The 57,671-nt window shown below is 67.2% G+C and carries 48 protein-coding genes and 2 pseudogenes (1 of these 50 running past the window's edge); 20 read left to right on the plus strand and 30 right to left on the minus strand.

What is annotated here, in order from left to right; genetic code table 11:
• Positions 1–507 precede the first annotated feature (507 nt).
• Complete coding sequence (locus tag HWX87_RS34135; protein ID WP_176051276.1) at positions 508–1,371, plus strand: crotonase/enoyl-CoA hydratase family protein; 864 nt, start codon at positions 508–510, stop codon at positions 1,369–1,371.
• A 48-nt stretch (positions 1,372–1,419) separates the two neighbouring features.
• Here HWX87_RS34135 and pdeR read toward each other — a convergent pair whose 3' ends face one another.
• The 4 genes from pdeR to HWX87_RS34155 all read right to left on the minus strand — a co-directional run bounded on the left by pdeR (position 1,420) and on the right by HWX87_RS34155 (position 9,905).
• Positions 1,420–3,423, minus strand: coding sequence for a cyclic di-GMP phosphodiesterase (gene pdeR / locus HWX87_RS34140; RefSeq protein WP_176051277.1), 2,004 nt, complete (start codon positions 3,421–3,423; stop codon positions 1,420–1,422).
• Between the two features lie 563 nt (positions 3,424–3,986).
• The gene (locus HWX87_RS34145; protein ID WP_176051278.1) at positions 3,987–7,631 is read right to left on the minus strand and encodes a hydantoinase B/oxoprolinase family protein; all 3,645 of its coding nucleotides are present in this window, start codon (positions 7,629–7,631) and stop codon (positions 3,987–3,989) included.
• A 119-nt stretch (positions 7,632–7,750) separates the two neighbouring features.
• Positions 7,751–9,049 (minus strand): MFS transporter, encoded by a 1,299-nt coding sequence (locus HWX87_RS34150; protein WP_176051279.1) that lies wholly within the window; start codon positions 9,047–9,049, stop codon positions 7,751–7,753.
• 82 nt (positions 9,050–9,131) lie between these two features.
• Positions 9,132–9,905 (minus strand): putative hydro-lyase, encoded by a 774-nt coding sequence (locus HWX87_RS34155; protein ID WP_176051280.1) that lies wholly within the window; start codon positions 9,903–9,905, stop codon positions 9,132–9,134.
• A 206-nt stretch (positions 9,906–10,111) separates the two neighbouring features.
• On the opposite strand from HWX87_RS34155, the gene HWX87_RS34160 reads away from it, so the two are divergent.
• Together HWX87_RS34160 and HWX87_RS34165 are read left to right on the plus strand one after the other, a co-directional pair.
• On the plus strand, positions 10,112–11,044 hold the full coding sequence (locus tag HWX87_RS34160; protein ID WP_176051281.1) for a LysR family transcriptional regulator: 933 nt from the start codon (positions 10,112–10,114) through the stop codon (positions 11,042–11,044).
• 154 nt (positions 11,045–11,198) lie between these two features.
• Positions 11,199–12,065 (plus strand): hypothetical protein, encoded by an 867-nt coding sequence (locus HWX87_RS34165; RefSeq protein ID WP_176051282.1) that lies wholly within the window; start codon positions 11,199–11,201, stop codon positions 12,063–12,065.
• 90 nt (positions 12,066–12,155) lie between these two features.
• Here HWX87_RS34165 and HWX87_RS34170 read toward each other — a convergent pair whose 3' ends face one another.
• From HWX87_RS34170 to HWX87_RS38270, 9 genes are all read right to left on the minus strand, one after another.
• Positions 12,156–13,853: a hypothetical protein gene (locus tag HWX87_RS34170; protein WP_176051283.1), complete on the minus strand. Its 1,698-nt coding sequence runs from the start codon at positions 13,851–13,853 to the stop codon at positions 12,156–12,158.
• Between the two features lie 185 nt (positions 13,854–14,038).
• On the minus strand, positions 14,039–14,377 hold the full coding sequence (locus tag HWX87_RS34175; RefSeq protein ID WP_176051284.1) for an antibiotic biosynthesis monooxygenase: 339 nt from the start codon (positions 14,375–14,377) through the stop codon (positions 14,039–14,041).
• A 65-nt stretch (positions 14,378–14,442) separates the two neighbouring features.
• On the minus strand, positions 14,443–15,417 hold the full coding sequence (locus HWX87_RS34180; RefSeq protein WP_176051285.1) for a YkgJ family cysteine cluster protein: 975 nt from the start codon (positions 15,415–15,417) through the stop codon (positions 14,443–14,445).
• Complete coding sequence (locus tag HWX87_RS34185; RefSeq protein ID WP_176051286.1) at positions 15,411–16,223, minus strand: MetQ/NlpA family lipoprotein; 813 nt, start codon at positions 16,221–16,223, stop codon at positions 15,411–15,413. Before HWX87_RS34185 ends, HWX87_RS34180 begins: the two co-directional genes overlap by 7 nt.
• On the minus strand, positions 16,220–17,269 hold the full coding sequence (locus HWX87_RS34190; RefSeq protein WP_176051287.1) for a formylglycine-generating enzyme family protein: 1,050 nt from the start codon (positions 17,267–17,269) through the stop codon (positions 16,220–16,222). The genes HWX87_RS34185 and HWX87_RS34190 overlap by 4 nt, the downstream gene beginning before the upstream one ends.
• 16 nt (positions 17,270–17,285) lie before the next feature.
• Complete coding sequence (locus tag HWX87_RS34195) at positions 17,286–19,244, minus strand: arylsulfatase (protein ID WP_176051288.1); 1,959 nt, start codon at positions 19,242–19,244, stop codon at positions 17,286–17,288.
• A gap of 77 nt (positions 19,245–19,321) precedes the next feature.
• A complete protein-coding gene (locus HWX87_RS34200; protein ID WP_176051289.1) occupies positions 19,322–20,623 on the minus strand; it encodes an MFS transporter in 1,302 nt (433 codons plus the stop codon).
• A 127-nt stretch (positions 20,624–20,750) separates the two neighbouring features.
• Positions 20,751–21,644, minus strand: a complete 894-nt coding sequence (locus tag HWX87_RS34205) for a DMT family transporter (protein WP_176051290.1) — start codon at positions 21,642–21,644, stop codon at positions 20,751–20,753.
• 70 nt (positions 21,645–21,714) lie between these two features.
• Complete coding sequence (locus HWX87_RS38270; protein WP_279612990.1) at positions 21,715–21,837, minus strand: hypothetical protein; 123 nt, start codon at positions 21,835–21,837, stop codon at positions 21,715–21,717.
• A gap of 95 nt (positions 21,838–21,932) precedes the next feature.
• Here HWX87_RS38270 and HWX87_RS34210 point away from each other — a divergent pair.
• Positions 21,933–22,079, plus strand: a pseudogene (locus tag HWX87_RS34210) (zinc-binding dehydrogenase); the annotation flags it as partial.
• A 48-nt stretch (positions 22,080–22,127) separates the two neighbouring features.
• On the opposite strand, the gene HWX87_RS34215 reads toward HWX87_RS34210, so the two are convergent.
• The 3 genes from HWX87_RS34215 to HWX87_RS34225 all read right to left on the minus strand — a co-directional run bounded on the left by HWX87_RS34215 (position 22,128) and on the right by HWX87_RS34225 (position 25,356).
• A complete protein-coding gene (locus HWX87_RS34215; RefSeq protein ID WP_176051291.1) occupies positions 22,128–23,312 on the minus strand; it encodes a porin in 1,185 nt (394 codons plus the stop codon).
• Positions 23,313–23,365: 53 nt separating this feature from the next.
• Complete coding sequence (locus HWX87_RS34220) at positions 23,366–24,148, minus strand: ABC transporter substrate-binding protein (protein ID WP_176051292.1); 783 nt, start codon at positions 24,146–24,148, stop codon at positions 23,366–23,368.
• A gap of 74 nt (positions 24,149–24,222) precedes the next feature.
• Positions 24,223–25,356, minus strand: a complete 1,134-nt coding sequence (locus HWX87_RS34225) for a M20 aminoacylase family protein (protein WP_176051346.1) — start codon at positions 25,354–25,356, stop codon at positions 24,223–24,225.
• A gap of 184 nt (positions 25,357–25,540) precedes the next feature.
• Here HWX87_RS34225 and HWX87_RS34230 point away from each other — a divergent pair, with 184 nt between their 5' ends.
• From HWX87_RS34230 to groL, 3 genes are all read left to right on the plus strand, one after another.
• Positions 25,541–26,500, plus strand: a complete 960-nt coding sequence (locus HWX87_RS34230; RefSeq protein WP_176051293.1) for a LysR substrate-binding domain-containing protein — start codon at positions 25,541–25,543, stop codon at positions 26,498–26,500.
• A gap of 154 nt (positions 26,501–26,654) precedes the next feature.
• Positions 26,655–26,945: a co-chaperone GroES gene (groES, locus tag HWX87_RS34235; protein ID WP_048248265.1), complete on the plus strand. Its 291-nt coding sequence runs from the start codon at positions 26,655–26,657 to the stop codon at positions 26,943–26,945.
• Between the two features lie 12 nt (positions 26,946–26,957).
• Positions 26,958–28,598 (plus strand): chaperonin GroEL, encoded by a 1,641-nt coding sequence (groL, locus tag HWX87_RS34240; RefSeq protein ID WP_176051294.1) that lies wholly within the window; start codon positions 26,958–26,960, stop codon positions 28,596–28,598.
• 113 nt (positions 28,599–28,711) lie between these two features.
• On the opposite strand, the gene HWX87_RS34245 is transcribed toward groL, so the two are convergent.
• On the minus strand, positions 28,712–29,590 hold the full coding sequence (locus tag HWX87_RS34245) for a LysR family transcriptional regulator (protein ID WP_176051295.1): 879 nt from the start codon (positions 29,588–29,590) through the stop codon (positions 28,712–28,714).
• Positions 29,591–29,665: 75 nt separating this feature from the next.
• Here HWX87_RS34245 and HWX87_RS34250 point away from each other — a divergent pair, with 75 nt between their 5' ends.
• The 10 genes from HWX87_RS34250 (at position 29,666) to HWX87_RS34295 (ending at position 39,184) form a co-directional block, all read left to right on the plus strand.
• Positions 29,666–30,565 carry a CoA ester lyase gene (locus HWX87_RS34250; RefSeq protein ID WP_176051296.1) on the plus strand — a complete coding sequence of 300 codons (900 nt, stop codon included), beginning with the start codon at positions 29,666–29,668 and terminating at the stop codon, positions 30,563–30,565.
• Complete coding sequence (locus HWX87_RS34255; protein ID WP_176051297.1) at positions 30,562–31,815, plus strand: CoA transferase; 1,254 nt, start codon at positions 30,562–30,564, stop codon at positions 31,813–31,815. Before HWX87_RS34250 ends, HWX87_RS34255 begins: the two co-directional genes overlap by 4 nt.
• A gap of 56 nt (positions 31,816–31,871) precedes the next feature.
• The gene (locus HWX87_RS34260; RefSeq protein ID WP_176051298.1) at positions 31,872–32,795 is read left to right on the plus strand and encodes an amidohydrolase family protein; all 924 of its coding nucleotides are present in this window, start codon (positions 31,872–31,874) and stop codon (positions 32,793–32,795) included.
• A gap of 71 nt (positions 32,796–32,866) precedes the next feature.
• On the plus strand, positions 32,867–34,237 hold the full coding sequence (locus HWX87_RS34265) for a TIGR00366 family protein (protein ID WP_176051299.1): 1,371 nt from the start codon (positions 32,867–32,869) through the stop codon (positions 34,235–34,237).
• 16 nt (positions 34,238–34,253) lie between these two features.
• On the plus strand, positions 34,254–35,699 hold the full coding sequence (locus HWX87_RS34270; protein WP_176051300.1) for an MmgE/PrpD family protein: 1,446 nt from the start codon (positions 34,254–34,256) through the stop codon (positions 35,697–35,699).
• A 109-nt stretch (positions 35,700–35,808) separates the two neighbouring features.
• Positions 35,809–36,423, plus strand: a complete 615-nt coding sequence (locus tag HWX87_RS34275) for a LysE family transporter (protein WP_176051301.1) — start codon at positions 35,809–35,811, stop codon at positions 36,421–36,423.
• A gap of 517 nt (positions 36,424–36,940) precedes the next feature.
• The gene (locus tag HWX87_RS34280; RefSeq protein ID WP_176051302.1) at positions 36,941–37,312 is read left to right on the plus strand and encodes a DUF6697 family protein; all 372 of its coding nucleotides are present in this window, start codon (positions 36,941–36,943) and stop codon (positions 37,310–37,312) included.
• 58 nt (positions 37,313–37,370) lie between these two features.
• Entirely contained in the window at positions 37,371–37,589 is a 219-nt protein-coding gene (locus tag HWX87_RS34285) for a hypothetical protein (RefSeq protein ID WP_244137809.1), read from the plus strand.
• Between the two features lie 131 nt (positions 37,590–37,720).
• Complete coding sequence (locus tag HWX87_RS34290) at positions 37,721–38,242, plus strand: PTS sugar transporter subunit IIA (RefSeq protein WP_176051303.1); 522 nt, start codon at positions 37,721–37,723, stop codon at positions 38,240–38,242.
• A 48-nt stretch (positions 38,243–38,290) separates the two neighbouring features.
• Positions 38,291–39,184 (plus strand): acetylglutamate kinase, encoded by an 894-nt coding sequence (locus tag HWX87_RS34295; protein WP_176051304.1) that lies wholly within the window; start codon positions 38,291–38,293, stop codon positions 39,182–39,184.
• 57 nt (positions 39,185–39,241) lie between these two features.
• Here the strand turns inward: HWX87_RS34295 and HWX87_RS34300 are convergent, their stop codons facing one another.
• The 8 genes and pseudogenes from HWX87_RS34300 to HWX87_RS34335 all read right to left on the minus strand — a co-directional run.
• A complete protein-coding gene (locus HWX87_RS34300; protein ID WP_176051305.1) occupies positions 39,242–41,242 on the minus strand; it encodes a family 2A encapsulin nanocompartment cargo protein cysteine desulfurase in 2,001 nt (666 codons plus the stop codon).
• Entirely contained in the window at positions 41,217–42,149 is a 933-nt protein-coding gene (locus HWX87_RS34305) for a family 2A encapsulin nanocompartment shell protein (protein ID WP_021156739.1), read from the minus strand. The genes HWX87_RS34300 and HWX87_RS34305 overlap by 26 nt, the downstream gene beginning before the upstream one ends.
• Before the next feature lie 136 nt (positions 42,150–42,285).
• The gene (locus tag HWX87_RS34310) at positions 42,286–42,507 is read right to left on the minus strand and encodes a helix-turn-helix transcriptional regulator (protein WP_059237663.1); all 222 of its coding nucleotides are present in this window, start codon (positions 42,505–42,507) and stop codon (positions 42,286–42,288) included.
• A gap of 8 nt (positions 42,508–42,515) precedes the next feature.
• A complete protein-coding gene (gene epsC / locus HWX87_RS34315; RefSeq protein WP_176051306.1) occupies positions 42,516–43,457 on the minus strand; it encodes a serine O-acetyltransferase EpsC in 942 nt (313 codons plus the stop codon).
• A gap of 28 nt (positions 43,458–43,485) precedes the next feature.
• Positions 43,486–43,956, minus strand: a complete 471-nt coding sequence (locus tag HWX87_RS34320; protein WP_176051307.1) for a rhodanese-like domain-containing protein — start codon at positions 43,954–43,956, stop codon at positions 43,486–43,488.
• 365 nt (positions 43,957–44,321) lie between these two features.
• Positions 44,322–45,722, minus strand: a complete 1,401-nt coding sequence (locus HWX87_RS34325; protein WP_176051308.1) for an amidase family protein — start codon at positions 45,720–45,722, stop codon at positions 44,322–44,324.
• Between the two features lie 76 nt (positions 45,723–45,798).
• Positions 45,799–46,590: an alpha/beta hydrolase gene (locus tag HWX87_RS34330; protein ID WP_176051309.1), complete on the minus strand. Its 792-nt coding sequence runs from the start codon at positions 46,588–46,590 to the stop codon at positions 45,799–45,801.
• A gap of 84 nt (positions 46,591–46,674) precedes the next feature.
• Positions 46,675–47,004, minus strand: a pseudogene (locus HWX87_RS34335) (DUF4148 domain-containing protein); the annotation flags it as partial.
• Positions 47,005–47,567: 563 nt separating this feature from the next.
• On the opposite strand from HWX87_RS34335, the gene HWX87_RS34340 reads away from it, so the two are divergent.
• Both HWX87_RS34340 and HWX87_RS34345 read left to right on the plus strand, forming a co-directional pair.
• The gene (locus tag HWX87_RS34340; protein WP_176051311.1) at positions 47,568–49,880 is read left to right on the plus strand and encodes a hypothetical protein; all 2,313 of its coding nucleotides are present in this window, start codon (positions 47,568–47,570) and stop codon (positions 49,878–49,880) included.
• Positions 49,881–50,014: 134 nt separating this feature from the next.
• On the plus strand, positions 50,015–51,358 hold the full coding sequence (locus HWX87_RS34345; RefSeq protein WP_176051348.1) for a virulence factor: 1,344 nt from the start codon (positions 50,015–50,017) through the stop codon (positions 51,356–51,358).
• Positions 51,359–51,657: 299 nt separating this feature from the next.
• Here HWX87_RS34345 and HWX87_RS34350 read toward each other — a convergent pair whose 3' ends face one another.
• From HWX87_RS34350 to HWX87_RS34370, 5 genes are all read right to left on the minus strand, one after another.
• On the minus strand, positions 51,658–52,203 hold the full coding sequence (locus tag HWX87_RS34350; protein ID WP_176051312.1) for a cytochrome P460 family protein: 546 nt from the start codon (positions 52,201–52,203) through the stop codon (positions 51,658–51,660).
• Positions 52,203–53,246, minus strand: coding sequence for an alpha/beta hydrolase (locus HWX87_RS34355; RefSeq protein ID WP_176051313.1), 1,044 nt, complete (start codon positions 53,244–53,246; stop codon positions 52,203–52,205). The genes HWX87_RS34350 and HWX87_RS34355 overlap by 1 nt, the downstream gene beginning before the upstream one ends.
• 258 nt (positions 53,247–53,504) lie before the next feature.
• A complete protein-coding gene (locus HWX87_RS34360) occupies positions 53,505–54,884 on the minus strand; it encodes a tripartite tricarboxylate transporter permease (RefSeq protein WP_105389756.1) in 1,380 nt (459 codons plus the stop codon).
• Complete coding sequence (locus tag HWX87_RS34365; RefSeq protein WP_176051314.1) at positions 54,884–55,381, minus strand: hypothetical protein; 498 nt, start codon at positions 55,379–55,381, stop codon at positions 54,884–54,886. The genes HWX87_RS34360 and HWX87_RS34365 overlap by 1 nt, the downstream gene beginning before the upstream one ends.
• 87 nt (positions 55,382–55,468) lie before the next feature.
• On the minus strand, positions 55,469–56,755 hold the full coding sequence (locus tag HWX87_RS34370; RefSeq protein WP_176051315.1) for a hydroxymethylglutaryl-CoA reductase, degradative: 1,287 nt from the start codon (positions 56,753–56,755) through the stop codon (positions 55,469–55,471).
• Positions 56,756–56,918: 163 nt separating this feature from the next.
• Here HWX87_RS34370 and HWX87_RS34375 point away from each other — a divergent pair, with 163 nt between their 5' ends.
• Positions 56,919–57,671, plus strand: the 5' portion of a protein-coding gene (locus tag HWX87_RS34375; RefSeq protein WP_176051316.1) for a PLP-dependent aminotransferase family protein. 633 nt of this gene lie beyond the right edge of the window; only the first 753 of its 1,386 coding nucleotides appear in the window; the start codon lies at positions 56,919–56,921; its stop codon lies off the right edge, out of view.

Genomic DNA, 57,671 nt, shown 5'->3' on the forward strand with positions numbered 1-57,671 from the left:
TAACCAAGCGCTCATCGCGCTCGCACGGCGACGCTGCGACGTTCTGTTCGCCATGCTGCGCGACGGCACCATTTACCAACCCAAGTCAGTCCCTAACGCTTGACGAAACACATAGGGGCACCCCCCCACGATCGCGATCGCGACCATCCGGTTTCCGTTGCAGCGACGATCGTTCTGCATCGCCGTCGCTGCCGGCCTCCCCGAAATAAATTCACACGCGAAATACCTTCGCAGCCCGCCGGGTCACGCCCGTCCTGCGCCAGATCCGACTGAAACCAGCATCCCGCCTTGCACACAGGCCGTGCATCGATTCATTCGCGTGTAACCGATTTTCCCGCCGCCGCGCGATCGACGACGGCGCGATCAGGTGACCCACTCAACACACCCGTCGAGTTTGCGCGCGCAACAATGGCGATGCCTCGCGCCCGGCGCCCTGCGGGCAACCCGACTCCTCGCATGGCGCCGAGCGCGGCGGTCTTCAAAAACCACATCTCACGAGGACATACCATGCAACTCCAATCCCATCCGGCGTGCCGCCCGTTTTACGAAGCCGGCGAACTGTCGCAACTGACCGCCTTTTACGAAGAAGGCCGTAATGTCATGTGGATGATGCTGCGATCGGAGCCGCGGCCGTGCTTTAACCAACAACTCGTTACCGACATCATCCATCTCGCGCGCGTCGCTCGCGACTCGGGCCTCACGTTCGACTTCTGGGTGACGGGCTCGCTCGTCCCCGAGCTGTTCAACGTCGGCGGCGACCTGAGCTTCTTCGTCGACGCGATCCGCAGCGGCCGGCGCGACCAGCTGATGGCCTACGCGCGCTCGTGCATCGACGGCGTGTACGAGATCTACACGGGCTTCGGCACCGGGGCGATCTCGATCGCGATGGTCGAGGGCAGCGCGCTCGGCGGCGGCTTCGAGGCCGCGCTCGCGCATCACTACGTGCTCGCGCAGAAGGGCGTGAAGCTCGGGTTTCCGGAGATCGCGTTCAACCTGTTCCCGGGCATGGGCGGCTATTCGCTCGTCGCGCGCAAGGCCGATCGGGGCCTCGCGGAGCAACTGATCGCGACCGGTGAAGCGCACGCATCCGAGTGGTACGAGGATCGCGGCCTGATCGACCAGACGTTCGATGCGGGCGACGCGTATCTCGCGACGCGCACCTTCATCGACGTGACGAAGCCGAAGCTGAACGGCGTGCGTGCGATGCTGCGCGCCCGCGAGCGGGTGTTCCAGCTATCGCGCTCCGAGCTGATGGACATCACCGAAGCATGGGTGCATGCGGCGTTCACGATCGAGCCGAAGGACCTCGCGTACATGGAACGCCTGGTGATGCTGCAGAACCGGCGCGTGTCGAAGCTGCGCACGGTGTAGTGCGACGGGCGCCGCCACTTGCGGGCGGCGCCTCCTCATGAACGAGGCTCAGGCGATCAGCCTGAGCTTCCTCGTCTCCGCGAGCCACGCCTCGAACGCCTGCGCCGGCATCGGCCGCGCGTAGTAGTAGCCCTGCGCGTGATCGACGTCGAGCTGCTTGAGGAAATCGGCTTCCGCATGCGTTTCGACGCCTTCGGCGACCACCGCGAAATTCAGCGCCTTCGCGAGCGACACGACCGAGCGCACCAGCGCCTGCGAGCGCGGGTTGCGGTCGATGCCCGTGATGAAGGTGCGGTCGAGCTTGATCGCGTCGAGCGGCAGGCGCGACAGCTGCGACAGCGATGAATAGCCGGTGCCGAAATCGTCGAGATGGATCTCCGCGCCGAGCTGGCGGAACTGCCGCATCAGCCCGATCGCTGCCTCCTCGTCCTCGATGAAGCAGCTCTCGGTCAGCTCGATGTCGAGCAGGCCCGGCTTCAGGCCCGCGCCGTCGAGAATCGACGCGAACTGGTGCACGATGTTCATGTCCTGCAACTGCCGTGCGGACAGGTTCACCGCGATCCGGATGCCGAGCCCCTTCGCCTTCCACGCGGCGGCCTGCGCGGCCGCGGTGCGCATCACCCAGCGCCCGAGCGGCGCGATCAGCCCCGATTCCTCCGCGAAGCGGATGAACTCGACCGGCGCGACGAGCCCGCGATCGGGCGACTGCCAGCGGATCAGCGCCTCGACGCCGTTCACGTCGCCCGTCGCGATATCGACGACCGGCTGGTAGTGCAGCACGAACTGCTCTTCCTCGAGCGCCTTGCGCAGGTTCGTGTCGAGCCACATGTACTTCGCGACCTTCTGGTTCATCTCCAGCGAGAACACGCGGTACGTATGCTTGCCTTCTTCCTTCGCGACGTACATCGCGGTGTCGGCGCTGCGGATCAGCGTCTCGAGCGAATCGCCGTGCTGCGGATGCATCGCGATGCCGATCGAGCAGCTCGTGTAGACCTCCATCAGCCCGAGGTGGATCGGCGTGCGCAGCCGTTCGAGGATGATCTGCGCGGTCGCTTCGAGCAGCGGCCGCGTGCCGTGCTCGAACAGCACGAGGAACTCGTCGCCGCCGAGCCGCGCGAGCGTCGCGCCGGACGGCAGGCAGCCGCTGATGATCGACGACACATCCTGCAGCAGGCGGTCGCCGGTGATGTGCCCGTAGTGATCGTTGACGCGCTTGAAGTTGTCGAGGTCGAGGAACAGGATGCCGACCTGGCCGCGCGTGTCGGGGCTCTCCGCGTCGATCGCCGCGCGGATCCGCTCGCTGATCGCATGGCGGTTCGGCAGCCCGGTGAGCACGTCGGTATTCGCGAGTTCGGTGAGCCGATGCTGCGCGTTGCGCTCCTCGGTGATGTCGATGCCCGAGCAGATCAGGAACTGCTCTTCGATGCCGCTGCCGCTCTGCACGAACTTGTTGCGGAACTGGAACAGGCGCGGCCCGTTGACCGTGTTGATGTAGCGCTCGACCGCGTACGACTGGTTGCTCGCGAAAAAGCCCGTGATGTTGGTGCGCGACTGCGCGCCCTGCTCGGGGCTCATGAACAGCTCGAACGCGCTGCGGCCGATCACGTCGACCTCGCGCTTGCCCGTCACTTCCTCGCACAGGCGGTTGAAGCGCTGCACCATCCCGTTGCGGTCGAGGATCACGACGAGCGAATTCACTTCGGACACGACCTGCTCGGCGAACGCGAGCCCGTGCGCGAGATCGCCCGCGACGGACACCGTATCGGAATAGGCCGAGGCCGTGCCGGCCCAGTCGGTCGTGTTGAGCTTCTTGCCGACGAGATGGAGGCTGACCGGATTGCCGAACAGCGCGATGTCGAGCACGAGGTGCGACGTGACGCCCGTCAGCGCCCGGATCCGCGCAGCCTGCTCGCCCGTCAATGCAACGGCGACGTTGGTCAGGCCGCGCACGGCGGCCAGCTCGAGCGCATTGCTGTCGCTGCCGAGACGCCAGCAGGGGCTGCGCGTACCGACATGCGCCTCGAGCACCGCGCTATCGTTTTCGTCATCCATGGAGCGCCCCGATCCAGAAAAAACGCACAGTGTAGACGGAGGCGAGTGGGCCGACCGCCTTCCCGGGACGCGCAGTGCGCGTGCCCGGCAAGCCAGCCGTGATTGCGGTAACAGCAGCCCTCGTCCCGTACTTGTTTCCAGCTAATGCGACCCGGCGTTCGCGCGTGATGCGCGCAGGTTCTGCCTAACGAATGATGAGAGCCATCTTATCAAATGACGATGAGTATTGGCACTCACATTTAGAGCAGAGTGTCAAGGAATCGGGACTCGATTGGCAAGCCGGATTTTTCATGATTGGCGGCACGCAAAACACCGGATGCGGCACTGCGGGACGAATCGGGTTGAATCGGCTGAATGCCTTTCTGGTCATGGGTTTGCGGCCGGCTCCGCCAGATCGGGGCAGGGCGGCGGAGACGCCGTTCAGACAGGGTCGGATCGCGTCCAGGCGATCCGGTTTTCCGCCATTTTTGATTCCGTTTGTGCGTGAATTCGTTGTTTTATTCCACAGTCCGTCGCAATCTTTTCCGGGCAACCGGCGCGGGCAGCCGCGCCGGTTGCCCCGGTCAGCCCGCCGCGCCGTAACCGCCGCCGCCCGGCGTTTCGACGACGAACACGTCGCCCGGCGCCATCTGCGCACGGCCGATGTGGTCGAGCGCCTCGACCGTGCCGTCCGCCCGCTCGATCGTGTTGCGGCCGAGCGCGCCGGCGTCGCCGCCCGCCGCGCCGAACGGCGCGTGGATCCGGTTGTTCGACAGGATCGACGCGGTCATCGGCTCCAGGAAGCGGATCCGCCGCACCGCGCCGTCGCCGCCGCGCCAGCGCCCGCCACCGCCCGAGCCGGCGCGGATCCGGTGCGAGTCGAGCCGCACCGGGTAGCGCCATTCGAGCACCTCCGGATCGGTCAGCCGCGAGTTCGTCATGTGCGTCTGCACCGCGCCGACGCCCGCGAAGCCGTTACCGGCGCCGCTGCCGCCCGCGATCGTCTCGTAATACTGGTATTGAGCGTTGCCGAATGTGAAGTTATTCATCGTTCCCTGGCTCGACGCGACGCAGCCGAGCGCGCCGTAGAGCGCGTTGGTGATGGCCGACGATGTCTCCACGTTGCCCGACACGACGGCCGCCGGATACTCGGGGTTCAGCATCGAGCGGGCCGGCACGATCACCGTCAGCGGCTTCAGGCAGCCGGCGTTCAACGGGATATCGTCGCCGACCAGCGTGCGGAACACGTACAGCACGGCGGCCATGCAGACGGCCTTCGGCGCGTTGAAATTGTTGTCCAGCTGCGCGGACGTGCCGGAGAAATCGATTTCAGCACGCCGCGCCGCGCGGTCAACGCGGATCGCGACGCGAATTTCCGCGCCGTTGTCGAGCGGGTAACGGTACGCGCCGTCCTGCAGCGCGCCGATCACGCGCCGCACGGCCTCTTCCGCGTTGTCCTGCACGTGCCCCATGAACGCGAGCACGACGTCGCGGCCGAACTGCGCGACCATCCGGCGCAGTTCGTCGACGCCCTTCTGGTTCGCGGCGACCTGCGCGCGCAGGTCGGCCATGTTCTGCTCGACGTTGCGCGCCGGATAGCGGCCCGATGCGAGCAGCGCGCGGGTTTCGGCATCGCGCAGCACGCCGGCCGACACGAGCTGCCAGTTGTCGATCAGCACGCCTTCCTCGTCGATATGCGTCGAATCGGGCGGCATCGAGCCGGGCGTCGTACCGCCGATGTCCGCGTGGTGGCCGCGCGAGCCGACGTAGAACAGCGGCGTGTCCGAGCCGTCGGCAAATACCGGCGTGATGACCGTCACGTCCGGCAGGTGCGTGCCGCCGTGATACGGGTCGTTCAGCATGAAGACGTCGCCGTCGCGCATCCGGCCGCGATTGCGCTCGATCACCGTGCGGATGCTCTCGCCCATCGAGCCGAGGTGCACGGGCATGTGCGGCGCATTCGCGATCAGGTTGCCGTCGCCGTCGAAGATCGCGCACGAGAAGTCGAGCCGCTCCTTGATGTTCACCGAGTACGCGGTGTTCTGCAGCCGCAGCCCCATCTGCTCGGCGATCGACATGAACAGGTTGTTGAAGATCTCGAGCCGCACCGGATCGGCGTCGGTGCCGAGCGAGCGGCGCGTCGGCAGCGGCGTCGTGCGCGTCAGCACGAGGTTGCCCTGCGCGGTCATCTCCGCACGCCAGCCGGGCTCGACGACGGTCGTGCCGTTCTTCTCCGCGACGATCGCCGGGCCGTCGATCGCGTCGCCGGCAAGCAGCGTGTCGCGCACATACAGCGCCGCGTCGTGCCACTGGCCGCCGGAATGGAAGCGCACCGCGGAATCGGCGCGGGGCGTCGCGCCATCGCCCGCCCCGCGCGGCGCCAGCGACGCGATGTCGACCGGGGCGTCCGAGCGACCGATCGCCTCGACCGACGCAAGCTCGGCGACGAGCGGCGTGCCGGGCATCAGGAACGCGTAGCGCTGCCGGTACGCGGCCTCGAACGCCTGCTGCATCGCGTCGACACTGCCGGCCGGCACGTCGAGCGCCGAATCGGTGCCCTGATAGCGCAGGTGCACGCGCCGCTCGGTCGCGATCCGCTCCGGCGGCACGCCCTGTTCGAGCAGCGTGCCGACGGCCTCGTCGGCCAGCCGGTCGAGCGCCGCGTTCAGCGCCGGCAACGATGCGTCGGACAGCACGGCCTCGACCGCGCGCTCGCGCATCGCCGTCTGGTCGGCGAGGCCCATCCCGTATGCGGACAGCACACCCGCGAGCGGATGCGCGAACACCTGCGTCATCCCGAGCGCGTCGGCCACGCCGCATGCGTGCTGGCCGCCCGCGCCGCCGAACGTCGTCAGCACGTAGCGCGACACGTCGTGGCCGCGCTGCACGGAAATCTTCTTGATCGCGTTCGCCATGCTGCCGATCGCGATCTCCAGGAAGCCTTCGGCCAGCGCCTCGGGCGTCTCGCGCCGCCCCGTCGCCGCGTGGATCTCGTCAGCGAGCGCCGCGAACTTCGCGACCACGCCGTCGCGGTCGAGCGGTTCGTCCGCACGCGGGCCGAACACGCGCGGGAAATGGTCCGGCTGGATCTTGCCGAGCATCACGTTGCAGTCGGTGACCGTCAGCGGGCCGCCGCGCCGGTACGCGGCCGGCCCCGGGTTCGCGCCGGCCGATTCGGGCCCGACGCGCAGCCGCGCGCCGTCGAAGCCGAGCACCGAGCCGCCGCCGGCCGCGACCGTGTGGATGCTCATCATCGGCGCGCGCATCCGCACGCCGGCCACCTGCGTCTCGAACTCGCGCTCGAACTCGCCGTTGTAGTGCGACACGTCGGTCGACGTGCCGCCCATGTCGAAGCCGATCACCTGGCCGAAGCCGGCCGCGCGCGCCGCGCGCACCATCCCGACGATGCCGCCGGCCGGACCCGACAGGATCGCGTCCTTGCCCTGGAACGCATCGGCGCGCGTCAGCCCGCCGCTGCTCTGCATGAACTGCAGGTTCACGCCCGGCATCTCGTGCGCGACCTGCTCGACGTAGCGGCGCAGGATCGGCGACAGGTACGCGTCGACGACGGTCGTATCGCCGCGCGACACCATCTTCATCAGCGGCGACACCTCGTGCGACACCGACACCTGCGTGAAGCCGATGCGGCGCGCGAGTTCCGCCAGCGCGCGTTCGTGCGCGGTGTAGCGGTAGCCGTGGATCAGCACGATCGCGAGCGCACGCACGCCGCTGTCGAACACGCGGCGCAGCGACGCTTCGGCCCCCTGAAGATCGAGCGGCACGACGACGTCGCCATGCGCGCCGACGCGCTCGTCGATCTCGACGACGGTTTCGTACAGTGCATCGGGCAGCACGATGTCGAGGTCGAACAGGCGCGGCCGGTTCTGGTAAGCGATGCGCAGCACGTCGCGAAAACCGTGCGTCGTCGCGAGCGCGGTGCGTTCGCCCTTGCGTTCGAGCAATGCGTTGGTCGCGACCGTCGTGCCCATCTTCACCATGTCGACGTGCGCGGGCGTGATCGGTTCGCCTGCCGCGAGGCCCAGCAGGTGGCGGATGCCGGCCACGGCCGCGTCGCGGTACTGCTCGGGGTTCTCCGACAGCAGCTTGTGCGTGACGAGCGTGCCGTCGGGCCGGCGCGCGACGATGTCGGTGAAGGTGCCGCCGCGGTCGATCCAGAATTGCCAGCGCGCGGCGTCGGAGGGAACGGAAGAAAGGTGTCGATCAGTCATGATGTCGGGTCGATGCGTCGTGGAATCGAGGGACGAGCGCCGCCGCACGGCGCGCGTCGCGCGCCGTGTCACGGTCTCGATGAAAGGGGAAAAAAACGAAGGGCGGGCCGCCCCGCCGCTTACGCGGCGTCGAGTTCGCGGCCGCGGGTCTCGGGCAGCGTCAGCGCGGCGACGATCACCACGCCGTAGGCGGCGACCGCGAAGATGCCGATGCTCGTGCCGAGCCCGTATTGCTTCGACAGCGCGCCGATCAGGAACGGGAACAGCGCACCGATCGCGCGGCCCACGTTGTAGCAGAAGCCCTGGCCGGAACCGCGCACGCGGGTCGGGAACAGCTCGGTGAGGAACGCGCCCATCCCCGAGAAGATGCCCGAAGCGAAGAAGCCGAGCGGGAAGCCGAGCCACAGCATCGACGCGTTGGTCAGGTTCAGCGACGTGTACGCGAATGCGATCACCATCGAGCCGACCGCGAACAGGATGAAGTTCGGCTTGCGGCCGAGGCGGTCGGTCAGGTACGCGCTCGTCAGGTAGCCGACCCACGAACCGAAGATGATCATCGCGAGATAGCCGCCGGTGCCCATCACCGTGAGGTGACGCTCGGTCTTCAGGAAGGTCGGCAGCCACGTCGTGATCGCGTAGTAGCCGCCCTGCGCGCCGGTCGTCAGCAGCGCCGCGCGCAGCGTCGTCGTGATCAGCTTCGGCGCGAAGATCTCGGTCAGGCGCGGCGCATCGGCCACCTTCGCCTGCGCGGCCTTCTCCTTCTCGTAGACGTCCGGTTCCTTCACGTAGCGGCGGATCGCGACGACCAGCAACGCCGGCGCGAGCCCGACCAGGAACAGCGCGCGCCACGCCTGCTCGGCCGGCAGCACCGAGAACAGCAGCGCATACAGCAATGCGCACAGCCCCCAGCCGATCGCCCAGCCCGACTGCACGAGGCCGACCGCCTTGCCGCGATCACGGGCGCGAATCACTTCACCGATCAGCACCGCGCCGGCCGTCCATTCGCCGCCGAAGCCGAAGCCCATCAACGCGCGCGCCGCGAGCAGCTGGTGGTAGCTCTGCGCGAGCCCGCACAACGCGGTGAACACGGCGAACCACAGCACCGTGAGCTGCAGCGTGCGCACGCGGCCGATCCGGTCGGACAGGATGCCGGCGATCCAGCCGCCGAGCGCCGACGCGAGCAGCGTGATCGTGCCGATGAAGCCGGCGTCCGCGAGCGAGATGCCCCACGTCGCGACGAGCGTCGGGATCACGAACGACAGCATCTGCGTGTCCATCCCGTCGAGCATGTAGCCGACCTTGCAGCTCCAGAACGCGCGGCGCTCGCGCGGCTGCGCATCGGCGTACCACGAGAACAGGCCGCTGCGCTCGGGGCTCGCGGGCTCCGCGGCGGGTGCCGCGAGGGTCTTGCTTTCCATGGTGGTGCTCCTGTCGTTATGCGCGTTCGAATGGCGATCGTGCGTGCGGTATGTCGTGCGTGGCCGTCTGCCGGCCCGGAATTCAGAATACGGCGAGCGACGCGTTCGTGATGTCGGTCATCAGCATGTGGCCGGGCGTATGCGCGATCGCGATCGGCAGCTTCGCGTCCATCAGCGCGGTTTGCGGCGTCACGCCGCACGCCCAGAACACCGGCAGCTCGCCGTCGCGGATCGTGACTGCATCGCCGAACTCGGGTGCGTTCAGATCGGCAATGCCGAGTTCCCCCGGATGGCCGATGTGGATCGGCGCGCCGTGCACGCCCGGGAACCGGCTCGTGATCTGCACCGCGCGGATCGCCTCGGCGCCGCGCATCGGCCGCATCGACACGACCAGCTGGCCGCCGAAGATGCCCGCGCGGCGATTCGGAACCGACGTGCGGTACATCGGCACGTTGCGCCCCTCCTCGACGTGGCGCAGCCCGATCCCCTCGCGGGCAAGCATGTCCTCGAACGAGAACGAGCAGCCGATCGCGAACACGACGAAATCGTCGCGCCACAACGCTTCCAGCGACTCGACGCGCTCGGTCAGGCGGCCGTCGCGGTACACGTTGTAGCTCGGCACGTCGGTGCGGATGTCGAGATCCTCGCCGAGCGCGTCGATCCGGAACGCGCCCGGTTCGCCGACACCCAGCAGCGGGCACGCTTTCGGGTTCGCCTGGCAGAAGCGCAGGAAATCGTGCGCATACGCGTCGGGCAGGATCGCGAGGTTCGCTTGCGCAAACGGGCCGCAATGGCCGGCGGTCGGGCCGCGGAACGCGCCGTGGCGCACGGACTGGCGGAATTCGGAAGGCATCATGGTGTCGGGTCGCAGATCGGGATGTCGTCGGGATGACGGTGGCGTGTCATCGGATACGGCGAAGAATAGAAAAGAAAAAATTTTGTCGCCAACGAGTTTTTTTGCGCCTCTTGTATAGAATTTCTTAACACCTCTCGGGGTTTTCCCCTGCTCCGTTCACTTTTCCTCACCGGCAAAGTGCGCCTTCGTCCTCCTCCCGATCGGCCATGAACACGCGTTTTCTCGAAACCTTCGTCACACTCGCGAAGCTGCGCAACTTCCGCACGACGGCCGCCGCGCTGCACGCGACGCCGGCCGCGATCTCGCAGCGCCTGAAGGCGCTGGAGGACGAATTGCAGACGATACTCGTCGATCGCGACAGTCGTGAATTCCGGCTCACGCCGAACGGCGAGTACCTGCTCGGCTATGCGAAAGCCGTGGTCGAGGCCACGCAGGAGCTGCAGGCCGCCGCGTCCGGCGAAAGCGCGCTGCGCGGCAAGCTGCGGCTCGGCGTGATCGAGACCGTCGTGCACAGCTGGCTGCCGCACTATATGCGGCGGCTGGCGGCCGACTATCCGCAGCTGGAAATCGACCTGACCGTCGACGTGAGCGTCGTGCTGCAGCGCCGGCTGATGGCCGGTGAGCTCGACCTGATCATCCGCGTGGAAGGCAGCGACGAGGCGTCGGTCGTGTGCGACGCGCTCGCGAACTATCCGGTGCGCTGGATCGCGCGCGCGGGACTGTTGCCGAACACGCGCACGGGCCTCGCGCGGCAGGTGCTGCGCCAGCCGATCCTGACCTACGGGCGCGGCACCGCGCCCCATCGCGCGCTGGAAGACATCGTGCGCGCGCTCGCGCACGCGCATGGCGTGCCGCTGTCGGAGACGCGCATCACCGGGTCGCCGTCGATCTCGGTGATCGTGCAGCTGGTGCGCGACGGTTTCGGCGTCGCCGCGATTCCGGTGCTGTTCGTCGATGCGCTGATCGAAAGCGGTGAGGTTGTCGAGCTGCCGCTGCAGCCGTCGCCGCCGTCGATCGTCGTGTCGATGTCGCGGCGGGCGGATGCGCCAAGGTTCGTGCACGGCGCGTCGATTGCCGCGCGGGCGGCGTGTCATGAGTATTGCGAGAAGAGCAAGCGGTTGCTGGTCGAGGCGCTTTGACTTTGCAGCGGTGGATGACGTGCGTTCGACATCGTTGCGGGAATCACCCACAATCGCCTTCGGCGCGTTTGCACTTCGCGCTACGTATCGTGAATGACGGCACGGCCGTCCGGCATTCACCGCTTCGCATGACCCTGCACGCCAGGAAGGCAACATGCCGATCCGATCCGCTTCCAACCGCCTGAACCTCGCGCGCGCCGTGATCATCGCGCTGTATGTCGCGTCGCTGCTGCTGCCCGTCGCGGCCGAACCGCCGAATGCGGCCGGCGCGGTGAGCTGGTGGCACGGGTACACGGTGCTCGCGCTCGGCGGGCTCGCGATCCTCGACCTGCAGTTCGCGTGGCTTGGCAACCCGCTGCTCGTCGTCGCACTGATCAAGCCGAACCGTACCGTGTCCGCGCTGCTCGCCGTGGTCGTCGTGTTCGCGATCGGGTGGCACACGATCCCGACCGACGCGAACTACGAAAAGATCAGCACGTTCGGCGCCGGGTATTACCTGTGGATTGCGGCAATGGTCAGCGGCGCGGCGTTGCCGTGGATCGATGGGCTCGGGCGGAAAGACCGTGTTGCGGCCGAAACGATTGCCGCTGCCGCACCGGCAAGCACCAGCCGCCCGGTGCAACCGCATGCCGCACCGTCATCGGCCCGCCCGCCGAGCCGGCAAGGCGGCTGGACCGTGGCCGCGACCGACACGCGCATCGAGTCGACCGACCAGACCGGCGCAACTCGCGGGATCGCGCTGTCCGACCTCGGTGCAGTCCTGATCGAAACCAACGACCAGGGGCCGTTCGTGTCGGATGTCTGGTGGATCCTGTTCGACACGAACCAGCAGTTCGCGTGCGGGTTCCCGCAGGACACCGAAGGCGCGAAGGCCGCGATCGACCTGCTGCTCGACCTGCCCGGCATCGATCATCGCAAGGTCATCGACGCGCAGACGTCGATCCAGAACGCGACGTTCCCGATCTGGGAGCGTGCGGCGCACGCCGAGCCGAAGGACGACAAAACGCAACGCACCGGCTGAAAACGCGGGTCGATCATTGCTGAAGGCACGGCCGGCCGCCGCAACGCGTGGCCGTGCCCCGATCCCGGTTTCAGCCGGGCATCACCCGCGTCAGTGCGACCGGCCCGTTTCCGTACCCGGCGCGAACGAGATGCCGCGCAGCACTTCCGCAAACTTCGCCGTACGCAGCACCGCGAACCGCTCCGTGGCGGCCGTCGTCGCGCTCGTGTTGCGCAGCACGTCGCGCACCGCGACGAGCCGGTTCGGATCGGCGCCGACGTCGCCGTTGCCGCTGACCGTCGACGTGATCGCCCAGATCGTCACCGTGCCGTCGCGTTCGACGCGGCCCGTCAGGTTGCGCAGGCCGGCCGTCGCCGGCGCCCACGGCAACCCCGTCGCCGCATTGTTGCCGAGCGGATAGCCCGCCACCGAATACGGCTTGCCGAGGTCCAGCCCGTTCTGCAGCGTGTACGCGAGCTTCCACTGCTTCGTGCCCGCGTCGTACACCCACTTCTGCAGGCCGGCGCCCGTCTGTGCGGCCGCATGCGTGTACAGGTCCGCGCCACCCGTGTAGCCGTCGCCTTCATCCGCGACGTACAGCGTGTTCGCGTCGGCGAACCACATCCCGAACGGGTAGGAGAGCGTCGAAGCGGTCTTGTTCGGCGTGGTCGGGAAGCCCGCCAGCACGCACATGTTGTTCGGCAAACCCGTCGTCTGCAGCGTCGCCGCGTTGTACGCGAGCGGCGCCGTCGGCAGCACGGCCTTCGGCGACGGCACACCGACGCCCGACGGGCACGCGCTGCCGGTCGTATCGACGAAGTACACGGTGTTCACGCCGTTGCCGCCGCTGCCCTTCGTGTAGTACACGACGTTGTCGTGCACCGCGATGCCGCGGAAGTTGTCGTCCTTGCCGATCTTGTCGGCCTTCGCGCCGAGTTCCGTGACCGAGAAGCTCGCGAGCGGCGTCGGCACGCCCGGATCCTGCTGCGCTTCGTGGTGCTTCGCGCCGTCGATCAGTTGCGCACCCGCGCCGAGGATCACGTTGTCCGGTTGCGGATTCGAACCGTTGCCGGCATTGCCCGACGTGTAGTAGATCTCGCGGCCGTCGCGGTTGTTCAGGATCGCCGCGCGGCCGTTGTTGCCGCTGTACGCGTTCGTCTCGGTGAAGCGGAAATGGCCGTGGCGATCGACGCGCGCGATCGCGCGGTAGAAGGTCTGCCCGTCCGGGTTCGTCGTATCGACCGCGAGCGGCGTGTTCGAGTTCGACACGTCGATCGCGTTGACCGGTGCGACGTAACCCATGAACGTCAGGTAATTGCCGTCGGCCGACAGGTGCAAGCCGAGTTCCGACTTCGAGCTGAAGCTCGTCACCATCTGGTCGTGCGCGAAGCCTTTCTGCAGGCTGTTCGGCACTTCGAGCGTGCTGACGTTGCCGCCCGCCGGCGTGATCTGGTCGAGGAAGATGCGCGACGTGATCCCGAAGCTGCCGTCGTAGCGATCGTTGTTCCACACGGTCGGATAGGTGCCGTCGTTCGGCGCGCCGGAAGCCGCACCGCAACCGCCTGTGGTCTTCGCGCAGTTCGGCGGCAGGATCGCGCCGGGTTGCACGTTGGCGGACAGGTTGTCGTACACGCTGCGGCTGAGCACCAGGAAGCCCGGTACGAAACCCGGTGCAAAGCGGCTTTCGCCGCCGTCATTCGGGGCGGCCTGAGCGCAGACGCTCGCGGCGATCAGCGTGAGTGCGACAACGGGAACGGTTCGATCGCGCAGCGCGCGGCGGCGCTTCGCGGACAAGGCGAAATTCGGCATGGACAAGGCTCCGTACGACATCGAGTGGGGATGTTGTTGTGGACAGACTGACGACGTGAAGCCACGCCACCTTAGCCATGCTTGATGAAGAATTGATTGCACACGATGCCGCCGGAACCCGCAGACAAATACGGGCGTGACTCGCGCCTCTTGTTGTTATTTATCCGTAATGCGAAAGAAATGAATCAGACAGCCGGCGACGCGGATTGCCCCGCATGCGGCTGCGCCAGCTTGCCGTCGCCGTACTCGCGGAGCACCTTCGAGATCACGACGCGATAGCCGTCGAGCCAGCGCGCCTGCTTCGCTTTCGCTTCGAGATGCGCCGGATGCTGCATCAACTGCTGCAGCGCCGCCTCGGACTCCCAGTAGTAGACGTTCTGGATCAGCCCCGCTTCGGCGTTCTCCCACGTTTCCTCGCCGAGATAGCCGGGCGTCGCGCGCGCCATGTCGGCGATCTGCCGGTCGAGCCGGTGGAATTCGTCGTCGTATTGCCCGGCACGGAAAATGAAGGTCGACGCGTACATGCACGCTCCATCGAAGTCGGTTGAAAGAGCGCCAAGTGTACGGCACGCACGGCGTGCCACGTTCGTTACGCGGTGAGCGGATCGGTGTCGAGCCATGCGTCGATGCATGACGCGTCTTCACGCGCACCGGCCGCCGGCGCCGGCATCGCCGCAAGCGCATGCCGCGCACGTTCGAGCGCCTGCGCGAAGCCGCGCAACTCGCGCGTCGCTGGCCGGTCGTCGACGCGTCGACGTGCGAGCGCCGCGTCGACGTTCGCGCCGATCAACGCGAGTTGCGCGTCGATGAAGTCGGCGCACAGCGCGCGGCAATGCGCGGAAACCGACGCGACGGTCAGCAGCACGGGAACGATCGACACGCTCAGGTAACCGCCCGGTGCGAGCCGCGACAACGCATGGCGCACGTCCTGCCCGCCGTCGGTCAACGACGCGAACACCGCATCGCGCCACACCGCGCGCTCGAAAGCGAGCGCATCGCGATGCGCGTCGAGCGCCGCGCGATCCGCGACCTGCCCGGCCGTTACCAGCGGAATCGGAAAGGAAGATTCGAGAGAAGGCCGCGCGGCTCCCGCCTCGACGATGCAGTTCGCGCCCAGCCATGCCGTTTCGTCACGCCGTGCGGCAAGCACACGCGACTGCAACCGGTCAGGCAACATCGGATCGAGCGGCACCGCGCCGCAGATCGACGGTTTCTCCGCGTGCACACTGCAGCGGCCGTCGTCGGCGAGCGCCGCACAACGGCCGAGCGACGGATAGTCGTAACCCTGCAGCGTCAGCGCTACCCATTCGCCATTCGCGCCGCCGATGCGATGGAACAGCCGGTCGGCCAGCGCCTCGGATGCCGCGACATCATCCGCATCGAGCGCATGCTCGTGCCCGCCCGCACGCCAGCGTTCGCCGATCCGCCGCTTCGGCACGCGACGGATCGTCAGCGCGCCGACGAAGCGATGCCGATGCCGGAACAGTTCGCGCAACGACAGCGTCGGCGCGCTGTTGCAGCAGCGTCCGCATGCATTGCACGCAAGCACATACGTCTCTACCACGGCCGCCGCACCGAATCCTGGTAGCGCGTGAGGATGAAGCGCGCGACGTCGTCCGAGTGATACGCGGCGACGAGCTGCGCGACCCACGGTTTCGCGCGATCGGCGTCGCGCACCGTCAGCACATTCGCATACGGCGAGCGGGCATCCTCGAGGCTGATGCTGTCGCGCGCGGGTTGCAGCCCCGCGCGGGCGGCATCGTCGCTGTCGATCGCGACGAACGCGGCCGTATCGAGCGCCGCGTAAAGCCGGTCACGGCGCAGCGCGACAAGTTTCAGTCCAAGCCGGTTTCCGGTCACGTCGCGCAGCGTCGCGTGCAACCCGGCCTTCTCGCGCAACGTCACCACCGTGTCGTTCTGCAGCAGCACGAGCGCGCGTGCCATTCCGCGCGGATCGGCGGGAAGCGCGACCGTCGCGCCCGGTTGCAACGCGTTCAGGCTTTTCAGCTTGCGCGAATAAAACGCCATCGGCAGCGTGACGGTCGGCGCGACGTCGGTCAGTGCGTAGCGCTTCTGCGTGCGCGTCGCGGCAAGCTGCTGCGCATCCTCGAAGCTGGCCGCGTCGATCCGGCCATCGGCCAGCGCCGTGTCGATATGTGACCCATCGTCGAATTCGACGACATCGATACCCAATCCTCGCGTGGCGGCAACCCGCCTCACTTCGTCCAGGATCTGCGCATGCACGCCGCGCGTGACGCCGACGCGCACCGCCGGTACAACGGTGTCGGCCGCCACCGCCGCTCCCTGCTGCACGACACCGCACGCGGCCAGCAACCACACGGAAGCGAATCGCACGAAGCCCTTCGTCATGACGCATCCCTCAGAATCGTGCGAAAGCCGATGTGCGACGCACCGAGATCGGCTTCCTGCTGTTCGCGCGACGACGCGCGATAGCGCACGCAGTAATCGCGCGAGCACAGGAACGAGCCGCCCTTGATGACCATCGGCGTATCGTGCCGGCGTGTCGGCGGTGCGACGGCCGCCGTGTCGCCGTTCGTGTGCGACTGATGCGGGCCCGTATACGCGTCCTTCGTCCATTCCCATGCGTTGCCGATCATGTCGTAGAGCCGGAAGCCGTTCGCCGCGTAGCAACCGACGGGCGCGAGCCCCGCATGACCGTCCTCGGCCGTGTCGAGCACCGGGAACGCGCCCTGCCAGTAGTTCGCCGCCGGCTTGCCCTGCGCATCGCGCGGCGCCGCATCGAGCGACGCATCGTCGCGGCCGGCCTTGCCCGCGTATTCCCATTCCGCTTCGGTCGGCAGATCACGGCCGAGCCAGTGCGCATACGCGAACGCGTCGCGCTGCGTGACGAGCGTGACGGGCAGGTTGCCGAGCCCGTCGACGTCGCTGCCCGGCCCGCGCGGATGACGCCACGACGCACCCTTCACCCACGACCACCACGCGAGGTCGCGCGCATTCATCTCGTCGCGCGTCGGCACGTGGAACACCGCCGCGCCGCCCTGCTGCTCGGCCTCGGTCACATAGCCGGTCGCCTGCACGAAGGCGGCGAACTGCGCGATCGTCACGTCGGTCTGGTCGATCCAGAAGCCGCCGACGCGCGCGCGGCCGTCGCCGACCGGCCGCTCGTCCGCATAGCCGCGCGTGCTGCCGAACACGAACGCGCCGCCGCGCAGGTGCACCATCCCGGCCTGCGGGTCGTCGCGCCACTTCGCGGGCAGCCCCGAGTAGCGTTCGCACTGGCGTTCCGAACCGAGCGGCGCAAGCGCGCGGCCGCGATTCAGGTCGTCGAATGCGCCGCCTGCCGGCGCCGCCGAATTCGCATAGCCCACCGCGAACGCGGCGGCGAACAGCGTGGCGGCGAGCGCCGCGCCGGTCGTCCAGAAGCGGAACTGCATCGTGTCGTCCCCGCGATCAGTAGTAGCCGCGCGGACGCAGCGGCTCGACACCGCCGACGTTGCTCATGTAGGTCTTCCACTGGTCGACGAGCGTGCCGATCACCGACGGGTTCTGCGCCGACACGTCGGTCGTCTCGCCGCGATCCGACGCGAGGTCGTACAGTTGCCAATGACCGTCGAGCGGCCCGAGCGGCGGCTCGGTCCACAACGCCTTCCAGCGGCCGTCGGCGCTGCGCAGGTAGGCGCGGCCGTACGCTTCGTCGCCGAACGGCGTCGTGTGCACTTCGCCCGTCGCCGAGCCCGTGAGCACCGGCAGCAGCGACTGGCCCGTGACCGGATACACGTAGCGGTTGTTGTAGATCACCTTGCCCTTGTTCTGGTCGACGCCCGTCAGGGTATTGACGAGCGGTGGCGCCGGCTGCGACGGCGGCGTGACGCCCGCGACCGCGAGGAACGTCGCCGTGTTGTCGGTCACGTGCGTGAATGCGCGCAGCGTCGGCAACTGCTGCGACTGGCCAGGCAACCGCACGATCGTCGGTGTCGACACGCCGCCTTCGGCCGAATAGCCCTTCGTGAGCCGGAACGGCGACGCGCTCACTTCGGCCCAGCGCAGCCCGTACTGCAGGCGCTGCGCGTTCTGCTTGCCGTTGTCGGTGCCGAGCGTCGAATAGGTCGGATCCTGCCCGTTCGCGGTGTCGGTCGCCGTCGGGTCCGCGCCGCCGTCGATGGGCCAGCCTTCCGCACCGTTGTCCGACTGGAACATGATGAACGTGTTGTCGTATTCGCCGATGTCCTTCAGGTGCTGGATCAGCAGGCCGATGTTGTAGTCGAGGTTCTCGACCATCCCCGCGTAGATCTCCATGTAGCGCGCCTGGGCCTTTCGCTCCGCCGGCGACAGGCTCGACCACAGCTTGTCGACCTTGCCTGCACCGTAATCGCTGTAGCCGTCCGCAGCCGAATGCACGGCGCTGATGTATTTCGCGTTCGCGGCGCCGTTGTTCGCGGTCGCGGGCGACGCGACCGTCGTTTCGGGCAGGCCGTCGAACGGCTTGAAGTCGGCGGGAATCAGGCCGAGCGCCTTCTGCCGCGCGATCCGCGCGTTGCGGATCGCGTCGTAACCGGCGTCGTATACGCCCGCGTACTTGTGCAGCCAGGGGTCGGGCACCTGCAGCGGCCAGTGCGGCGACGTGTAGGCCGCGTAGGCGAAGAACGGCTTGCCGTCGCGCTGGTTCGAATCGATGTAGGAGATCAGCTTCTGCGTATAGAAATCGGTCGAATAGAACACGGCCGGGCTGCCGCCCGTACCGCCCGGTTGCCCGGGCTGGCCAGGCTGCACGTAGCGGCCGTCTTCCGTGTAGTTCGATGAGCCGGCCGGTTCGTGCGCGAAGTGATTCGTCGCCGCGCCGCCGAGCAGCACGTAGCTGCGCTCGAAGCCCCACTGGTCAGGCGTCTGCCCGCTGCCCGTCGCGCTGCCGACGATCCCCGAGCCGATGTGCCACTTGCCCGCGATATACGTGTGGTAGCCGGCGTCCTTCAGCAGTTGCGCGAACGACAGCGCGCGATCGTTCAGGTAGCCCTCGTAGCCGGGCAGCCCGCGCCGCTCGTCGGTCGGCACGCCCATCGTGCCTTCGCCGACGAGATGGTGATCGGTGCCGGACACCAGCATCGCGCGCGTGATCGCGCAGACGGTGCCCGTGTGGTGGTTCGACAGGATGCGGCCCGATGCGACGAGCGCGTCGAGGTTCGGCGTGTTGATCTCGCCGCCGAACGCATGGATGTCGGAATAGCCGAGGTCGTCGGCCATGATGTACAGGATGTTCGGACGTTTCGCGGCCTGCGGCGGCGTCGTATTGGCCTGCGGCGGCGGCGAATCGCTGTCGACGCCGCCGCACGAGGCGAGCGACACCGCGCCGGCGATCGCGGCGCAGACGACACGGAAACGGAAAGCATGCAACGGCGAAGCGGACTTTTTCATTATTGTTGACGCTCGATCTACGGGATCGGCGATCTTAGCGTCGCCCGCGCGGCGCCCAAAGTCGGATTCGTCACATGCTAACGGGGTGCGGGAATATGCATCGCGCGCCGCGATGCGATCCGCCATGCAAGCACACCGCCCGCCAGCAATGCGACCGCGACGAGCAGCAGCGCGAGATCGTACGAATGCGTGACGTCCTTGATCCGCCCCATCACCGGCGGCAGCGCGAGCCCGGCGATGTTCGCGACCGCATTGATCAGCGCGATCGATGCGGCGGCCGTGAGGCCCGACACGTATTCGGTCGTGACGGCCCAGAACACCGGTGTCGCGGCCCAGTTGAAACCGACTGCGAGCACGAGCAGCGCATACGCGACCGGCAGCACCGGCGTATGGATCGCCGCGACCAGCAGCGTGCCGGCCAGCAGCATCGGCACGCCGAGATGCAGCGCGCGTTCGCCGCCGAGATCCGAATGGCGGCCGTTCAGATACATCGCGACGCACGCGAACAGGAACGGCAGCGCGGACAGGCTGCCGACCGTGAAGCTCGACTGCCCCGACAGGCTCTTCACGAGCAGCGGCAGGAACAGCGTGAGGCCGATCGTGCCGAACGCCTGCAGCAGCCAGAACGCGGCGAGCGCCCACACCTTGCCGTCGCCGAACGCACGCCGCAGTGCGACGCCGTGCGACAGGTGTTCGCGCGGCGCGCTGTCGCGCAGCGTCGCTTCGAGCCACGCGCGCTCGTCGGCCGGCAGCCAGCGCGCATGCGCGGGCGTGTCCGGCAGGCGGCGCAGCACGACGAACCCGAGCAGCAGCGCGGGCACGCCTTCGAGCAGGAACAGCCAGCGCCAGCCTTCGATGCCGAGCACGCCGTTCAGGTTCAGCAGCGCGCCGGACAGTGGCAGCCCGATCACCGAGGCGAGCGTCGCGCCGATGTAGAAGAATGACATCGCGCGCGCCCGATCGCTCTGCGGGTACCACGCGGACAGGTAGTAGATGATGCCCGGCGTGAAACCCGCTTCGGCCGCACCGAGCAGCAGGCGCATCGCATAGAGCTGCCCTGGCGTATGAACGGCGCTCATCGCGGCCGCGACGATGCCCCACGTGATCATGATCCGCGCGATCCAGCGGCGCGCGCCGACGCGCGCGAGGAACAGGTTGCTCGGCACCTCGAAGAGGATGTACGTCACGTAGAACAGCCCCGCGCCGAGCCCGTACATTTCGGCGCTGAGGCCGAGGTCGGCGTTCATCTGCAGCGCCGCGACCGAGATGTTCGAGCGGTCGATGTACGCGACGAGGTACAGCAGCATCAGGAACGGAATCAGGCGCAGGTTCAGGCGCCGCATCGTCGCGGCGTGCAACTGCGGGGAGGCGGCATTCATCGGCATGTCTCCTGGATCGTCTCGCGCGCGGCGCGGCGTCATGCAAGCCAGTCTAGGAGGCCAGTTAAATTCGCGTCAATTATCGGGATGTCTTCTCGATATGTGAGACGTCGCCGGGTGCGTGCGTTCAGTAGCGCATCACGAGAAACAGCCCGGCCGCCGCGAGCGCCATGCCGGGCCATGCGAGCACGCCGATCGTCTCGCCGAGCGCCACCAGCGCGATCAGCGCGGTCGCGGGAGGAATCAGGAAGAACAGCGCCGACACACGCGACGCCTCGCCGTAGCGCACCATCGCGAGCAGCAGCGAGATCGCGATCAGCGAGTTGCAGATGACGAGGTACGCCAGCGACCCGGCGAGGCCGGCCGTCCATTCAACGTGCATCGGTTCGAGCGCGAACGCGAGCGGCGCGGTGACGGCCAGGCCGACCGCGTACTGCACGAGGTTCGCGGTGACCGGATGAACGTCGGTGCCGAAACGCTTTTCCCACAGCGTGCCGCCGGTGATGCACGCAAGCGCAAGCAACGCAAAGGCCAGCGCCCACGGCGAAGCAACGTCGACCGACGAGCGCGCGAGGATCACGAGCACCGCGCCCGCGGCGCCGAGCGCGAGCCCGAGCCAGCGCAGCGCGCCGACGCGTTCGCCGGCGATCATCGGCGCGAGCAGCCCGACGAGGATCGGCTGCTGCGACGTGACGAGCGCGACCGCGCCGGCCGACATGCCGAGCTTCAGGCTCAGGTACGTGAACGCGAAATAGCCAGCCTGCAGCAGCAGCCCGACGACGACGAGATCGCGCCATGCGCGCCGCGTGCGCGGCAACGGCGGGCGCAACCACAGGAACGGACCGGCGAGCAACGCCACGACGCACGCATAGCGCAATGCAAGGAACGTGAGCGGATCGGCATAGCGCAGGCCGAGCTTCAGGAACACGAAGCCGCTGGCCCACAGCAGCAGGAACAGCGCGGGCGCGAAGCGCAGCCAGCCGGGTTGTCGCGCAGCCGCCGGGGGATCGACCGCTGTCATGCGCGTGCGCCTTGCGTTGCCTGGCGAGCGTCCGCCCCGTTCGCGCCGGGGTCGCGCGCGGGCCGGCGCATCATCGACGGATCAGGTGATACACGACGTTCAGCACGGTCACGACGATGCCGATGACGATCAAGACCTGCAGCTTCCTGTTCATGACAGCGTACCCCCGCCGGTTCGTTGTGCGGGTGATCATACGCCGCGCCAACCGAACGTGCCGTGTCGCTACGAAGCGTGAGCGCCGCGCCGCGGTACGCGCTCGCCATCGGCGTCGCCGGACGCCAGCATGGCCGGAATCTCGTCGACCAGCGCGTCGACGCAAAGCGGATCAAGCCGGTGGTCGATCGCGTGCCCGGTTTCGACGAAGCGCCGCAGGCGTATGCGTACCTGCAGTCGGGGCAACATTTCGGCAAGGTCGTGATTCGCGTCGCGCAGTAATCGAACAAGGCGGCGGGCTGCCGTCCGCCGCCTTCCGGCCCGGGTCCGTCAGAACTTGTGCCGGATCCCCGCATGGACCATCAACTGCTTCCCGTTCGATGACAAGTCGGCCGCGCCGGGGACGTACGCCTGATCCAGCGACGAACCGGTCGCATCGCCGGCGATCCGCTGGTACGCGCCCATCAGGTAGACGTCCGTGCGCTTCGACAGGTTGTAGTCGGCCATCAGGCCGATCGAATGGATCTTCGGCTTCGCCGCGCCCGTCGTCGCGTCGTAACGCACCGTCGTGTACACGTACTGCGCGCCGACGAACAGGGCCGGCGTGAACTGGTACTTCCCGTTCACTTCGAAGTTCTGGTACTTGATCGACGTCACCGTGCCGCCTGCGAGCGGCCCGGTCGACGGTTCGATCGTCTCGTCGCCGAACAGGTACCCGACGTTCGCCGTGGGCCGCGTGACGTTGCTGTTCGTGTAGGCGAACCCGACTGTCGCGGGCCCCGCCGTGTAGTTGACGCCCGCACCGAAGATCCGCAGCCGCGCCGACACGAAGTTCGCATCGGCGCCGACCGATCCGGAACCCGCGATCCCGCCGCCCGATGTCGCGCCCGGGTTGTCCGCGTTCAGGAAGGCCGCGCCGACGAGCAAGCCGCCCCGCTCGTACTGCGCGCCGACGCTCCACTGGCGATTGTTCGCGAAACCCGTGTCATTGCTGAAGCTGTACGTGCCGCCGAACGAGAAGCCCGAGAAATCCGGGCTCGCGTACTTGACCGTATTGTTGACACGAAACGTGTTGCCCGTATTGTCGTTGTCGAGCGGGTGCGAGAACGGATAGACGCCCCAGCTGCCGTTGGCGGTCGTCGGTGCGAGATAGTCGACCACCGAATCGTATTGCCGACCGAGCGTCAGCGTGCCGTAGCGCGTGCTGCCCAGTCCCACGTACGCTTGCCGCCCGAACATGCGTCCGCCCTGTGCGAGCGTGCCGTTGTTCACGTTGAAGCCGCTTTCGATCTGGAACACGGCGTTGTATCCGCCGCCCAGATCTTCGGTACCCTTCAGCCCCCAGCGGCTTCCTTGTGCGAAGCCGCTCGCCATCTGCCATGCGCCGTGGCCGCCGACGTTGTTCGTATAGTCGATGCCCGCATCGACCAGGCCGTAAAGCGTGACACTGCCCTGCGCGAACGCCGGTGCTGCGCACAGCGCCGGAATCGCGACGAAAAACGATCTCCAATTCATTCGGTTTCCTTATTTATATTTTCATTTCTTCGCATACGCCGGTTTCGATCCGGTTACTTCGTGCCGTAGATGTCGAAGTCGAAGTACTTCTGGTTGATCTTCCGGTACGTGCCGTTCGCGAGGATCGTCGCCAGCGCGCGGTTGAAGGCGTCGCGCAGGTCGTTATCCTGCTTGCGCAGGCCGAGCCCGTCGCCCTGCCCGAAATACTTCACGTCGCCGATCGGTGCGCCGACGAACATGTAGTCCTTGCCCTGCGGTTTCTTCAGAAAGCCGTCACTGGCCGCGATCGACGCCTGAAACGCCGCGTCGAGTCGCCCCGACACGAGATCGGCATAGACCTGATCCTGATTCTGGTAAGACACGATCTGTACGCCCGCCGGCTGCCAGTTCGCGATCGCGTAATCGGCTTGCGCGGAACCCTGCTCGACGCCCACGCGCTTGCCTTTCAGCGCATCGGCCGTCGGCAGCAGCGGCGAACCCTTGTGCGCGATCAGCCGAGCCGGCGCATTCGAGATGCGGTTCGTGAAGGCGATCTGCTGCATCCGCTTCGGCGTGATCGTCATCGACGACGCAATCACGTCGAACTTGCGCGCGAGCAGGCCGGGAATCATCCCGTCGAAGCTCGACTCGACCCACACGCAACGTGCATGCAGTTCCGCGCACATGGCATTCGTGATGTCGATCCCGAACCCCGTCAACGTGCCGTCGGGCAGCTTGTATTCGAGCGGCGGGTAGGTCGGATCGACCCCGAGCCGGATCTCCTTGCCGGTCCAGTCGCCGGCGTGCGCCGTCCCTGTCGCCAGCGCCACCGCGAGTACCGCCATCCACTGTTTCATTGCCTGTCTCCTTGTGTGAAGCATGAATCGAAATCGTCCGGCGCGTCAGGCGCCGGTTCGTCGCGTAGCTGACGTCACCCGAGATACCGCTCCGCCAGCGCGACCCAGTAGCTCGCGCCCGTCGCGAGGCAGGCGTCGTTGAAGTCGTAGCCGGGATGGTGCAGCCCGCAACCGGTCGCACCGTCGCCGTTGCCGACGCCATTGCCGATCGACAGGTAGCTGCCGGGGCAGACGTCGAGCATGAACGCGAAATCCTCGCTTGCCGCGATCGGCCGCATGTGCGGAATCAGCGCTGCATCGCCGCCCCATTCGCGGGCCACGTCGCGCGCAAATGCCGTTTCCGCCGCATGATTGACGAGCACCGGATAACCGTACCGATAATCGATTTCGGCCGTTGCGCCGTAGCTCGCAGCCTGCCCGTGCACGATCGCGCGAATGCATCGTTCGAGCAGCGCGCGTACGTCCGGGGACAGCGCACGCACGCTGAGTGCCAGTTCCGCGTACGACGGGATCACGTTCGACGCGGTACCGGCATGAATCGAGCCGGCGGACACGATCGCGAGATCCTGCGGATTCACGTTGCGCGACACGACCGTCTGCAGCGCCATCACGATCGATGCGCACACGACCACCGGATCGACCGCCGTGTGCGGCGCGGCGCCATGCCCGCCGCGCCCGATCACGCGCACGCGCACCTCGTCGGCCGACGCCATCGCCGGGCCGTCGCAGAAGCCGAGAACACCGGCCGGCAAGCCCGGTACGTTGTGCATCGCGAATACCGCATCGCACGGAAATCGCGTGAACAGTCCGTCGTCGATCATCCGCTTCGCGCCGCCGAGCCCTTCTTCCGCCGGCTGAAAAATCAGGTTCAACGTGCCGGTGAAGCGCGCCCGCCCGGCAAGACAGCGGGCCGCCGCAAGCAGCATCGCCGTATGACCGTCGTGGCCGCATGCGTGCATCACGCCGTCGTGTCGGCTGGCATGCGGCAGCGCGGTCGTCTCCTGGATCGGCAGCGCGTCCATGTCGGCACGCAACCCGAGTCGTTTCCCGGCGCCGCGCGTCAACGTGCCGATCACGCCCGTGCCGCCGATTCCTCGTGTGACCTGATAACCCCATGTTGTCAGCAAGCCAGCGACGAGATCGCTCGTCGCATGCTCTTCGAAGCCGAGTTCCGGATGCGCGTGAAGCCGGTGGCGCAGCGCGATCATCTCCGCTTCAATGGCGGCCATTTCCGGCTGGATAGGATTTTGTTCCAACCCCGATTCTCCTTTGCACGTTCCGGTTGCCGATTGCTCCGATGACCAATCGTGGCCGAATCGTATGCAGCGGAAATCCCTTCGAACAGCCGCGCTTTCGTTATGATGACAACCTTTCGTTGTCGGGTATCACGCCATGAGCAGCATGAAACTGCATCAGTTGCAGGCCCTCGTCGCGAGCGCGGAGGCCGGCAGCATTCGCGGCGCGGCGCGTGCGCTCGGGCTGTCGCAGGCAGCCGTCACGCGCGCGCTGCGCGAACTGGAAGCGAGCGAGCGCCTGCCGCTGCTCGTGCGCGCGCCGGAAGGGATCGGCTTCACCGAATACGGAAAGACGCTGCTCACGCACGCGAAACTCGTATTGAAGCAGCTCGAACACGCGCAGAGCGATCTCGAACGGATGCGCGGCCGCATCGAGGGCCGGCTGAGCATCGGCGTCACGCCGTGGCTCGCGACGACGTTTCTCGCGGAGACGGTTCTGCGGTTTCGCGAGCGGATGCCCGACGTGCGACTCGAACTCCACGAAGCGCTGATCGCCGTCGCCCAGCCGCTGCTGCGCGACGGCAGCATGGATTTCGCGCTCGGGCATGTGCCGCCGGGCGGCACGCAGGAATTCGCCTGCGAACCGATGCTGCGCTACGAGACGTCGGTCATGGTGCGTGCCGGCCATCCGCTCGAACGCGCGCGGTCGATTCACGACCTGCTCGACAACGACTGGGTGCTGAATTTCGCGGCCGACGGGCAGGCCGCGCTCGTCGACTATCTGTTCACGCGCCACGGCGCACGGATCGACGAGCGGCGCATCGTTCGCGCACAGTCGGTCGCCATGTTGCAGACGATGCTCGAACAGGCCGACATGTGCACGTGGTGCCCGACGATTCTCGCGGCCGTGCACCCGTTCGGCGAACGGATGCGCGCCTTGCCGTTGAAGGAGACGTTCGAGCCGCGCGACCTCGGGATCGTCACGCGCCGCAGCAGCACGCTGAGCGACGCCGCGCGCTGCTTTATCGAGTGCCTGCTGCAGGTGATCCGCCGGCATGCGAGATCCGCCAGCAAGGAGGATCTCGCGCTGTTCCGCACGGTATCGCTGCTGATCTGACGGCTTGCCGCGCCCATCTTCCGTCCATAGCGCATCCGCGCAAATGCTTTTCCGAATCCGTTATTGGATCGCGCCGCCGCGCATTTTTATACTCGTCAGCACTCTCTGTTAAAGAGTGCCAGCCAATCCGGACCGAACAGCACAGGATGAAAAAATGAGCCTACGCCCCTTGCACGACCGCGTGATCGTGAAGCGACTCGACCAGGAAACCACCACCGCGTCGGGCATCGTGATCCCCGACAGCGCCGCCGAAAAGCCCGACCAGGGCGAAGTAATCGCCGTCGGCCCCGGCCGCAAGGATGCGGACGGCCAGCGCATCGTGCTCGACCTGCAGGTCGGCGAGCGCGTGCTGTTCGGCAAATACGCGGGCCAGGCCGTCAAAGTGGACGGCAACGAGTTTCTCGTGCTGCGCGAGGAAGACATCGTCGCGGTCGTCAATCAATAACGGAGCGCAATCATGGCAGCCAAGGAAATCATTTTCAGTGACATCGCACGGTCGAAGCTGACCGAAGGCGTGAACATTCTCGCGAACGCAGTGAAGGTCACGCTCGGGCCGAAGGGCCGCAACGTCGTGCTCGAACGCAGCTTCGGCGCGCCCGTCGTCACGAAGGACGGCGTGTCGGTCGCGAAGGAAATCGAACTCGCGGACAAGCTGCAGAACATCGGCGCGCAGCTCGTGAAGGAAGTCGCGTCGCGCACCAGCGACGCTGCCGGCGACGGCACGACGACGGCCACCGTGCTCGCGCAGGCGATCGTTCGCGAAGGCCAGAAATACGTGGCGGCCGGGCTCAACCCGCTCGACCTGAAGCGCGGCATCGACAAGGCCGTCGCAGCGGCCGTCGAGGAGCTGAAGAAGATCAGCAAGCCGACCACCACGAGCAAGGAAATCGCGCAGGTCGCGACGATCTCCGCGAACGGCGAGGAATCGATCGGGCAGCGCATCGCCGAAGCGATCGACCGCGTCGGCAAGGAAGGCGTGATCACCGTCGAGGACGGCAAGTCGCTCGCCGACGAGCTCGACGTCGTCGAAGGGCTGCAGTTCGATCGCGGCTACCTGTCGCCGTACTTCATCAACAATCCGGAGAAGCAGGTCGCCGAGATCGAAAGTCCGTACATCCTGCTGCACGACAAGAAGATCTCGAACATCCGCGACCTGCTGCCGGTGCTCGAACAGGTCGCGAAGTCGGGTCGCCCGCTGCTGATCATCGCGGAAGACGTCGAAGGCGAAGCGCTCGCGACGCTCGTCGTGAACAACATCCGCGGGATCCTGAAGACGGTCGCGGTCAAGGCGCCGGGCTTCGGCGATCGCCGCAAGGCGCTGCTCGAGGATATCGCGATCCTCACCGGCGGGCAGGTGATCGCCGAGGAAACGGGACTGACGCTCGAAAAGGCGACGCTCGCCGAGCTTGGCCAGGCGAAGCGCATCGAGGTCGGCAAGGAAAACACGACCGTGATCGACGGCGCGGGCGATGCGAAGAACATCGAGGCACGCGTGAAGCAGATCCGCGTGCAGATCGACGAAGCGACGTCGGATTACGATCGCGAGAAGCTGCAGGAACGCGTCGCGAAGCTCGCGGGCGGCGTCGCGGTGATCAAGGTCGGCGGCGCGACCGAAATCGAAGTGAAGGAGAAAAAGGACCGCGTCGACGACGCGCTGCACGCGACGCGCGCGGCCGTCGAGGAAGGCATCGTGCCGGGCGGCGGCGTTGCGCTCATTCGCGTGCGCCAGGCGATCCGCGAACTGAAAGGCGTGAATGCCGATCAGGATGCCGGCATCAAGATCGTGCTGCGCGCGCTCGAGGAACCGCTGCGCCAGATCGTCACGAATGCGGGCGAGGAAGCGAGCGTCGTCGTCGCGAAGGTCGCGGAAGGCGCGGGCAACTTCGGCTACAACGCGCAGACGGGCGAATATGGCGACCTCGTCGAATCGGGCGTGCTCGATCCGACCAAGGTCACGCGCACGGCGTTGCAGAACGCGGCGTCGGTGGCCGGGCTGCTGCTGACGACCGATGCGACCGTGTTCGAAGCGCCGAAGGATGCAGCGCCGGTCGCCGGCCCGGGCGGCCCGGGTGCGGGCGGGCCGGGGTTCGATTTCTGAGCGGCGCCATGCGCGCGCCGGTTCGCCGGCACGTCACGTGACACACCACGCGCGGCGACACCTGTCGCCGCGCGTTTTTTCATTCTGTCGCCATCTGCGCGGCCGCCGGCGGCTCAGCGACGCTGCACCATCCGGCGGCAGATCGCGAGCCATTCGCGAATCGCGCTCTCGCGTGCCGAGCCTCGGCGCCAGAGTATGCCGAAACGCCGCGGCTCGGTCGGCTTCGGCAACGCGAGCCGGACGATCCTCAGCCGCTCCGCGAGCGGCGACGCGATGTCCGGTACCAGCGACACGCCCAGCCCGCGCTCGACCATCATCGCGATCGCCAGCAGCGAATTGATCTCGAAGCGCTCGTGCGGATCGATCCCGTGATCGCGCAAATAGCGGTCGGCCTGCTTGCCGCCGCCGAGACTCCGGTCATAGCGAATCAGCGGCTCGTTGCGCAGCAGGTCGTGCGCATCGCGCGCGGCGAGATCCTGCGGCGCCAGCACGACGAGCGGCTCGATGCGCAGCAGTTCCCACACCATGCTTTTCGGCAGCGCGAAACTCGGATGCAGGCAGACGGCCGCATCGTGATCGCCCCGCCGCACGGATTCGTACAGCTCCGCCGACGTGCCGGACTGAATCAGCACCTTCAGCCGCGGATGCCGGGTCGCGAACTGCGCCAGCACATCGGGCAGGATGCTGTGCAGCGCGGTATTGATCGCGCCGAGACGCAATTCCCCGGACAGCTGCGCATCGTCGGCCGCGACCGACTTCAGGTCGTCGAACTCGCGGACGAGCCCGCGCGCACGTTCGAGCACGCGGTAGCCGGCCTCGGTCGGCCGCACCGAGCGGCCCGCGCGCGCGAGCAGCGTCGTACCCAGTTCCCGCTCCAGCACCCGCATCTGCAACGCGACCGCGGCAGGCGTGAGGTCGAGCCGGCGGGCGGCTTGCGCCATCGAGCCGGTGTCCGCGACGAGCACGAAGCTCTTGAGGAACACGATATCCATAAAGATAGTTTTTCTATCGTTTGAATGAATCAAACCTGTATTCATCCAGTGTAGCGGGATTTCTATACTGGCCGCATGAAAAGCAAACTGTTCGTTCCGGGCTCCCGCCCCGACCTCTTCGACAAGGCGTTGAACGGCCCGGCCGACGCCGTTTCGTTCGACCTTGAGGATGCGGTCGCCGAAGACCGCAAGGATGCCGCGCGCGCTGCGTTGCGCGCGCGGCTCGACCGGCCGCTGCCGGCCGGAAAAACCATCGTGGTGCGCGTGAACGCACTCGGCACGCGCGGTTTCGATGCCGATCTCGACGCAGTCGCGCGCCCCGGCGTCGCGATCGTCAACCTGCCGAAGCCCCGCGACGCGAACGACGTACGCGCTGCGGCAGCCGCGCTCGCACAGGCCGAGCGCCGCAACGGCGTCACGACGCCGATCGGGCTCCTCATCAACATCGAGACGCCGCGCGCGCTGCGGCTCGCAACTGAACTCGCGACAGCCGATCCGCGCGTGATCGGCTTGCAGCTCGGCCTCGCCGACCTGTTCGAACCGCTCGGCATCGACCGCCGCGAAACCGCCGCCCTCGTGCCCGTGATGCTCGCCGTACGTGTTGCCGCGGGCGAAGCGGGCATCCCCGCGTACGACGCGGCGTTCGCCGATATCGGCGACGCCGACGGTTTCCGCGCCGAGGCCGCGCTGGCGCGTCGGCTCGGCTTCGCGGGCAAGAGCTGCATCCATCCGACACAGATCGGCATCGCCAACGACGTGTTCCGGCCGACCCTCGACGAAATCGGCGCGGCGCTGCGCGTGCTCGACGCGGATCGGCTTGCCGTCGCCGACGGCCGCGGCGCATACGTGGTGGACGGCCGGATGGTCGACGCGCCGTTCGTCGCGCGCGCCCGCGCGATCGTCGACGAGGCGCTCGCGCTCGGCCTGATCCCGCCGCCCGGCATCGCCCCGCAACCCGCACGCATCGCGCCATGACCCGACACTTCATCGACGCTCCCGCCGCACCCGATTCGCACGCACCCGCCCCGCACACGGCCGATCGTGGCCGGGCCGGCGCCGGCCCGCTCGCCGGCATCCGCGTGCTCGACCTGAGCGCGTACATCGCCGGCCCCTACGGCTGCACGTTGCTGGCCGACCAGGGCGCCGACGTGATCAAGATCGAGCCGCCTGCCGGCGACAACCTGCGCAACTATCCATCGACGCTGGATACGCAGAGCCGCGCGTTCCTCGGCGTCAATCGCGGCAAGCGCGGGATCGTGCTCGATCTCAAGCAGCCGGCCGGGCGCGAGGTGCTGCTCGAACTCGTGCGCGACGCCGACGTGCTGGTCCACAATTTCCGGCCAGCCGTCCCCGCGCGGCTCGGCATCGATTACGCGCGGCTCCGCGAACACAATCCGCGCCTCGTTTACTGCGCAGTCACCGGCTACGGCGACTCGGGCCCGCTGAAGGACAAGGCCGGCTACGATCAGGTTCTGCAGGCGATGACCGGCATCTGCGCGCTGCAGGGTGAAGCCGGCGCGCCGCCGTCAATCGTGTACGGCTCGGTCGTCGACTATTACGCGGCGTCCCTCGTCGCGGCCGGCGTCGCGTCCGCGCTGTACGAGCGGACCCGCAGCGGTACCGGGCAATACGTGGGTATCTCGCTGCTGCGCGCCGCGCTCGCGATGCAGTCGGCGCGGCTCGTCTGGGCAGAAGACGAGCCGCGCGACGTCGGGCGCGACATGCGTTCCGGCGGCATCACGGGCCTGCATCCGACCCGCGACGGTTATCTCTACCTGTCCGCGAACACGCCGCATTTCTGGTGCGCGTTGTGCGTGAAGGTCGGCCTGCCCGCGCTCGCCGACGATCCGCGCTACGACACCGTACGCAAGCGTGCCGCCGCCCACGACGAACTCGTCCCGCTGCTGCGCGCCGCGCTGCTGGCCCGCACCGCGCGCGAATGGGAAACCGTGTTCGGCGACGAGGTGCCATGCGCCGCGGTACGCGAGATCGAAGACATGTTCGACGATCCGCAAGTCGACGCGGAACGGCTCGTCGCCGAATTCGACCATCCGGCGGCCGGCCGCTATCGCGGCTTCTGCCGGCCAATCGCGTTCGAGCGCACGCCGGGCCCCGATCCGTTCGGCGCACCGGCGCTCGGCGAGCACTCGGACGACGTGCTCGCCGAGCACGGCTACGATGACGAACGGCGCATCGAGCTGCGGCGTCGCGGCGCCATTCGCTGAAGCGCCTGCCTGCCAGCAGCGCGCCGGCCGAACGACAAGACTCACCCGGAGACGCCATGAGAAGACGTACGTTCCTCGCCTCGCTCGCCGCCGCGAGCACATCGCACACGCATGCATCCGGCGCCGCGGCGGCCGAAGCGACGACCCGGCCGGTGCGCGCCGCGCCACCGCATGCGTGCGACGCGCACCTCCATGTCTTCGACCGCCGCTTCCCGTCCGAACCCGGCGCCCAGGTCTACGCGCATGCGACGGCGGACGACTATCGCCGCGCGATCCAGGCCAGGCTCGGCACCACGCGCGCCGTCGTCGTCACGCCGCGCGCCTACGCAGCCGACAACAGCGTGACGCTCGATGCGATACGGCAGCTCGGTGCGGACCGCACGCGCGGCGTCGGCGTGGTGCGCGCGGACGTGACGGACGCCGAATTGCGCGCGCTCCACAACGGCGGCATCCGCGGCATCCGGTTCACGCTCTATCGCCCCGAGCATGCCCCCACGAGCTTCGACATGGTCGAGGCGTTGTCTGCGCGCGTGCATGCGCTCGGCTGGCATGTGCAGCTCCACTGGACGGCCGACCAGATCGTCGCGCACGAGGCGCTGCTGATGCGCCTGCCGTCGACCATCGTGTTCGACCACATGGCGCGCCTGCCGCAACCGGCCGGCACGTCGCACCCCGCGTTCGCGATCGTGCGCCGTCTCGTCGACCAGGGCAGGACCTGGATCAAGCTTTCCGGGCCATACCTCGATTCGCGCGTCGGCGCGTCAGGACGGTACGCCGACGTCGACGCGGTCGCCCGTGCTTGGGTCGCCGCGGCGCCGGAGCGCCTGGTATGGGGCAGCGACTGGCCGCATGCGACGGAATCCGCCGCGCCGGACGACGCTCGACTGTTCGATCAACTCGCGGACTGGGCGCCCGACGAACGCCTGCGCGAGCGAATCCTCGTCCGCAATCCGGCCCGCCTGTACGACTTCCCCGACTGACCGCCACACCGATGCGACGACGAACCGTCGGCACGCATCGCCGACACGACAAACACCAACAGGAGACATGCATGCGCCTCGCCGATTCCCCGCCTCGTGCGGTCCGCATCCGCCTGACGGACGCAACGATTCGCGCGTTCGAGCGCACGATTCCCGATCCATTCGTACTCGCGCTGCTGATCACCGCATTCGTCGCCGTGTTGGCCGTCGCGATCGCGCCGCGCGCGACGCCTGCCGCAATGATCTCCGGGTGGACCAAGGGATTCTTCGATATCCTCACGTTCACGGCGCAAATGGCGCTCGTGTTCGCAACCGGACATGCGCTGGCCCACGCACCGCTCGTGCAGCGCGCGTTCCGCGCGATCGTCTCGTTCGCGCGTACGCCCGCTCAGGCGGCAACCCTGGTATTTCTGTCGGTGGCCGTCACATCGTTCGTCAACTGGGCATTCGGCCTCGTGATCAGCGCGCTGCTGGCACGCGAGGTGGCGAAACGCCTGCGTGTGGATTTCGCGTGGATCGTCGCGTGCGGATTCTCGGGGTGGGTCGTGTGGGCGAGCGGGCTGTCCAGTTCGATCGCGCTTGCCCAATCGACGCCCGGCAGCGCGATGAACGTCGTCGAGAAACTGACCGGCCACGTGATGCCGTTCAGCGAAACCGTGCTGACGCGCTTCAACCTGGTTCCGACGCTCGCGATGCTCGTGCTGACGCCCGCGCTGCTCGTCTGGCTCATGCCCGACCCGGCGCGCGCCGAAGCGCTGCAGCCGGACGCAACGCCCACCGCGCCCGCATCCGGCGCATCCGGCGCCGGCGAGCGCCGCTCGCCGGCGCAGTGGCTCGAGCAGTCGTGCGCACTCAGCGTCCTCGCCGGACTGTTCGGCCTGTCGGTACTGGCGCTGTCGTACGCGGGCCGCATTCCGCTGGCCGGCGTCAACGTCGTGATTCTCGCGATGCTCACGGCGGGCGTGCTGCTCCATGGCCATCCGCTCGCCTATGCGCGCGCGATCAAGCAGGCGACCGCGCAAACCGGGTCGCTGCTGGTTCAATACCCGCTGTACGGCGGCATCATGGGGCTGATGGATGCAACAGGCCTGCCGGGTGTCATCGCGCACGGCTTCATCGCGATCGCAACCGCCGACACGCTGCCGTTCTGGAGCTATGTCTGCTCGCTCGCGATCACGTTCCTGATCCCGAGCGGCGGCGGACACTGGGCCGTGCAGGGTCCGTTCGTGGTGCCGGCCGCCGTCGCACTGCACGCGTCGCTGCCCGCGACGACGATGGCCGTCGCGATGGGCGAACAGGTGTCGAACATGATGCAGCCGTTCTGGGTCGCACCGGTGGTCGCGATGGCCGGCATCGGTGTGCAGCGGGTGCTCGGCTATACCGCGCTGACGTTCGTGCTGGGTGCGCTCGTCTACGGCTGCGCGCTGCTGTGGCTCGTCTGACGCGCATGGAGGCACGATGAATCGCAGAACGTTTCTCGCCGCGCTCGGCGCAGCCGCCGCTTGCCCCGCCCTCGTCCGTGCCGCGCCCGCGGCCCCCTCCATCGCGCGCCAATTGGCCGACTATGCCGCCTCGCTGACCTGGGACGCACTCGACGCAACGACGATCGAAACCGCGAAGGCGCACCTGATCGATGCACTCGGCTGCGCGATGCTCGCCCGCGATGCCCCGCCGGTCGCAATGTGCCGGCGCATCGCCACGACGGTGACGGGACCCTCGACGCTCATCGGCACGCGACAACGCTCGACACCCGACCTCGCGGCGTTCGCCAACGGCGCGGCCCTCCGCTACGAAGACTTCAACGATCTGTATGTCGGCCTCGAACCGGGCCATCCAAGCGACAACGTCGCGCCATGCCTGGCGGTGGCGGAAGCCGAGCAGGCAAGCGGACGCGACCTGCTGCTCTCGATCGTGCTCGCCTACGAGATCGACTGCCGGCTGCTGGACGCCGCAAACCTCACGAGCCGCGGCTGGGACCATCCCGTCTACAGCCTGCCGGCCGTCGCACTGGCGGCAGGCAGGCTGATGCGGCTCGATCGCGACCGGATGGAGCAGGCGGTCAACCTGTCGCTCGGCGGCCATCTCGCGATGAACCAGACGCGCGTGCAGCAGCTGTCCGACTGGAAAGGCCTCGCGGATGCATCCGCGGCGCGCGACGGCGTGTTCGCCGCGCAACTCGCCCGCGAAGGCGTGAGCGGGCCCGCTCCGATCTTCGAAGGCCGAGCCGGACTGTTCCGGCAGGTGTCGGGCCCGTTCGCGCTCGACGTCACGTCGTTCGGCGGCCGGGGACGCGCCTTCCGGATCGATGCGTGCGCGATCAAGCCCTATCCGGCCCAGGGCTACACGCTGACCGCGATTCCAGCCGCGATCGACCTCGCGACCCGGGTCGGCGACCTCGGACGCATCCGCGCGATCCATATCGACACGACATACATGGGCTACGTGACGGCCGGCCGCGATCCCGAGAAATGGCGGCCCGAGACGCGCGAGACGGCCGATCACAGCCTGCCCTATGTCGTCGCGCGTGCGCTGCTCGACCGCGAGATCACGCGCGACAGCTACACGCCGGCTGCGCTGCGCGACCCGGCCGTCCGCGCGCTGATGGCCGTCACGACGGTCGCCGAGGATGCGCGCCTCACCGCGATGCAACCGCACGCGATTCCGAATCGGCTCACCGTGACGCTCGACGACGGACGCAAGCTCGAACGCGAAGTCGACACGTTGCCCGGCTTCCCCGGCCAACCGACGTCGCGCCCCGATACCGAGCGCAAGTTCCTGCGCAACGTCGGGTCGCTCCTGCCCGAGGAACGGGCGCGGCGCGCACTCGACGCGCTCTGGGCGCTCGAGTTGCGCACCGACGTGAACGGATTGCTGGCACTGCTGGCCGTCGAGCGGGATGCATGAATGGCGCCCTCATGGGCCGGAGGGCGCCGCCGCACGCCACGTGCGAAGCGTGGTGGCGGCGCCTCGCTCGGGTAAGATGAAGCCGGCTCATCCTCCCCGAAGCGCTCCCATGCCGACTCTCCTCGACACCCTGCTCCCGCTCGCCGGCGTCCAGCTGCTGAGCGTCGCCAGCCCCGGCCCGAACTTCGTGATCGTCACGTCGACCGCCGTCGTGTCGCGCCGCGCGGGCGTGATGACGGGGCTCGGCCTCGCCGCCGCGTCCGGCACGTGGGCCGCGATCGCGATTGCCGGGCTGAGCCTGCTCGTGACGCACGTCGCGTGGGTCCACACCGCGCTGCGGCTCGCGGGCGCCGCGTACCTGATCTGGCTTGGCCTGAAAATGATCGTGACCGCGCGCAAGCCGTTGCCCGTTTCCGCGCCTGCTGCTGCGTCCGACTGGAACGCCGCGAAAAAGGGCTACGTCGTCAGCATGACCAACCCGAAATCCGTCGCGTTCTACGGCAGTATCTTCGCGCTGATGGTGCCGGCCCATGCGCCCGCGTGGCTCGATCTCGCAGTCGTCGCACTGTCGGTCGCGATCTCCGCCGCGTGGTATTGCGCGATGGCGCTGCTTGCGTCGCACCCTTCCGTACGCAGGCTGCTGGTCCGGCGCAAGGCCGTGCTCGATACGACGGCCGGGTTGCTGCTGATGGGCGTTGGCGGCCGGATGCTGGCTGGACGCTGATTCGCGGCGCACGTTCCTCTCCTGGTCATGCCGACCGTGCAGGCGCATGGCTGTGGGCCCGCGGCGGCGCACACTACACGTTCCTGGGCACACCTTGCCGCACCGGCACGCATCTCCGGCCGTGCACGTAGCGGGTACTTCACGTCCCTTTACGACCTTTTTACTTGCGCCCGCGAATACGCTCACTAGAATGAGTTCGCCATCCATCACCGAGCACGCAACATGCGCATCCGAAGTCCTCGCCCGCCGAGTTGCTTTTCTGCCTGACAGGCAGGACGCCTGCGTCTCGCTTTCCCGAGCCACCGTCCTGCCGCCTGGCGGACGGTGCGCGCCGTAGTCATTCCCGTGCACGCCTGAACACGACGTCGATGCGATAACCGCGCATCGCGAAGCGTGCGCTCGATCATGTGTGCGCGGCATATCGCGCGCAACGACGCATCATCGCTCCGCCGATCCAGTCCATTTACTTTGCATCCCTGATTTCATGCTGGGAAGTTTCCGTTTCCGGAGCCCGTTCATGTTCGAGATCGACAAGCAGTACACACGCGAATTCATCCACACCGCCTGCGGCGGCAGCAAGCAGGGATTCCTGCCGACGAAGAACGGCAAGGTCGTGGCCGCCTGCCTGCGCACGGACCTCAACCCGCACGCGCCCGACGTCATCCTCTGCGACGGCAGCGCGTCCGCGCGCTCGGCCGGCAGGACGCTCGCCGCGCAACGCGATGCGATTCCGGTGTTCATCAAGATGGCAACCGACGCCTATCGCTTCGTCGGCCGGTACGTCGTCAGCGAATCGCTCACGGCGCCGCTCGACTGTGCGCCTTACGTGCGCAACAGCGGCTTCACGGCCGCGCAGATCTCGCGCGTGCTCAAGCTCGAGCGCAGTTGACACGCTTGCGCGGCGCATCGCGCGCCGCGTCCCGGTCGTCCTTCATACAGGAGCAATCATGCTTGGCCTGACGTTCTGGAAACACGTGATCGGCGCGCGGACCGATGCAATCCGCGACAACAGGACAATCGCGCACGGCCGGCACCGCCGGCTGTCGAGAACGCTCGTGCTGACCAGCGCCGCGGTGGCGTTCGCGGCGATCGCGTTCGGTGCGCCGGTCGTCGGCATTTCGGTCTTTCTGCTGACGACGTTGCCGTTTGTGCTGTCGGGTACCTGAGGCACCGGTATCGGGCACGGTTCCAACCGCGATCGATACGAAATTTTAATACCAGGCCCCTACGTCTCTGACACCGTCTTTACGCGGTTTTGTCTAGGATTTCCGTGTCATCCCGACACGGAGAGATCCGCATGCAAACGCAGCAGGCCGCCGCCGGCGGCCAACCCGACCTTCCCCACCGACGCGGCGGCACGCCGCTCGCGACCCGGCTGGCCGACGCCTGTCCGCCGGAGCGCATCCTGCTCGACGTCCCGGTGGAAAGCGCGATCCAGCTGTTCGACCTCGTCGCGCGCCATATCGAGCGCACGAGCGGCGTGTCCGCCGAACGGATCCGGACCGAACTCATCAGGCGCGAGCGACTCGGCTCGACCGGTCTCGGCCAGGGCGTCGCGATTCCGCATGCGCGCGTCGACGGGCTCGGCTCGGCCGTCGCACTGTTCGTTCGCGCGCTGTACCCGTTCACGTTCAACGCACCGGACCGCAAACCCGTGCGCGAATTCATCGTGCTGGTCCTGCCGCAAGCGGACGACCGCGCGCACCTCGAACTGCTCGCCGACGCGGCGCGGTGTTTCAGCGAGCGCCCGTTCCGGCAGGCGTCGCGCGACGCGCAGACGCCCGGCGAAATTCACCGGCTGATGCAACACACCCACTGATGCCGCACGACGCGGCGACAGGCACTCCCTTCATCCTTTCGGATTCCCATGTTCCCAGACCCTGAAAGTCCCACTCCTGCGTCGCGGCGCGTAGCCGGCCTGGCCCGCTCGCTGCCGTTCATGCAGGCCCTCCACGGGCAGACCGTCGTCATCGTCGACGATGGCGCCGCGAACGACGCGCGCACCCGCGCGGCCTTCGCGCAGGATGTCGCACTGCTCGCACTCACCGGCGTTCGTCCGATCGTCGTCCAGGGCCGGCCGGCCGAGTCCGATACGCATTCGGTCCACACCGCGCACGCCGCGATGGCCGCCATCAATCATGAACTGGTGCGCCTGATCGGCAGTCACGGCGCCAGGGCGATCGGCATCGACGGTCACGACGGCGGCCTGCTGGTCGCCAGCGCGGAACCCGACGGCACCAACACGAGCGAGGTCGCGCGGTTCGACGGCGCCGCGTTGAATGCCTTTCTGGAAAGCGGGTTGGTGCCGGTCGTGATGCCGGTCGCACCGGACGACGCGGGTCACGACCACCTGCTGCGCCCGGAACGCCTCGGCAGCCTGTTCGCGCAACGCACGGGCGCGGTCACGCTGGTGATGATGGTCGGCAACGCGTTGCTGCACGAGCTTGGCGAGCTTGCCGGGCTGTATGGCATCACGGAACTCGAACAATGGCTCGCCGAGCATCCGGCCGCCGATGCGGCGCCTTGCGTGCGGGAGGCACTCGATGCACTCGCGCACGGCGTGCAGAACGTCCACCTCGCCGATATCGGGCAACCCGAATCGCTGATCGACGAACTGCTGACGGAGGAAGGATCGGGCGTGGTGTTCTGTCGGCGCGGCAACACCGACCTGCTGTCGGAGACCCGCCGCTACTTCGCCGATTCCGCATGCGTGCTGCGCGACGGCTTCAGCGTCGAGAAGAAACCGGTCGTACGGTTCTGACCGGGTAACAGGAAAGCGCTTGCGGCGCCCCGAACGGGCCGCCGCAAGCGTGCAACCTCAACGACGCGTCGCCAGTCGCCGCACGACACGCACCAGCGCATCGACCTCGTCGCACGTGTTGTAGAACGCAAGCGACGGGCGCACCGTCGCCTCGAGCCCGAAACGCCGCAGGATCGGCTGGGCGCAGTGATGCCCCGAGCGCACCGCGATGCCCTCTTCGTTCAGCGCCTGCCCGACCTCCTCGGTTTCATAACCCTTCAGCACGAACGACAGCACGCTCGCCTTGTCGCGCGCCGTGCCGACGAGCCGCACGCCCGGCACCGGCGCGAGCACGCTCGTCGCATACGCGAGCAGGTCGTGCTCGTAACGCGCGATGTTCTCGATGCCGACGCGGTTCACGTAGTCGAGCGCCGCGCCGAGCCCCACCGCATCGGCGATGTTGCCGGTGCCGGCCTCGAAACGATTGGGCGGCGGCTGAAACACCGTGCGCTCGAACGTCACGTCCGCGATCATGTTGCCGCCGCCTTGCCACGGCGGCATGTCGTCGAGGATCGCGCGCTTGCCGTACACGACGCCGATCCCGGTCGGCCCGTAGATCTTGTGCCCGGAGAACACGAAGAAATCCGCATCGAGCGCCTGCACGTCCACGCGCATGTGCGAGATCGACTGCGCGCCGTCGACGAGCGCCTTCGCGCCCGCGCGATGCGCAAGCTCGATGATCTCCTTCACCGGCACGACCGTACCCAGCGCGTTCGACACCTGCGTGACGGACACGATCTTCGTGCGGTCGTTGAGCAGCTTCCGGTATTCGTCGAGCAGCACCTGCCCCGAATCGTCGACCGGAATCACGCGCAGCTTCGCGCCTTTCTGCGCGGCAAGCTGCTGCCACGGCACGATGTTCGCGTGATGCTCGAGGTTCGACACGACGATCTCGTCGCCTTCGCCGACGTTCTGCACGCCCCACGACTTCGCGATCAGGTTGATCGCCTCGGTCGTGCCGCGGACGAACACGATCTCGTCGGGCGACGATGCGCCGATGAAGCGCTGCACCGTTTCCCGCGCATGCTCGTAGGCATCCGTCGCGCGGCCGGCCAGCGCATGTGCCGCGCGGTGAATGTTCGAGTTCTCGTGTGCGTAGAAGTAGGCGAGCCGGTCGATCACGGCCTGCGGCTTGTGCGTCGTCGCCGCGTTGTCGAACCAGACGAGCTGCTTGCCGTTCACGCGCTCCTGCAGGATCGGGAAATCGCGGCGGATCGCGTTCACGTCGAACGGCGGATGCGCGCCGCGATGCAACTGACCTTGCGGTTCGGCTGCGTGCGTATCGTCGATGAAGTAACGCGGCACGTCGGCGCCCGATGCACGCGACCCCGGCACGTCGCGATGCACGGCGAGCAACTCGCGCAGCGCGTCGTCGCCCGGCAGCCCGAACGCTTCCGGCGACGCAAGGCCGTTCGACGGCACGACGATATCCTGCGGCGTCGCCTGCCAGCCCTGCAACGAACCGTCGGTGAAGTAGTACGGCGACGCCTTCGCCGCGCCTTCCGGTGCCGGCGCATTCACCTGCGGCACGCCCAGCGCCGCGCCGCCGACACGCGGTTCGAGCGCGGGCGCGATCGACACGGCGTTGTCGGGCAGCCCGTTCTGCGCGGCCGCATGCGGCGCAAGCGCCGGTGCGCGGTTGCCGAGCGACAGCACGTGGGTCGGCGCGGACGGCGCAAGGTTCGCGCCGGGTACCTTGCCCTGCGGCAGCGCGAGCCCCGGCACGCCGGTGCCCGCTCCGCCCGGCCCCGCGAGCGGCGAACCGCCCGGCACCGGGTTGCTGACCGACGCGAGGATCGGCGCGGCGGCCGGCAACGCGGACGGCACGCCGCCGGCCGCACCGCTGCCGGCCGACAACCCGGGCGCGGTGGCCTGCCCGGGCGGCGTCGAGAAGAACTCGGACGCGAGCCGCGCAAGCGTCGCGGGATCGGGCAAGCCGGCCGGCAACGGCGCGTGCGGCAGCGCGTGCGCGTCGCCGCCGGCCAGGCCGGGATTAACGGTAGGTGTCGGGATAGTCATGGAACTTGGCGATTTCGACATCATCGAGGACAGCCAGCGCATCCGGCGAATGGACCGCGAGCGAGCAATACAGCGAGATCAGGTACGACGCGATCGCCTGGTTGTTGATCCCCATGAAGCGCACCGACAGGCCCGGGCCCTGCTCGCCCGCGACGCCCGGCTGATACAGGCCGACCACACCCTGGCGCTTGTCGCCGACACGCAGCAGCAGGATCTTGGTCTTGCCGTCCGCAACGGGCACCTTGTCCGACGGGATCAGCGGAATGCCGCGCCACGTGAGGAACTGCGAGCCGAACAGGCTGACCGTCGGCGGCGGCACGCCGCGCCGCGTGCATTCGCGGCCGAACGCGGCGATCGCGAGCGGGTGCGTGAGGAAGAACGCCGGCTCCTTCCACACCTTCGTCAGCAGCTCGTCGAGATCGTCCGGCGTCGGCGCGCCCGTCAGCGGGAAGATCCGCTGGTCGTCCGTCACGTTCGCGAGCAGCCCGTAGTCGGGGTTGTTGATCAGCTGGCTTTCCTGCAGTTCCTTGATCGTCTCGATCGTCAGGCGCAGCTGTTCCTTGATCTGGTCATGAGGACTGCTGTAAAGATCGGAGATCCGCGTATGCACGTCGAGCACCGTGCTGACCGCATTCAGGAAGTATTCGCGCGGCTGTTCCTCGTACGGCACGAAGGTCTGCGGCAGCACGCTTTCGTCCTCGAGCTGCGTACACGCGGCGCGCACGGCTTCCGGGTTCTTCACCTGGTTCAGGCGATAGATGCCGGCCTCAACCGGCACCCATTGCAGCAGATGGGTCAGCCAGCGCGGCGTGATCGTGGAAAGCTGGGGGACGGTCTTGGTAGCGTTCGCTAGTTGGCGGGCGGCGTGATCGCTCAGCGCGGCCGTGCCGCTTGCAACGGTCGACATGTGGGGCTCCGGGTTCTTAAGATGAAAAACGGGATTGCTTATGACGCTGGGTGATTATCGGAAGCTCGCCCCTGCCGGCTCAACATGCTATAGCCGTCAGGCGGTGCAACCGAACGGGAAACGGTGCGACGCGGCCTCAGGTGACGTACACGCCCGGCAGCAGCATCGAGATCGAAACGTCGAACGCGCGCGCGATCTTGTCGGCCGTGACGATCGACGCGATCGCCTCGCCGCGCTCGATCTCGCCGACATACGAACGGTTCAGCCCCGCGTGCTCGGCCAGTTGCTCCTGCGACCACGTGCGGGCTTCGCGCAGCTTGCGCACGTTGGCGCCGAAGTGATGGATGAGGTCGCTCATCGCGCCTCCTAGGCGACCCGCGCCGCCGCGCGCGGCGCGGCGTTCGCTTCGCTGCGCAGCACGGCCTGCGTGACGTTTTCGCCGGCCGGCACGTCCTGCGTGAGCCAGACGTTGCCGCCGATCACCGCGCCGCGTCCGATCGTCACGCGGCCGAGGATGGTCGCGCCCGCATAGATCACGACGTCGTCCTCGACGATCGGATGGCGTGCGAGCCCTTTCTCCAGATGGCCGGCCGCATCGCGCGGGAAGCGCTTCGCGCCGAGCGTGACGGCCTGGTACACGCGCACGCGCTCGCCGATGATCGCCGTCTCGCCGATCACCACGCCCGTGCCGTGATCGATGAAGAAGCCCGCGCCGATACGCGCGCCCGGATGAATGTCGATGCCCGTTTCCGCATGCGCCTGTTCGGCGATGATCCGCGCAAGCAGCGGCAGGCCGAGCCCGTACAGTTCGTGCGCGAGCCGGTGGTGAATCATCGCGAGGATGCCCGGGTAGCACAGCAGCACCTCGTCGACGCTGCCGGCTGCCGGATCGCCGTGGAACGCGGCCAGCACGTCGCTGTCGAGCAGCCGGCGGATCTCGGGCAATCGCGCGGCAAAGGCCTGCACGGCTTTCGACGCCGCGTCATCGACGCGATCGGGCGGCGGCCCGTCGGCATTGCGCTGGCGCGCCGCGTAACGCAATTCGAGCGTCACCTGCGCGAGCAGCGCATTCAGCGCCGCGTCGAGCGCATGGGCCACGTGGAAGTTCTCGCTTTCCTGCCGAAGATCCGGCGGCCCGAGCCGCATCGGGAACAGCACGCCCTTCAGCGCGCCGATGATCTGCGCAAGCGCCTCGCGCGCCGGCAGGTCGCGCCCGCCCGGTTCGAGCGAGCGCCGCTGCTTCTCGCGCCATGCGCGGCGCACCGTCTGCAGCGATTGAACGATGTCGTCGATGTCGAATGCGGCCATGCTGCTTTCTCCCTGTCCCGGCCGTGAATCAGTCCTGCGCCCACGGCAGCCCGCGCAAGCGCCAACCGTTCTGGCTACCGCGATGCTGCCGCTCGTCGAGGTCGCCCTCGAAGCCTTCGAGCACATTGAATACCTGCGTGAAACCACCCTTCGTCGCGGCCTCGGCCGCCTGCGCCGAGCGGTTTCCGCTGCGGCACAACAACAGCACGACGGCCTCCTTGCCGGTCTTCGCTTCCAGCTCGCGCACGAAGCGCGGGTTGCGCGTCAGGCTCGTGCCGGTCGCCCACGGCACATGCAGCGACTCCGGCACGTGGCCGACGAATTTCCGTTCCTCCGCCGTGCGTACGTCCACCAGCAACGCATCGCCGGCCGAGAACAACGCCCACGCGGCTTCCGGCGCAACGCCGCCCGCATAGGGCGTGCCGGCCGCCACCGCCGCCGCGCGCGCGTCGTCGAGCGCCTGCTGTGCAGCGGTTCGTTCTTCCAGTCCAACCGTCATGACACTTCCTTGTTTTCGTAGATTCGTATGAACAAAAACACCGGGAATTCGGCCGTTGCAGCTTGCGTGCTGTCTATAGCCGTCAGCGCCACTATGCGAGTGCGCTCGGGTAAGCAGAACCAATAAAAATTCATTTCCTAATCAGCGCCGCGGGGAATGCAATAGCAGACGCGCGCTATCGGCGCGGGCTCGCTGGCGGGCTGGAAATGCGGGACGAGGGCCGCTCGATGTCATGCATCGAAGGGTTTGAAAGGAAGAGAGAGACGATCAACGCGGCGCGCGCCGCGTTGTCATGGAATCCGAAATGGAACGACTGGCAGGTGCGAATGGCACATGCATCGCCGATGCATGCGCCCATCAGACCATCACGACAGCGGATCGACCGGCACGATCGGCACGCCACGCGCTTCGATGTCGCGCCCGGCGAGCAGACACAGATCCTCGCGATGATGCGTGGCCACCACCTGCACGCCCACCGGCACGCCGTTCACGAGCGACGTCGTGACGGCCAGCCCCGGCAACCCCATCGCGGGCAGCGCGCGCAACGTGAGTTGCGCTTCCCATACGCGCTCGAAGCCGTCCGGCCCCTGACGGTCAAGATCGTCGGCGAACGGCAGTTCCGACGAAACGGGCAGCAGCAACACCGGATATTCATCGAGAAACAGCCGCCATTGCCGCGTCAGCGTCGTGCGCCGGACCAGCGCCCGGCTGATCACGTCGGCCGGCAGGTCGCGCACCTTGCCGCGCACCGCGGCAATCACCGCTGCCGCGCCCGGATCGCCGTCCTGCTCGACCGAATTCGCCAGCGCATCGAACCCGTCGCCGAGCCATAGCTGCTCCTGCAACAACGCGGCTTCGCGCATCGGCGGCGTGTCGTCGATCTCGTCGACGGTCCAGCCCGCATCGACCAACCGGCGGGCGGCATCGCGCAACGCGGCTTCCACTTCGGGCACGACCTCGAGGCCGCGCGGGCGCACGCACAGCGCCGCTCGTTTCGGCACTTCGCGCCCGTCGAACGGCACGGCCACGTTCCATGGATCGCGCGGGTCCGGCGCGGAGAACGCACGCAGCGCGAGCGACAGATCGTCGATCGTGCGCGCGATCGGCCCCGCCGTCGACATCAGCTGCGCGCCGATCGCACGCTCGGGCGACGACGCATTGAACGCCGGCACGCGGCCGAGCGACGGCCGGATCCCGTGCACGCCACACGCATAAGCCGGGTAGCGCACCGAGCCGCCGATGTCGGTGCCGACCGCCAGCGGGCCGATCCCGGCCGCCACCGCGGCCGCCGCACCGCCGCTCGATCCGCCCGGCGTCAGCGACATGTTGCGCGGATTGCGTGTGTGGCCATGCACGAGATTCGACGTGAACCAGCGCAATGCGAACGTCGGCGAATTGGTGCGGCCCAGCAGGATTCCGCCAGCCTTCCGGATATTGGCGACCACCGGGCTGTCGGCCTGGGCGATCAGGTTTTCCTGCAGGCGCGTGCCGTTGGTCGTCGCAAATCCCGCCTGATCGATGTTGATCTTCACGGTGACGGGCACGCCTGCGAGCGGCCCCGGATCGTCGCCACGCGCGAGCGCGCGATCGACTTCGTCGGCCTGCCGTCGCACGTCGTCGGGGCGGTGTTCGACCACCGCATTGATCGCCGGATTCACTGCATCGAGACGATCGAGCACGGCGTCCGCTACTTCGCGCGCGGACACTTCACGCTGACGCACGCGTTTCGCGAGTTCGGTTGCTGAAAGTTGCCAGAGTTCGGTCATGACTTCTCCTCGTGGAAAGACATCACAAACGCTCACGGCGCCGCGCTTCCTCACGAAAGCACGGCACCGCGTTCACTCACTGCGTATCCTGCTTCGCGCGTTCGGCGGCCGCGATGATCGCGTCGGCCACGGCCTTCGGCTGGCTCAGCATCGCGACATGGCTGCCGTTCACGCGCGCAACCGTCGCACCGATCCGCTTCGCCATCGTTTCCTGCAGCGCCGGATCGATCATCTTGTCCTGCGTCGCGACGACGAACGTCGACGGCTTCGCATGCCACGCGGCCTGCGCGACCTTCTCCGAGATGCAACCGCTATACCACGGCCCCTGGGTCGCGGCAACGATGCGCTGTTGCGCGGGCGGCAGGTCCGGCGCGAAATCCTGCGCGATCGCCTTGTCCGACAGACGGGCGAAACCGCCTGCATCCTTGCGCAGTTCGCCGGCCCAGGCCGGCGCCGGCAGCCCTTGCGTGACATCGGCGATCGACTGGCCGTTGTCGGGCGCGAACGCCGCGACGTACACGAGCGACTTCACCTTGTCGTCGTTGCCCGCATCGCTGATCACGACGCCGGCCCATGAATGGCCGACCAGCACGACCGGCCCCTTCTGCTCGTCGATCGCGCGCTTCGTCGCGGCCGCATCGTCGGCGAGCGAGCTCAGCGGATTCTGCACCGACACCACGTGCAGCCCGCGCGCCTCGAGCAGCGGAATCACGCGGTTCCAGCTCGACCCGTCAGCGAACGCACCGTGCACGAGCACGACGTTCGTGCCCTTCAGGTCTGCCGTCGGCGCAGCCTGCGCCGCGACCGCACCGAACAGTCCGCCGATCACCGCGGCGGACACCAGAACGCGTTTCATCAAACCGGCCATCGTCATGCTCCTTTCTCTGTCGTGTTGTTCAAATGAAGTGCTGCACCGAAGGCCGCGCCTGCATGCAACAGGCGCGGCACTCGATCACGAATGCGCGTACAGGTCGTCGGCCGCGTTCCGTGCGGAGCGCGATTGCGTCGCGTCGCGATGACCGGCGGGCGTCGACGCATCGGCCACGTTGTCGCCTTGCGACTTCGACGGGCCGTTCTGGTCGGAACGCGCAACCTGCAACGCAGCGATGATGTCTTCCGGGTAGTGCGGTTCGCTGCGCGCCGGGTTGTAGCCGGCCTGTTCGAGGCGGACGAGTTCGGCTCGCACGTCGGCACGCGTGAGGCCGTGGCCGGTATCGGCGAACGACAAAACGGGAGCGACGGCGAGGACGGCAACGGCGAGGATTCGAGCGGCTTTCATGAGCGTTCTCCTTGAACGAAGTAGGTCAGTCGATCATTCGGCATTCGATCCAGATCGTCTGGCATCGAACGTTTCCTGCATGTCGACAGTAGAACCCGCCCACGTATCTGCCATGTTTCCGAAGCGTGGTCTCGGTGCAATCCGATGTTTCCGGAGCAGCGCTAGATACAGTGCGATACAAACTCGCCGGATTCGCCACGCAAGTACGGACGATAGCGACTCGATCGCTCCCGGATAAGGACGCGACACCGTGTGCAAGTGCGTCGTACGGCGGCGCCGGCGGATAACGGGCCTGACAACCTCAACGGATTGAGAGACTGCTCGCTTCGGCCGACCTGTTTCGGTGATGGAGTCGCACGCCTGATCTCCGTCACGAAACACATTCTGACAATTTCCGTTCGTCGCCATCGCCCCTGAGCGCATTTTCCCGGCATCGGCATTTCGCACACGCGCCATTTCGTTATGCTCGACGCCGCTCTCCGTTCCAGATTACTTCGGACACTTATCTGTTTGTTTCGTATAAGTCCGATAACGGTTGAGCGTTGAATGTCTGCTCAGGAGTATGGATGACCGATTCACTTCTCGATCCGCGACCGGCGGCGGATGTGCGCACCGACGAACCCGCGGCACCGGCCGCTACGCCGGACGCAACCACATCGCGGCCGGCACCGCCACCCATCGTCGTGGGCCGCGTCAAGGGTGTGACGATGTTCGCAAAAGACACGCGGCTCATCTGTGTCAAGCAGATGCCCCTGCCCGGTATCGTGATCTTCGTGCATGGGGTGAACTCCGAGGGAGAATGGTTCGAAGCATCGGAGGACGGGCTGTGCAAAGGCCTGAATCGCCGGCTCGGTCGCCTTGACGATCAATTGAAGTATCGCGGCATCGACGCGGGACAAATGACGCCCGCGAAGTACACGGAGAGCGTGACGCCCGATGGGTTTCTCAATCCGATGCTTTGGTCCGGCAACTACATCAAGCCCGATCCGTCGTTTTCACCGGTGATTCATTTCCGTTGGGGCTATCGGGCGACCGCGGCGGAACTGAAGGAATACGGCGACAAGATCTTTCTGAACGAGCAGGACTATTGGGGCGGCGGTCCGTTCACGAACGGCTGTTCGAGCCTGCCCGATCTTTGGCACGGTGGCCTCGACGACCGGGCAGCCGGATGGATCACCGTGCAAGGCATCAACCCGACCAATCGGCCGCTGTATCGCGCGCCGCCCCGCTCCTATGGCGTGCTCGCTGCGTTGCGACTGGCCAGGCTGATCGAGTCGATCCGCCGGATGCAGGCCAACGTACCCATTACGGTCGTATGTCACAGCCAGGGCAACATCGTCGGTCTGACGGCGGCGTTCTTCGGCGACGCATTGCCCGATGTCGAGGATCCGTGGGGGCGCAAGGGCCATTGCGTGGCGGACGCCTACGTGCTGGCGAATGCCCCGTACAGTTTCGCGCGTGCAGACGGTCCGAACAGCTCCGATACGTTCATGGACACATGGTCGCAGCGCGCGACGAAAGACGCCGACGGCCGGCGCGGGCGACAGACCTACGCCGCGCGCACGATGACATTCGGCAAGTTTCTGTCGATCGTCGAAGCTCGCAAAGCGCATGAACTGCCGGCAGGCAAGATCGACGAAGACATGGCGAACGAGCGGGTATCGCCGACGAGCAACAGGTCATATGCAGCGCAACAAGATCGCGACCGGCACGGCCTGAATCGATCGACGTATGGCCGCGTCACGGCGTATTGCTGTCCGCACGACCAGGTGATTTCGGCGGTGACGGTTCAAGGCATCGGCTGGCGCGGCATCGGCAAGCACGAACTCGACGATATCGGCGCGTCCGGCATCCTGACGCAGCGCGTGTTCGCATCCGGCTTCGACGTCGGCGTGCAGCAGCCCTATCGGTATTGGGAAGATGACTGGCGGCGTATCCAGAAAGGGAAGACGCCGGGATTCTGGTATCCGCCGTCACCCCCCGCCAAATTCAGTCTCGTCGGCGCGCTCAAGGGGAACGAAAGCGTTTGGGGAATGGCGGCCACGCTTGCCACTGCGCCGTTCATGTTCGTCGTGACCGGGATCAGTTCGGCATTGAACATGCTCCGTGTGAACGCCGACCCGCCGGCAGGCTGGACGGTTGTGGCGGACGCCCCGACCCTCGACGAAACCTTCCCGCCCAAGGCGTTGCGATTCGGCAACCCGATCGAAACGAAAGACGGCGACGCGATAAGCGACTTCAACGAAGGCAACGATCCTCCGGCCGCATGGCGTGACGCGAGCAAGACCGATGCAGACAAGCGGGCCGATGATCCGTACGACCAGTACGAGGCAAAAAACCAGGATAGCGTCGCCCAAGGTACGGCAAAAACCGAGGCCGGGCAGCGTTACGAAGACCGTGCGTTGATGCGGATGGAAGCGCGTCGCACGCTGAACACCGAATGGCTCGATGGCGACGGTCACGTGATAGGCGAGGACGGTAAAAGCGAGATGCCAGACGGCTACAAGGAATGGCGCGACAAGCAAATTGTCGATTGGCTCGATCGCGGGGCCACCAATAACCCGACTAACCACTCTACGACGATGACCAACCCCGATCACGCAGAAAAGGCGCTTGCTTACGATGTGGCTGTGGGCCTCTGCCATCTAACGGAGCAGCAACTCAGATCGTTGCGCATGGAGGCGGATTGGCGGATGAAGGAAGGCATCCCCGACGGCAATCCGAGAGAGAAGTACTTCGACTATTTCTCGCGCGGCAAACTTGACGATCTACCGATACAGGAATGGGTGCATGTGGAAAACGGTGAAGGAAATATACCCGACGCGATTGTCGATGAACGTGAAGGGGAGTTTTATCTGAAGGTCGGAGGTGCGTTTTGAAGGCACTGATCGCAACATGGCCGCGACGTGTCGCCGTCGCCATTTCGGTATGGCCCGTCGTCGCCGTACTCATGGCCTCGCTGATGACGCACGTCGAACAACCCTACCCGGCCCATCTGGACATTGGAGATTGGATGAAACGATTCGTTGTCGTACCCGCCTTGGCTGCGCTGATGGTATTCCTGTTTCTCACGGCCATGACGCGTCCTGCACAAGCCGCGCCTGCCCTGGAGCCTGCAGGGAATACGGCGCTTGAAGATGAAGCATCGGCGAAGCCGTTCGTCGCGCAGGTTGTCGGCCTGATCTGGATGAATCCGTTGCACCGGAAGGACTACCCGACCGAATGGCAATTGTTGTGGACGCAGGGGCTCGCCGCGCCAAACAAGAATGACGATATGGTCCGCACCGAACCGAAGATATTTACCACGCTGCAATCGGTAGCGGGTATCGCGTATGGAAACGAAGGCCAGGAGACGTTCAAGGGCTTCTACCACAAGTACATGTACAGGTTTCCTCTGCTGCTTCTCTCGCGCTATGCCTCAAATCCAAAATACTTCTACACGGTGAATCCCGACAACAAGAAGGATTGGCGGGAATTGGCAGGCATTCGCGTCGAGCTTGCGATCCCGGATCGACTCGAGGCTGACGACTCGCAGAGCTATTTGCAAAACTCGATTCGAAAGACGTTTTCGATCGGCAATCGGTATTTCCCGACGATGTGGAGCCGCGACACGCTGCCTGACGTGCAACTCACGCAAGGCGGCGCGAACGCCGGCTTCACGGCGCTGAACAAGGCGTTGGACTACTTGCGGGACAATCCAGACAAGACCGTGTGGGTGGTGAACTGGGACGCGCCGAATTTTCCGCCGGTCGACGCGCAGATCAACGAGAACCTCGTCGTGCTGTTTCTCGCCGGCCCGAACTTCGATACGCAGCGCGAACCGCTCGCCTGGATCGGCAAGGCCGCCACCGGTAACACGCAAGCGTTTTCGCCGAAGGTCGGCACGACGCGGATCGTGCAGGCGTGGAAAGCCACCATCGGCGAGGCAGCGCGCAATGCCGGCATCGCGGTCCCGGATCTCACGTACATCGTGCACGACGCAGGGAAAGGCAGTGACGCAGCCTCGTCACGTCTCGTCGCACTCACGCAGACCCTGACGGAAACGCTCCCGGAATACGATCACCGGCAACAGACATTCAACACGGCAGCCCTGCTCGGTGACATGGGAACCGGCAGCGCATTGACCGACGTTGCGCTGGCGATCGGCCGGATCAATCACTTCGGCGGTAACGCATTGGTCGCCGGCACGACCGACCCGGCGCATCCCGTCGCGGTCGTCGTCAGGCCGCCGTCGACGCTCACGCCGATCGATCCGGACAAGGATTGGTTCCGCGCGCGTGGCGGGAACAATGCCTACCTGCCGTGGTGGGGACGCCGGCACGACACCAAATACGGAATGCAGGGCTATTCGTGGTGACGCAGATGACTCGGAGGCGCGAGCCGTTCGACCGGGATCGCGTCGCCGCGTCACGCACGGCAATGGTCACAATACGGGAATCGCGCGGGTAGGCGACGTTCCCCACACGGCAGCCGGATCGAATCCGGAGCCGGAGCCGGAGCCGGAGCCGGAGCCGGAGCCGGAGCCGGAGCCGGAGCCGGCACGAGCAAGGTCATGGGGCGCGCAGTCGCGCGCCATTCACCACGGATGATGGGGCGGCAATGAACAGCGTGCCTCGCGGGGCACGCGTCCGCTGGCTTCGCCGCGCCCACGCGCCGTCACGGCGCAAGCCGCGTGAACACGTAGTCGTGGTTCTTCACCAGTGCCTGGTGACACGCAAAGCACGTCTTATGCTGGCCGGTATCGGCCGGCACGCCGTTGATGAAGCGCCCGAAGCCCCAGCCGCCCGTCGATGCATAACGCCGCGAATCCTTCACCATCACCTGCACGGTCGTCGGCTTGCCGGGCACCGTCGCCGACGCGAACTCGTCGGACTGCTTGCGCTTGTACGCGAGCTTCACGAGGATCGTGCCGTCCGGAAACGGCAGCGTCGCCTGTTCGAGCGCGCGGATCGCAACGGGATTGCCGAGCACCACGCGCAGTTCGTCGAGCGGCGCGGCCTCTTCTGCCGGCGCGACCATTTCCCACTTCCGGTAGCCAGGTGGGATCGTCACGCCGTAGATCGGCGATGCTGCCGCGTCCGGCTTCGGTTGCTCCGCGAACGCGACCGGCCCGCTCGCCGACAGCGCGCCGCCCAGCAGCACGCCCGCGACGAGCACGCGGCGCGCGCCGCGCTGCAATACCCCCATGCCAGCAGCCCGCATCAGAGATGCTCCACTTGCAGGATCGCATCGGCAAACGCCTGCGGCGCTTCCTGCGGCAGGTTGTGGCCGATGCCGCCGGTGATCGTCCGGTGCTGGTACTTGCCGGTGAATTTCTTCGCGTACGCGGCCGGTTCCGGATGCGGCGCGCCGTTCGCGTCGCCTTCCATCGTGATGGTCGGCACCGTGATCGCCGGGCCGGCCGCAAGACGCCGCTCGATGTCGTCGTATTGCGCTTCGCCCTTCGCGAGCCCGAGGCGCCAGCGATAGTTGTGGATCACGACGGCCACGTGATCGGGGTTCTGGAACGACGCGGCCGAGCGCGCATAGGTTTCGTCGGAGAACTGCCACTTCGGCGACGCGAGTTGCCAGATCAGCTTGTTGAACGCATCGCGGTTCGCCGCATAGCCGAGTTCGCCGCGCTCGGTCGTGAAGTAGAACTGGTACCACCACTGGAATTCGGCCTGCGGCGGCAGCGGCTTGCGATTCGCCTCCTGGCTGCCGATCAGGTAGCCGCTTACCGACACCAGCGCCTTCACGCGCTGCGGCCACAGCGCCGCGATGATGTCGGCCGTGCGCGCACCCCAGTCGTAGCCGCCGAACACGGCACTGTCGATTTTCAGCGCATCCATCAGCGCGACGATGTCGACGGCCGTCACGGCCTGCTGGCCGTTGCGCACCGTGTCGGCCGAGCGGAACGTCGTCGAGCCGTAGCCGCGCAGGTACGGCACGATCACGCGATAGCCCGCCTTGACGAGCAGCGGCGCGACTTCTGCGTAGCTGTAGATGTCGTACGGCCAGCCGTGCAGCAGGAACACCACGGGGCCCTTCTTCGGCCCGAGATCCGCATATCCGACGCTGAGCACGCCTGCGTCGATCTGGTGGATCGTGCCCAGCGACGCCACGCCGGCTGCACGCTTCCCGGTCGATGCATCGGGGGCGGACTGCGCACGCGCCAGCGCGCTGAACCCGAGGTCGGCGAGGCTCAGGCTCGCCAGCGTCGTGCCCAGGATCAGGCGGCGGCGGGTGTTCACGGTATCAGGCATGACTCGTTCTCCATTGTCGATCGCTAAGGAAAGGGCCCGCGGCACGTGCGGGCAATCAGGTGTCGCCGTTCGCAGCGGCGGCGCATGGCACCGCGCCGCCGTGTGAATCGCTTCACCGGTTTTATATCCGAACCATCCGGAGGCTTTGTATCTCAACGTATCCGTGTGCGAACACGACACACGGCGATTCAAAAATCACGCGAGAGACGACGTTTTCGGGCGGCCGCGCGGCACACGCGGCGCCCGTGCGCCGATATGTCAGAACAGCTTGGCGATCGCGGGCACACTGAGCACCGCGACGTAGTAGCCCATGAACTGCACGCCCGTGTTGAACGCGAACAGGCGCGACAGCATCCCGCCGAACAGGCCGATCGTCACGATCACGGCGAGCCCCAGCAACTGCCCTTCCCAGACGCCGATCACGACGATCAGCCCCGCGAAGGTCGCGATGATCGCCTCGTGGCTCAGCTTGCGCGCGACGAACGACGCCGCACGGTGCGCATGGTGCATCGCGAGCGGATACGCGATCAGCGCGGCCAGCAGGATCGACAGCAGCCCGTAACCGAGGAACTCGGGCCAGCTCATCAACGTATGCAGGTTGTGGATCTGCCCGCTCGCCGCATCGACCGTGAAGCGCGGCGGCGCATTGAACAGCGGCGCGGCCGGGCCGGCCGCCACCGGGCTCAGCGGCAACCCGAACGCAATCAGCGGAATCAGCGCCTCGGCGATGTAGGTCGCCTCCGTCACGCCGTTACGCGCGGCGATCACCGTCGTCAGGCGCTGATAAGCGTGACGCACGCGCGCGCCGACGATCTCGCCCATCAGCACCGTCATCGCGACCGGGCTGAACACGAAGGTCGCGCTCGACACGGCGGCCGTGCCGACCGTCCACGCGACCTGCTCGCGGTCGAGCACCTTCAGCGGATTCGGGAAATAGCCGCGCCAGCTTTTCACGTCGGGGGCGAGCACGAACGTCGACGGCCCGTCGCGGCGCATGCGCCGCCGCTCGGCCGGCGACAGGATCGAGAACAGGTCGGCCACCAGCGGCCCGATCGCGATCCCGAGGAAGTAGCTGACGCTCAGCTTCACGCCGTAGTGGCCCGTCAGCGCCTGCAGCCCGACCACCAGCATCACGAACGGCACGAGCAGCAGCACCGACGCCCAGCGCCCCGCCGAGAAGTACGCAATGCCGACGGCCGCCGCGAGGAACACCCACGGCGCGGCCTTCGCGATCGCTGCGCCAAACGGCGCGAGCAGCGATGCGAACAGCACCGCGAGCGGCAGCGCGACGAACGCGGCGACGATCGCACCCGAGATCATCTTGCGCAGCGCGATGTGCGGCACGCCGAGCGCACGCAGCAGCGTTGCCTGCTGCAGCAGCGGCGCGGCCATCGTGTCGCCGGGAATGCCGAGCAGCGCGGTCGGGATCGAATGCGTGATGTGCTTGGCCACCGCGCCCGCGAGGAAGAACGTGAAGACGCCGGCGGGCGGCACGCCGAGCAGCGCGACGAGCAACGTCAGCGGCGCGATCGTCGTCGTTTCGTCGGTGCCGGAGATCAACCCGATGCCGGAGAACACGATCGCGCCGAGCAGCCCCATCGCGAACGCGGCCGGCAGCGCATGCAGCAGCGCGTCCATCAGCGGCCTCCCGCGCGTGCGCGCCCGGACGATGCGTCGTATGACGCGAACAGGTCGAGCAGCCCGAGCTCCTCCATCTCGGCACGCGCGCTGGCCGACAGGTCGCTCGTCGAGCCCAGCCCGCCCGATGCTTCGGCGAGCTGCCGGAGCGCCTCGTCGCGCTCGGCACCGCCGGCTGCGTGTTCGATCACGGTGCGCTTCGGCTTGAACAGCACCGCGCAGATCGTGCCGGCCAGCAGGCAGCCGCCGAGGCCGATCAGCATTGCGTAGGCACGCGCAATCGCCACGTCGTGGACGAACGATGCGAGCACGACGCGGCCGATCTCGAACGCGCCGAGGCTGATCGCGATGCCGAGCAGCACCGACCACGCAAGATGTTTCGTCGCCACCGTGTCGCCCCACACCTCGACGAGCGTCGAGGCCGCCGCTTCGGCGCCGGCCAACGGCCGCGCGCGATCCGGCGCGGTTGCGACCGCGCTTGAACCGGTCTGTTCCATGTGTCTCCTCCTGGATTGATATGTCGCCGGTCTGGCCGGCGTGGCGCGCTGCACGCCGCACGGTTCGCGCGGCGCGCAGTCCGCGCGTCAGCCGCCGATGCGGCCCGCGAGCAACTCGACCGCGAAGTCGGTGCGCACGTCTTTCGCCGCGACCATCTGCTGCGCGATCCGTTCGATGTCCGCGCCGGTCGCACCCGCCGCGACGGCGATGTTCCGCGCATGCAGCGCCATGTGGCCACGCTGGATGCCCTCGGTCGCGAGCGCACGCAGCGCACCGAGATTTTGCGCAAGCCCGACCGCGACCGCAATTTCGCCGAGTTCCTGCGCGGATGTCACGTTCATGATCTTCAGCGCGAGACGCGCGAGCGGATGCGTCTTCGTCGCGCCGCCGACGAGCCCGACCGGCATCGGCATCTCGATCGTGCCGACGAGATCGCCATTGGCGGCCTTCTCCCACGTGGTCAGCGACGTATAACGACCGCTGCGGCTCGCGTACGCATGCGCGCCGGCCTCGACCGCGCGCCAGTCGTTGCCGGTCGCGACCACGACCGGATCGATGCCGTTCATGATGCCCTTGTTGTGTGTCGCCGCGCGGTACGGGTCGGTGGCCGCGAACACGTACGCGTCGATCACGCGGTCGATCACGTCTTCGCCGGAATAGGCGTCGGTCGCGAGCGTGGCGGCCGAGTACCGTACCTCTGCACGTGCCAACCGGAGATCCGCCAGGTTGGACAGTATCCGCAACCGTACCTGGCCCCCGGTAATCGCTTCGATCCGCGTCGCGACGGTTTCGGCCATCGTGTTGACCGTGTTCGCGCCCATCGCGTCGCGCACGTCGACGATCAGGTGCGCGACGACCATCGCGCCGCGCGGCGTGTCGGGGAACACATGGACCTCGATGTCGCGGCAGCCGCCGCCGAGACCGACGAGCACCTTGTCGCGGCTGTTCGCGAGGGCGATCAGCTCGGCCGCGTGCCGCAGGATCGCGAGCCGCGCGCCGTACGGATCGTCGACGCCGATCACCTGCACCTGCGCGCGCATCAGCGGGCCGCTGCTCGACGTGCGGAAGCCGCCGGCCGCGCGGGACAGTTTCGCCATGTACGAGGCGGCCGCAACGATCGACGGCTCCTCGACGGCCATCGGCACGATCACGTCACGGTCGTTGATCCGGAAGTAACCGGCCACGGCCATCGGCAGCTCGAACGTGCCGATCACGTTCTCGATCATCCCGTTCGCGGTATCGAGCGGCAGCGCGCCGGGTTTCGCGAGCAGCGCATGCTCGGCATCGTCGAGCCCGACGGCGCGGGACAGGTGGGACAGGCGTTGCTCGGGCGTGAGTGAGCGGAAGTTCGGCAAGGCGGAATCGGTCGGCATGATGGGTCTGCTGTTTCGGGGTGGCGGTGTTGCCCGTCGGCGCTTGCGGCGGGCAGCGGATAGCCGAATAATAGTCACGCTGTACCCAATGAAAAGGTACAGAACGCGCAGACAGTCACCCAACCGTACCCATGACAGTGGACCCGCCCGACGGAACATTCCGATGAAACAGCGTGCAAAAGCCAGCCTGTCTGGCGCGATGGCGGACAATCTCGCCAGACAGATCGAGGAAGGCGTGTTGCCGGCCGGCGCGAAGCTGCCTTCCATCAGGGAATACGCTGAGGCGTCCGGCTGCTCGAAGAACACCGTGATCAGCGCGTTCGAGATGCTCGCGGCCGACGGCCTGATCGAGCCGCGCCGCGGCTCCGGCTTCTTCGTCACGCGGCGCGCCGCGGCCGCACCCGAGATCGACGAGCCGAGTTCGCTCGACCGCGCGATGGACATCGTGTGGCTGATGCGCGAGCAGCTGCACGTGAAGCCCGACGTGCTCAATCTCGGCGAAGGTTTCCCGCCGATCGAGTGGCTCGAGGAAACGCGGCTGAACCAGTACCAGCAGCGCATCATGCGCACGAGCGCCGCGTCGCTGTTCCGCTACGGCAGCCGCTTCGGCTACCTGCCGCTGCGCCAGTCGCTGCAGCAGAAGCTCGCCGGCTACGAGATCGAGGCGCCGCCCGCGCAGATCGTGCTCACGCATGGCGCAAACCAGGCGATGGACCTCGTGCTGCGCTACTTCGTGCGCCCCGGCGACACCGTGCTCGTCGACGATCCCGGTTACTACCCGCTGTTCGGCAAGCTGAAGCTGAGCGGCGCGAATATCGTCGGCGTGCCGCGCGAAATCGACGGCCCCGACGTCGCTAAACTGGCCGAACTGATCGCCGAATACCGGCCGAGGCTGTTCTTCACGCAATCGGTCGGG

This window comes from Burkholderia sp. BCC1644 (genome assembly GCF_902833225.1).
In the GTDB taxonomy this organism is placed as follows: Bacteria; Pseudomonadota; Gammaproteobacteria; order Burkholderiales; family Burkholderiaceae; genus Burkholderia.

Excerpts from the sequence above, each read along its gene's own strand:
- HWX87_RS34135 (WP_176051276.1), top strand. The coding sequence starts at position 508 with ATGCAACTCCAATCCCATCCGGCGTGCCGCCCGTTTTACGAAGCCGGC.
- pdeR (WP_176051277.1), bottom strand. The coding sequence starts at position 3,423 with ATGGATGACGAAAACGATAGCGCGGTGCTCGAGGCGCATGTCGGTACG.
- HWX87_RS34145 (WP_176051278.1), bottom strand. The coding sequence starts at position 7,631 with ATGACTGATCGACACCTTTCTTCCGTTCCCTCCGACGCCGCGCGCTGG.
- HWX87_RS34150 (WP_176051279.1), bottom strand. The coding sequence starts at position 9,049 with ATGGAAAGCAAGACCCTCGCGGCACCCGCCGCGGAGCCCGCGAGCCCC.
- HWX87_RS34155 (WP_176051280.1), bottom strand. The coding sequence starts at position 9,905 with ATGATGCCTTCCGAATTCCGCCAGTCCGTGCGCCACGGCGCGTTCCGC.
- HWX87_RS34160 (WP_176051281.1), top strand. The coding sequence starts at position 10,112 with ATGAACACGCGTTTTCTCGAAACCTTCGTCACACTCGCGAAGCTGCGC.
- HWX87_RS34165 (WP_176051282.1), top strand. The coding sequence starts at position 11,199 with ATGCCGATCCGATCCGCTTCCAACCGCCTGAACCTCGCGCGCGCCGTG.
- HWX87_RS34170 (WP_176051283.1), bottom strand. The coding sequence starts at position 13,853 with ATGCCGAATTTCGCCTTGTCCGCGAAGCGCCGCCGCGCGCTGCGCGAT.
- HWX87_RS34175 (WP_176051284.1), bottom strand. The coding sequence starts at position 14,377 with ATGTACGCGTCGACCTTCATTTTCCGTGCCGGGCAATACGACGACGAA.
- HWX87_RS34185 (WP_176051286.1), bottom strand. The coding sequence starts at position 16,223 with ATGACGAAGGGCTTCGTGCGATTCGCTTCCGTGTGGTTGCTGGCCGCG.
- HWX87_RS34190 (WP_176051287.1), bottom strand. The coding sequence starts at position 17,269 with ATGCAGTTCCGCTTCTGGACGACCGGCGCGGCGCTCGCCGCCACGCTG.
- HWX87_RS34195 (WP_176051288.1), bottom strand. The coding sequence starts at position 19,244 with ATGAAAAAGTCCGCTTCGCCGTTGCATGCTTTCCGTTTCCGTGTCGTC.
- HWX87_RS34200 (WP_176051289.1), bottom strand. The coding sequence starts at position 20,623 with ATGAATGCCGCCTCCCCGCAGTTGCACGCCGCGACGATGCGGCGCCTG.
- HWX87_RS34205 (WP_176051290.1), bottom strand. The coding sequence starts at position 21,644 with ATGACAGCGGTCGATCCCCCGGCGGCTGCGCGACAACCCGGCTGGCTG.
- HWX87_RS38270 (WP_279612990.1), bottom strand. The coding sequence starts at position 21,837 with ATGATCACCCGCACAACGAACCGGCGGGGGTACGCTGTCATGAACAGG.
- HWX87_RS34215 (WP_176051291.1), bottom strand. The coding sequence starts at position 23,312 with ATGAATTGGAGATCGTTTTTCGTCGCGATTCCGGCGCTGTGCGCAGCA.
- HWX87_RS34220 (WP_176051292.1), bottom strand. The coding sequence starts at position 24,148 with ATGAAACAGTGGATGGCGGTACTCGCGGTGGCGCTGGCGACAGGGACG.
- HWX87_RS34225 (WP_176051346.1), bottom strand. The coding sequence starts at position 25,356 with ATGATCGCGCTGCGCCACCGGCTTCACGCGCATCCGGAACTCGGCTTC.
- HWX87_RS34230 (WP_176051293.1), top strand. The coding sequence starts at position 25,541 with ATGAGCAGCATGAAACTGCATCAGTTGCAGGCCCTCGTCGCGAGCGCG.
- groES (WP_048248265.1), top strand. The coding sequence starts at position 26,655 with ATGAGCCTACGCCCCTTGCACGACCGCGTGATCGTGAAGCGACTCGAC.
- groL (WP_176051294.1), top strand. The coding sequence starts at position 26,958 with ATGGCAGCCAAGGAAATCATTTTCAGTGACATCGCACGGTCGAAGCTG.
- HWX87_RS34245 (WP_176051295.1), bottom strand. The coding sequence starts at position 29,590 with ATGGATATCGTGTTCCTCAAGAGCTTCGTGCTCGTCGCGGACACCGGC.
- HWX87_RS34250 (WP_176051296.1), top strand. The coding sequence starts at position 29,666 with ATGAAAAGCAAACTGTTCGTTCCGGGCTCCCGCCCCGACCTCTTCGAC.
- HWX87_RS34255 (WP_176051297.1), top strand. The coding sequence starts at position 30,562 with ATGACCCGACACTTCATCGACGCTCCCGCCGCACCCGATTCGCACGCA.
- HWX87_RS34260 (WP_176051298.1), top strand. The coding sequence starts at position 31,872 with ATGAGAAGACGTACGTTCCTCGCCTCGCTCGCCGCCGCGAGCACATCG.
- HWX87_RS34265 (WP_176051299.1), top strand. The coding sequence starts at position 32,867 with ATGCGCCTCGCCGATTCCCCGCCTCGTGCGGTCCGCATCCGCCTGACG.
- HWX87_RS34270 (WP_176051300.1), top strand. The coding sequence starts at position 34,254 with ATGAATCGCAGAACGTTTCTCGCCGCGCTCGGCGCAGCCGCCGCTTGC.
- HWX87_RS34275 (WP_176051301.1), top strand. The coding sequence starts at position 35,809 with ATGCCGACTCTCCTCGACACCCTGCTCCCGCTCGCCGGCGTCCAGCTG.
- HWX87_RS34280 (WP_176051302.1), top strand. The coding sequence starts at position 36,941 with ATGTTCGAGATCGACAAGCAGTACACACGCGAATTCATCCACACCGCC.
- HWX87_RS34285 (WP_244137809.1), top strand. The coding sequence starts at position 37,371 with ATGCTTGGCCTGACGTTCTGGAAACACGTGATCGGCGCGCGGACCGAT.
- HWX87_RS34290 (WP_176051303.1), top strand. The coding sequence starts at position 37,721 with ATGCAAACGCAGCAGGCCGCCGCCGGCGGCCAACCCGACCTTCCCCAC.
- HWX87_RS34295 (WP_176051304.1), top strand. The coding sequence starts at position 38,291 with ATGTTCCCAGACCCTGAAAGTCCCACTCCTGCGTCGCGGCGCGTAGCC.
- HWX87_RS34300 (WP_176051305.1), bottom strand. The coding sequence starts at position 41,242 with ATGACTATCCCGACACCTACCGTTAATCCCGGCCTGGCCGGCGGCGAC.
- HWX87_RS34305 (WP_021156739.1), bottom strand. The coding sequence starts at position 42,149 with ATGTCGACCGTTGCAAGCGGCACGGCCGCGCTGAGCGATCACGCCGCC.
- HWX87_RS34310 (WP_059237663.1), bottom strand. The coding sequence starts at position 42,507 with ATGAGCGACCTCATCCATCACTTCGGCGCCAACGTGCGCAAGCTGCGC.
- epsC (WP_176051306.1), bottom strand. The coding sequence starts at position 43,457 with ATGGCCGCATTCGACATCGACGACATCGTTCAATCGCTGCAGACGGTG.
- HWX87_RS34320 (WP_176051307.1), bottom strand. The coding sequence starts at position 43,956 with ATGACGGTTGGACTGGAAGAACGAACCGCTGCACAGCAGGCGCTCGAC.
- HWX87_RS34325 (WP_176051308.1), bottom strand. The coding sequence starts at position 45,722 with ATGACCGAACTCTGGCAACTTTCAGCAACCGAACTCGCGAAACGCGTG.
- HWX87_RS34330 (WP_176051309.1), bottom strand. The coding sequence starts at position 46,590 with ATGGCCGGTTTGATGAAACGCGTTCTGGTGTCCGCCGCGGTGATCGGC.
- HWX87_RS34340 (WP_176051311.1), top strand. The coding sequence starts at position 47,568 with ATGACCGATTCACTTCTCGATCCGCGACCGGCGGCGGATGTGCGCACC.
- HWX87_RS34345 (WP_176051348.1), top strand. The coding sequence starts at position 50,015 with ATGAAACGATTCGTTGTCGTACCCGCCTTGGCTGCGCTGATGGTATTC.
- HWX87_RS34350 (WP_176051312.1), bottom strand. The coding sequence starts at position 52,203 with ATGCGGGCTGCTGGCATGGGGGTATTGCAGCGCGGCGCGCGCCGCGTG.
- HWX87_RS34355 (WP_176051313.1), bottom strand. The coding sequence starts at position 53,246 with ATGCCTGATACCGTGAACACCCGCCGCCGCCTGATCCTGGGCACGACG.
- HWX87_RS34360 (WP_105389756.1), bottom strand. The coding sequence starts at position 54,884 with ATGGACGCGCTGCTGCATGCGCTGCCGGCCGCGTTCGCGATGGGGCTG.
- HWX87_RS34365 (WP_176051314.1), bottom strand. The coding sequence starts at position 55,381 with ATGGAACAGACCGGTTCAAGCGCGGTCGCAACCGCGCCGGATCGCGCG.
- HWX87_RS34370 (WP_176051315.1), bottom strand. The coding sequence starts at position 56,755 with ATGCCGACCGATTCCGCCTTGCCGAACTTCCGCTCACTCACGCCCGAG.